We start from the raw sequence: 55,990 nt of genomic DNA on the forward strand, positions 1-55,990 counted from the left end.
GAACCCCCAACACGAGGGGTCAACCCATCCTGTCCCCACGCCCTCGTCACCCCGGCTCTCCCGCACGCAGACGGCGACCGACCACACCCTCCGCCAGATCAGTACTCGTCGGCAAATCAGTACTCGTCGACCGAGAGCGTCGCGAAGGTGATCCCCGCCTTCACCAACCGGTCGCGGAGCGCGGGCCCCATCGCGGCTGCCGTCGTGGTCTGGCCGGCTGTCTCCGGCAGCTCGTCCAGGGCAAGGCACAACGCGCTCTCGGCCAGCATCTTCGCGGTCTCCTCGTACCCGGGATCGCGTCCGGCCACCTCGGTGATCACCTGCCTGCCGCCGCCCCGCCCGACGAAGCGCACGTTGAACCACGACCGCGCGCGCCGTTCGGCGCTCGGACCGGCACCGGGTTTCAACAGCCGCAGCAGAACGTTCCGCAGGGGCCGGATCTGGGCGCTTCCCATCAGCAGGCCCACCCCGGCGACGGCGCCGACCACCGCCGGCAGGTGCTTCATCGCCGCGTAGTGGCCGTACCGAAAGTCCGGACCGTACCTGTCGAGCAGCCGCCCGGAGTACGCGACGATCTGCGGATCGATCGTCGGCAGCGGTACGAGCCAGAAACCTTGCTGCCGATGAATCTTCTTGACCAGCGGCCGCGCGCTGCGATCCTGCGGGCGCGGCTCGGCGGCGTACCGGTCGCGATGCGCCTCGAGGTTCTGCCGCGGGCGGGACAGCGCCGTGATCGCGGTGTGAAAGGTCCCGCCGGACGGGCGACCGCCGGCGCGCAGCAGCCCGTCGACCTCGATCGGGACGTTTCGCGGCAAGTGCTCGACGGTGTACTGCACGCCGAGGTCGTACGGGATCGAGTCGAAGCCGCACGCGTGGATGATCCGCGCACCGGTCTGCGTCGCACGCTCGTGGTGGCGCACGTACATCCGATGCAGGAACTCCGGCTCACCGGTCAGATCGACGTACGCCGTACCGGCGTCGGCGCAGGCCGCCACGAGCGGCTCGCCGTACTCGACGTACGGGCCGACCGTGGTGGCCACGACCTTCGTCGACTCGGCCAGCGCGCGCATCGACACCGGGTCCGTGACGTCGGCGTACACCATGTCCTGGCCGAACTGCTCCAGCTTCGACTTGTTGCGTCCGGCAACGGCCCAGCGCAGGCCGTCCGGTGCGTGCGCGCGCAGGTACTCCGCGGTGAGCGCGCCGGTGAACCCGCTCGCTCCCAGCAGGACGACGTCGTACCGGCGGCTCATCGGTCAGCCGCCCTCGCCGCGTCGGCGAGACCGCCGGCCCCGGCCGCACGGGAGGATTCGGTCGCGCCGCGGGCCTGGACATCGGCGAGCGCGGCCGTGTCGGCCTTCGGCACACTGAACCGCGAACCGGCCTCGACCACGTGCGGGATCAGCCAGCGGAACACCTTCAGTACGCCGATCCAGCCCGGGACGTGAACAGTGCGCGACCGCTTCCGGATGCCGTCGACGAACTTGTCCACGGCGAACTCCAGCGGGTACGTCTTGCTCGCCAGCGGGATCCCGGTTCGCACCTTGCCGAACACCGGGTGTGTGTCGACGCCGCGCACCATGTCGGTGTCGACGAATGTCATGTGCGCGACGCCGACCCGGACGCCGAGATGCTTCAGCTCCACCCGCAGAGTGTTCCCCATCGCCTCCACGCCGGCCTTGGAGACGTTGTACGACGCAAGGCCCGGGATGTGCACGATCGCGGCCAGCGACGAAACGAGCAGCAGGTAACCCTTGCTCTCCAGCAGATACGGCAGCGCCAGGTGAACGGTCCGCCAGACACCGAGCAGGTCGACGTCGACGACGCGTTCCCAGACCTTCGGATCCATGCTGCGGGTGAATCCGGGCGCCGCGATACCCGCGTTGGCGATCACGACGTCGATCCGGCCGTACCGCTCGGCGATCGCGTCGACCGCTGTCCGCAACGAGTCGGTGTCGGTGACGTCCGCTTCCCACCAGCCGGCGTCCGGGCCGCAGTCCCGGGCCACCTTCGCGAGCTCGTCCGGCTCCAGACCGACCAGCGCCAGTTTCGCGCCGTCCTGCGCCAGCTTCCGGGCGACGGCGGCGCCGATCCCCCGGGACGCGCCGGTGATGAGCACGACCTGACCGGCCAACGGACGCATCGGGACCTCCAGCTTGTTGAGTGGATACTCAACAGTAAGTGCTTGTTGATCGAATACTCAATAGACTGGCCGGGTGAGCCAGCTCTCCGGTGCCCGGTTGCGGCCCGACCAACGCCGCGCGCAGATCCTCCAGGCCGCGCGCCGGGTGCTGCTCGCCGACCCGCACCGCGAGCTCACGGTCGAGCTCGTCGCCGCGGAGGCCGGCGTCTCCCCCGCGCTGCTGTTCCACTACTTCGGTTCGAAGAAGAAGTTCCAGTACGCCGTGATCGAGGAAGCGGCCGCCGAGGTGATGCTGCGGACCGCGCCGGACCCGACGCTGCCACCGGACGAGCAGCTCCGCTCGGGCATCCGCGCTTTCGTCCGTGCTGTCCTGGAGGCGCCGCAGCTGTACCGGGCGACGCTGCTGATGTCGGCCGCGGGCGATCCGGAGATTCGCGCACTGCACTCCGAGCTGCGCCAGGTCTTCAGCCGGTGGGTCATCGACGCGGTCGCCCAGCGTGGTGTCGAGATCACCCCCGTCGTCGAGCTCGCCTGTCACGGCTGGCAGGGTTACGTCGAACAGACCCTGCTGGTGTGGATCGACGATCCGGTCGTCTCGCCGGAGGCCCTCGAGCGCCTCTGCGAGCAATCGCTGGACGCGATCCTCACGACGACCTCCGAGAGAGCAGAATGAACAAGTTCTTCCTGACGGTCCACATCCTCGCGGCCATCCTGTGCGTCGGCCCGGTGACCGTGGCGGCCAGCATGTTCCCGCCGATCGCGCGCCGCACGCTGCAGTCCGGCGCCCCGGACGCGGGCGGTCTTCAGGTCCTGCACCGGATCACCCGGGTGTACGCGTGGGCGAGCCTCGCCGTACCGCTGTTCGGCTTCGCGGTCGCCGGCGGCCGTGGGGTGATGGATGAGGCCTGGCTGATCAGCTCGATCGTGCTGACATTGGTCGCCGCACTGGTGCTGGCGTTCCTGGTGGTGCCCGCGCAGTCCGCCGTACTCGCGGCCGTCGGGCAGCCGGAGGAGGTCCGCACCAAGGTGTTCTCGAAGGCGAAGCTGCTGTCGATGACGAGCGGGATCTTCGGCCTGCTCTGGCTGGTCGTGCTGGTGCTGATGGTCGTCAAGCCCGGGCACACCAGAGGGTAGGGTTTCGGCCGTGCTGACGGTTGCCACGGTGAACGTGAACGGAATCAGGGCCGCCTTCCGGCGTGGGATGGCGCCGTGGCTGGAGAGCACGGACCCCGACCTGTTGCTGATGCAGGAGGTCCGTGCCTCCGACGAGGTACTGCGCGAACTCCTCGGCAGCGACTGGAACATCGCGCACGCCGAGCCCACGATCGACGGTCACAAAGGCCGGGCCGGCGTCGCGGTGGCGAGCCGGCGCCCGATCAAGGGCGAACGCGGCGAGATCGGTCCCGCGCGCTTCGCCGGCACCGGCCGCTGGGTCGAGGCCGACGTCGTACTGGACGACGGGTCGACCCTCACGGCCGTCAGCACGTACGTGTTCACCGGCGAGTTCGAGACGCCGCCGCGGCAGGAGGAGAAGTACGCGTTCCTGGACGCGATCACCGCGCGGCTGGCCGAACTGCGCGCCGACGGCCGCCACGTGCTGATCTGCGGCGACTTCAACATCGCGCACCGCGAGGTCGACCTGAAGGCCTGGAAGGCGAACCGGAAGAAGAGCGGATTCCTGCCCGAGGAGCGAGCCTGGCTCGACCGGCTGTTCGCGTCCGGCTGGGTCGATCTCGGTCGCCGCTTCGGCGGTGACGGCCCCGGCCCGTACTCCTGGTGGTCCTGGCGCGGCAAGGCCTTCGACAACGACGCCGGCTGGCGCATCGACTACCAAATCGCCTCCCCCGAGCTGGCCGCGTCGGCGACCGGGTGCTCGATCCACCGCGCCCCGTCGTACGCCGAACGCTGGAGCGACCACGCGCCGGTGGTCGCGACGTACGACCGCTAGCTCGTGCTGTCGGCTGCCGCGGGTAGTCTCGCGGCATGTCCGAGCTGAACTCTTCCCCCACTCCGCCGATCGCCGCCAAGAAGCCGGTCGAGCGCACCCATCACGGCGACACGTTCGTCGACGACTACGAGTGGTTGCGGGACAAGGCCGATGAGGAGGTGCTGGCGTACCTCCGGGCCGAGAACGCCTACACCGAGGCCCGCACCGCGCACCTGGAATCGTTGCGCGAGGCAATCTTCAAGGAGATCTCGGACCGCACCCTGCAGACCGATCTGAGCGTCCCGGCGCGGCGCGGTGGGTACTGGTACTACTCCCGCACGATCGAGGGCAAGCAGTACTCGCTGCACTGCCGCGTCGAGGTGGACGGCGACCAGCCGCCCGCGACCGACGGCGAGATCGCCGGCGAGGAGGTCATGCTCGACGGCAACGAGGTGGCCGGCGACTCCGAGGTCTTCTCGCTGGGCACCGTCGACGTCTCCCCCGACGGCCGCCTGCTGGCGTACTCGGTCGACCTCAAGGGCGACGAGCGCTTCACACTGCGGATCAAGGACCTGAAGACCGGCGAGCTGCTCCCCGACGAGCTGCCCGACGTGCACTACGGCTCGGCCTGGTCCGCCGACGGCTCGACGATCTTCTACACCAAGGTCGACGACGCCTGGCGTCCGTACCAGGTCTGGCGGCACACGCTCGGCGCGAACGAGGACGTGCTGGTGATGGAGGAGCCGGACGAGCGGTTCTGGATCGGCGTCGACCTGACCCGCAACGAGCAGGCGATCATGATCGCGCTCGGCAGCAAGCTCACCAGCGAGGTCTGGCTGCTCGACGCCGACGACCCGACCGGTGCGCCGGTCGTGGTCGCGCCCCGCCGCGAGGGCGTCGAGTACGACGTCGAGCACGCGGGCGACCAGCTGCTGATCACGCACAACGCCGACGCCGCCAACTTCTCGCTGGCCTCCGCGCCGCTCGACGCGCCCGGTGAGTGGACCACGATCATCGAGGGCGACGAGACCAGCCGGCTGCTCGGCACCGACGCATTCGCCGAGCACGTCATCCTCTACCGGCGCCGCAACGCGCTCACCGAACTGGCGATCATGCGCCGGACGGCTGACGGCTTCGGCGCGCCTGAGGTGCTGGAGTTCGACGAGCCGATCTACACGGTCTCCCCCGGCCGCAACGACGAATGGCACGACACCCGGTACCGCTTCGGCTACACCTCGCTGGTCACGCCGGGGTCGACGTACGACGTGGACATCGCGACCGGCGAGCGGCGCCTGCTCAAGCAACAGCCGGTGCTCGGCGGCGTCGACCTCGGCGCCTACACGCAGTACCGCGAATGGGCGACCGCTCCGGACGGTACGAAGGTCCCGATCTCGATGGTCGCGCGCAAGGACGTCGCCAAGGACGGGAACGCGCCGGTCGTGCTGTACGGGTACGGCTCGTACGAGACCTCGGTCGACCCGTGGTTCTCGATCCCGCGGCTGTCGCTGCTCGACCGCGGCGTGGTGTTCGCGATCGCGCATGTCCGCGGCGGCGGTGAGCTCGGCCGGCACTGGTACGACAACGGCAAGATGCTGACCAAGAAGAACACCTTCACCGACTTCGTCGCAGCCGCTGAGCATCTGGTCACGGCCGGCTGGACCAGACCGGAGCGGATCGTCGCGCAGGGCGGCAGCGCCGGTGGGCTGCTGATGGGCGCGGTCGCCAACCTGGCCCCGCAGGCGTTCGGCGGAATCGTCGCCGAGGTGCCGTTCGTGGACGCGCTGACCACGATTCTCGATCCGTCACTGCCGCTCACCGTGATCGAGTGGGAGGAATGGGGTAATCCGCTCGAAGACCCCGAGGTCTACGAGTACATGAAGTCTTACTCGCCGTACGAAAACGTCACCGAACAGCACTATCCGCGCATCCTCGCGATCACCAGCCTGAACGACACCCGGGTGTTCTTCGTGGAGCCGGCGAAGTGGGTGGCGAAACTCCGGGCCACCGCCGCCGGCGAACCCGACATCTTGCTGAAGACCGAGATGGACGCCGGTCACGGTGGCCGCAGCGGCCGCTACGACGCGTGGCGCGAGGTCGCGTTCACGCTGGCCTGGGAGCTGGACACCCTCGGCCTGAGCTGAAATTCGCGGGAATTTCCGGGCCCGGACATGTGTTGTGCAACACATCCGGGGCACCGGAACGCCTGATTTCTGTACGGATTCTCAGGTTGCATCCGGGTGCGTTACCGACAAAAGGACGGTGCCGCCCCGGGACACCGGTTTCCACGGCAGATCCGCTGCCGGGAACTCTCAGGGAACGTTCAGGGTGTTTACACCCTGGTACCGGAATCTTGAACCCTACTCGAGCGTTGCTCTCGATGTAACGACGAAGGGAGTTTCGGTGGCTCGCACGGCTCGTGTCCGGAGCACGGACGACGGAATCGACGGCAAGGACAGCGTCGGTCTCTACCTGGAAGAGATCGCGCGGACTCCTTTGCTGACGGCTGAGGAAGAGGTCGAGCTCGCTGAGACGGTCGAGGCTGGACTCCTGGCGGAGCAGCTGCTGGCCGAGGGGCGAGTTGGACGGAAGAAGGGCGGAGCGCCCAAATATGCGACGCAGGAGGAGCTGGAGTGGCTGGCCGAGGAAGGCCGGCGCGCACAGCAGCGGTTCGTGACCGCCAACCTCCGGCTCGTGGTGTCGATCGCCCGCCGGTACGGGCGGTCCCAGATGCCGCTGCTGGACCTGGTCCAGGAGGGCAACACCGGACTGATCCGCGCGGTGGAGAAGTTCGACTACCGGAAGGGTTTCAAGTTCTCGACGTACGCGACCTGGTGGGTGCGGCAGGCCATCACCCGCGGTATCGCGCAGCAGGCCCGAGTGGTCCGGCTGCCGGTGCACGTGGTGGAGCAGCTGAACCAGATCGGGTCCGCGCGGCGCACGCTGGAGCGCAAGCTCGGGCGGGAGCCGGAGATCGACGAGATCGCGGCCGAGCTGAACCTGGACGAGGAGCGGGTCACCGAACTGATCCGCATCGGCCGGGACCACATCAGCCTGAACAGCCCGGTGGACGACGAGGGTGAGACCTCGCTGGGCGACCTGATCGCGGCCGAGACCGCGCCGGGTCCGGACCAGCTGGTCGCCGACGCGTCCGACCGCTCGGGTCTGTTCAGCCTGGTCGACCAGCTCGACCCGCGGTCCGCGGACGTCATCCGGCGCCGCTACGGCCTGCACGACGGCCGCCAGGCCAAGCTGGCCGACATCGGCGCCGTGCACGGCATCTCGGCGGAGCGCGTCCGCCAGATCGAGCGCGAGGCGCTGGGCCGGCTGCGCCTGCTGGCGGACCCGACGCTGGCCGCGTAACACACCGACCGAAACCCCTCCTGACCCCCGAGCCACGATCTGGCTCGGGGGTCATCGGGTTTCTACGGGCGGATTTCCTACTTGGTCAGCTCGATCCAGGACTCGACCGGCAGGTGGTCGCTCGGGAACTGGCCGTCCTTGCTGAAGGTGTCGATGGTCGCCTTCTGCACCCGCAGCCCCGGCGTGGTCAGGATCCAGTCGATCCGGTCACCGTTCGGCGTCAGCGGCTTGTAGCCGTGGAACGTCGCGTACAGCGCGCTACGGCGCTCGGCCGTCAGCCAACTGTCGGCGTACTTCCCGCTCGTCACGAGCTTGTCGTACACCGTCACGCCGGGCTTGCCGGCCTCGTTGAAGTCGCCGGTCATGAGCACCGGCAGGGCCGGGTCGAAGGCCGCATTGCGCTGCAGGATCAGATCCGCGGACTTGGACCGCGCGGTCGCGTCGAACGCCTCGAGATGCGTGTTGACCGCGTAGAACTGCTGCGACGTCGCCTTGTCCAGGAACCGCACCCACGTGACCATCCGCGGGCAGCAACCGCCCCAGGTTTGCGAACCGACCACGTCCGGGGTGTCCGACAGCCAGTAATGGTCGTACTCGAGCGGCTGCAGCCGGCGCCGGTCGAAGAAGATCATCATGAACTCGCCCTTGCTGCCGCCTTCCCGGCCGAGGCCGATCGAGTCGTACGCCGGGCCGAGGTCCGCAGCGATGTCCTGCAGCTGGGGATACAGCCCCTCCTGGGTGCCGATCAGGTCCGGGCGAGCCTTGCGCAGCTGTTCGCGCATCACCGGGCGGCGCTCGGCCCAGCTGTTCGGCGGGGTGTCGCTCGCGTAGCGCAGGTTGTACGACATCACGTGCAGCGGCTTGGTCGCCGTACCGCTTGCGGCGACTGTGGTGGTCGCCTGGTCGGTGGCCGGGGCGGCCTGGGACACCCCGCTGGTGATGGTCAGGCCGGCTGCGGCCGCCGCGACGAGCGCGGCGAACCGACGGCGCGTGGTCAACATGTCAGAAACCTCCAGGGGCGGAATGCATGGAGGTTGGACGTTAACCAGGTCCGGTGAACGGTCGCCAGCCGAAGCGCGTCGCCCGCGCTGACGTCAGGCTGCCGCTTCGTTCCAGGTGTCGATCAGCAAGGGCAGCTCGGACAGCCGCTGCACCGTCGCGTCCGGTGTCCCCTCGGTGTGCCCGATCTGTTCCCGCGGGATCGCGCTGTGCGGCAGGTGGGCCGCACGCATACCGACGTTCTGTGCGCCCCAGACGTCGTCGAACAGCCGGTCACCGACGAACAGGCAGCGCGCCGGATCGGACACTCCGACCGCGCGCATCGCGGCCAGGAACGCCTCCGGGTGCGGCTTGGTGTGCGGGATCTCGCTCGTGTACACGGCACCGTCGAGCAACTCGAGTACGCCGTCGCGCGCGAAGACCTCCTCGTGACGGCGGCGCGGCCACAGGGTGTTGGACAGCACGCCGACCTTCAGGCCACGGGCGCGCAGCGCCTCCAGGGTCTCGATCGCGTCAGGCTCGAGCTCGGTGTGCGGGTCCCACTGGCGCTCGTACTCCGCCAAGGCCGCCGGGGTCATCACCACCCCCGCCAGCGAACACACCTCCTCAAGGGTCGCGCTGCGGTGCTCGTCGCGGGAGCGTCGCCACACGACGCCTTCCGCCGCGACCAGCCGGGCCGCCAGCTCGTCGGCGGTGCCGGCGTTTTCGGGGTCGAGCAGCGCGGTCACGGCCCGCCAGGTGTCGTACAGGGAAATCTCGTGCCAGGTGGCCAGCGTGCCGCCCCAGTCGAACAGGACGGCTTCGATCTTCGCGTTCATCACGCGGCACAGCCTGCCAGAGGCGTCCGACAGTTCTCGCCTGCTTTTCAGCTCAGGCGGGCGATCTCGCGGCGGCGGGCGAGCCAGCTGACCGCGACCGCGTAGAAGACCAGGCATGGCAGGTCGGCGAGGAACAGCGTCCACGGCGCGTCACCCTGGACGTCCCACTGGTCGCCCCGACCCATTGCCGCCGGCAACAGAAAGGCGATCAGGTTGTTCAGCACGTGCAGCGCGATCGCAGCCTCCAGTCCCCCGGTCCGGACGGTCAGCCAACCGACCGTCACCGCGAACAGGAAGATGTCGGCCATCGCCCAGCTGGTGTAGCCGTGCGCCGAGACGAAGACGGCACTGCTGACGACGATGCCCGGCCACGGCGAGCGGAACAGGATCCGCAACCACCGGGCCCGGCCGTTCGGGTCGTCCGGTCCGTACGCGCCCACGGCCTGCAGCAGCCAGCCGCGGAACACGAACTCCTCCGCCGCCGACTGGAACGGCACCAGCAACACGATCACCAGGGCCGGTACGACGAACGCGCCCCAGCCGATCCACTCGCCCTCGGTCGTCCCGATCGCATCCTGGGCCGGGAACAGCGTGTCGACCACGATCCCGGTGACGACCGACAGCCCGATGTAGCCCAGCGCCGGCAGGCAGCACCAGAGCAACCAGCGCCACCGGATCCGATTCAGCACCGAGGCGACGCTCCAGAACGGCCGGCGTTGCACCAGCCACGCGGCCAGACCCACGAACGGGGTCAGCACGGCGAGCATGACCAGGGTCAGCGCGAGATTCTCGGTGTCGTTCGGGAAGAGGTCGACACCGCTCGGCTCCGGGAACGGTCCGGCGATCAGGCGGTGCGCAATCGACCAGGCGATCACCACCGCGGCGGTCCCGCAGAACGCGAGAGCACCGAGCAGCAGCGTGCCGAGGAGCGGACGCCACCAGGTGTGCTTCGGCGTACGACCCAGCCGGTGGTACGGCGTACCCGGCGGTGCCGGAACGATGCGCGGCTCGCGGTAGTAGGGCGGGTAGGTGCCGTACTGCTGCGGGTACGGCGGCGGGTAGGGCCCTGGGTACTGCTGCCCCGGGTACGGCTGAGGCGGGTACTGCGGTGGATACGGCTGACCCTGCGGCGGCGGGTACTGCTGCGGGTAGGGCCGGCCGTGCGGGGGCGGCGGTTGGGTGGGCGGACCGTACCGGCCGGGTGAGGGCGGCGGTGACGCGGGCTGTCCCGGCTGGGAGTATGGGCCTGGCGGCGGAGTCGGCCCGGGCTGTTGCGGGTCCATGTCTGGACTGTAGAAGATCGGGCCAACCGGGACGGGAGGAAACACGGTGGGGACTGAATCGATGCCGGAGACCAGGCAGACGACGAGTGCGTTGCCACAATCCGTGCTGATGCCGTTGAGCGGTTCGGCGATCTTCCTGGTGGTGCGGGTGCGGCCCGGCGGCGAGGCGCGGACGCGGGACCTGCTGGAGCGGCTGAGTGGTCTGGTCCGCTCCGTCGGGTTCCGGGTGCCGAGCGGCAACCTGTCCTGCGTCGCCAGCATCGGGTCGGACGTGTGGGACCGGCTGTTCACCGGTCCGCGGCCGGCCGAGCTGCACCCGTTCGTCGAGGTAAAGGGTCCGACGCACCACGCGCCGTCGACCCCCGGCGACCTGCTCTTCCACATCCGCGCGGCCCACCAGGACCAGTGCTTCGAGCTGGCCGGCCAGATCATGAACATCCTGGACGGCGCCGCGACGGTCGTGGACGAGGTGCACGGCTTCAAGTACTTCGAGATGCGCGACCTGCTCGGCTTCGTGGACGGTACCGAGAACCCGTCCGGCGCCGAGGCCCGTGCGGCGGTGCTGGTCGGTGACGAGGATCCGGGCTTCCGCGGCGGCAGCTACGTCATCGTGCAGAAGTACCTGCACGACCTGAAGGCGTGGAACGCGCTGACCGTCGAGCAGCAGGAGCTCGCGGTCGGGCGGACCAAGCTGGACGACATCGAACTCGACGACGATCGCAAGCCGGGCAACGCCCACATCGTCCTCAACGTGATCGAGGACGAGGACGGCAACGAGCTGCAGATCCTCCGCGACAACATGCCGTTCGGCCGGGTCGGCACGCAGGAGTTCGGCACCTACTTCATCGGGTACGCGAAGTCCCCCGCGGTGACCGAGTTGATGCTGCGCCGGATGTTCGTCGGCGTACCCGAGGGGAACCACGACCGGCTGCTGGACTTCTCCACCGCGGTCACCGGCTGCCTGTTCTTCACGCCGCCGGCGTCGTTCCTCGACGATCTGCCGCCGGCCCCCTGACGCGGTCTGCTCGCCGAGCGGCAACCGCAATTGTGTCGGTGGCATAGGCCAGACTGGAAAGCATGTTGCTCACCGAGGTGGTCCAGACGTCGGCCGCGCTGGCCGGGACCAGGTCGCGGCTGAAGAAGGCCGAGTTCATCGCCGACGTGCTGGCCAAGGCCACCGAGCCGGACGAGATCGCGATCGTGGTGACGTACCTGTCCGGCGAGCTGCGCCAGCGGCGGACCGGGGTCGGCTGGCGGACGCTGATGGACGCCCCGGAGCCGGCCGCGACGCCGTCGCTGACGGTCGAGGAGGTCGACGCGGCCTTCGCGGAGCTCGCGGAGATGTCCGGCGCCGGTGTGCAAGCTCGCCGTCGGGCGGCGGTCGATGCGCTGTTCGGGAGGGCGACCGCCGACGAGCAGCAGTTCCTTCGCCTGCTCGTCGGCGGCGAGCTCCGGCAGGGCGCGCTCGACGGCGTGATGGCCGACGCGGTCGCCCGCGCCACGGGCATCCCGCTCGCGAAGATCCGGGCCGCGACGATGCTGCGCGGGGCAACGGCTCCGGTCGCGGTCGCCGTACTCACCGAGGGCGAGGCAGGCCTTGCGCAGTTCGGCCTCGAGGTCGGGCGTGGCGTGCAGCCGATGCTGGCGCAGTCGGCGACCGGTGTCACGGAGGCATTCGAGAAGACCGGCACGCCGGCCGCGCTCGAATGGAAGCTCGACGGCATCCGGATCCAGGCGCACCGCAACGGTGACGACGTCGTCGTCTACACGCGGACGCTGGACGACATCACCTACCGGGTCCCCGAAGTGGTGGACGCCGTGCGGGCGCTCGACGCACGGCAGGTCGTGCTCGACGGCGAGCTGATCGCGTTGCGAGCCGACGGGCGACCGGAGCCGTTCCAGGTGACCGGGTCGCGGACGGCGACGCGTGCCGCGACCGGGCCCGAGTCCGTGCCGCTGACGCCGTACTTCTTCGACATTCTGCATCAGGACGGCCAGGACCTGCTGGGCCTCGACGGGGCGACGCGGCACGAGTGGCTGGCGAAGCTGGTGCCCGAGGAGCGGCGGATCCCCCGGCTGGTGACCGAGGACGCCGCCGAGGGGCAAGCGTTCTTCACCGAGGCAGTACGGCGCGGTCATGAGGGCGTCGTGGTGAAGTCGTTGACAGCGCCGTACGAGGCGGGTCGTCGCGGCGCCGGCTGGGTCAAGGTCAAGCAGACCCACACCCTCGACCTGCTCGTGCTCGCGGCCGAGTGGGGTCACGGGCGGCGCACCGGCTGGCTGTCGAACCTGCATCTCGGCGCGCGCGACGAAGAGACCGGCGAGTTCGTGATGCTCGGCAAGACGTTCAAGGGGCTGACAGACGACCTGCTGCGCTGGCAGACGGAGCGGTTCCAGCAGCTCGCTGTACGGCAGGACGACTTCGCCGTCTACCTGCGTCCGGAGGTGGTGGTCGAGATCGCGTTCGACGGTGTGCAGACCTCGCCGCGGTATCCGGCCGGGATGGCGCTGCGGTTCGCGCGGGTGCTGCGCTACCGGGAGGACAAGGCGCCCACCGAGGTGGATACGGTGCAGACCGTCCGGGAGATCCATCTGGGCCCCGGCTCCGAGCCAACGGAAGTGAGTGCTACTGATGACTGAGGATCCCGATGTCGTGACGCGGCGGATCGCGCGCGCATCGCTCGACCGCGCCGACGCGACAGGCTGGTTCGAAGACCTGTACGCCGCGGCGGCCGAGGGCACCGCGGTGGTGCCGTGGGACCGCGGCACGGCGAATCCGCTGCTGCAGGAGTGGGTGACCGAGTCCGCCCCGGACGGCACGGACAAGACGGCCCTCATCGTCGGCGCGGGTACCGGCTGGGACGCGGAGCTCATCGCCGACCGCGGGTACGACACGACTGCCTTCGACATCTCCCCCACCGCGATCGAGACCGCCCGCCGCAACCACCCGGACACGAAGGCGCACTACCGCGTCGCCGACCTGCTCGCGCCGCCGCCCGAGTGGCACCGGGCGTTCGATTTGGTCGTGGAGATCTACACCGTCCAGGCCCTGCCCATCAACCTTCAGCCCGAGGCCGTCGACCGGATCCGGGACTTCGTGGCACCGGGAGGCACCCTGCTGGTGATCGCCGCCGCCCGGCCTGTGGACCAGCCCGATGAAGCCGTCGAGGGCCCACCGTGGCCGCTGACCCGCGCCACGATCGACTCGTTCGCGACGTCCGGCCTCCGCCAGATCCAGATCGCCCGCGTCCCCAATCCCACCGGGCCGTCCCTGCACCGCTGGCGCGCCGAGTACCTCCGCACCTGAGCGCGCCGGCCGGCATCGAATCCGATGGGAACATATGTTCGATAATCCTGTAGACTGCGGGTATGGTGGGGCGCAGTGTGGTGGGGCCGACGGCTTTGCGGATGATGCTGGGAGGTCATCTGCGGGAGCTGCGTGAGCGCGCCGGGGTCAGTCGCACGGACGCGGGATGGGCAATTCGGGCGTCGGAGTCGAAGATCAGCCGGCTCGAGCTCGGGAAGGTCCGCTTCAAGGAGCGGGACGTCGACGATCTCCTCACGCTGTACGGCGTGCGCGATCCGGGTGAGCGTGAGCGGCTGCTGACCCTCGCCCGCGAGGCCAACGACCCGGGCTGGTGGCATCGGTACGGCGACGTCACGCCGGAGTGGTTCGATGCGTACCTCGGGCTCGAGGCGACCGCCGAGCTGATCCGGACCTACGAGATCCAGTTCGTGCCCGGGCTGCTGCAGACCCCCGCGTACGCGCGGGCCGTCGCGCAGCTGACCCCGGGCAGCGCACGGACCGAGGCCGAGATCGAGCGGATCGTCGCGCTCCGCCGGCGACGGCAGACGGTGCTCGATCGCGAGCCACCGCTGAAACTCTGGGCAGTCATCGAGGAGGCGGTACTTCGGCGCCCGATCGGCGGTGTCGACGTCCTGCGCGACCAGCTCGACGCACTCCGCGAAGCCGTCACCCGGCCGAACGTGACGATCCAGATCATCCCGCTCGACAGCCCCGGCCACGCCGCCACCGGAGGCGCCTTCAGCCTGCTCCGCTTCCCGCAGCGCGACCTACCGGACATCGTCTACGTCGAACACCTCACCAGCGCCTTGTACCTCGACAAACGCGACGACGTAGAGGCCTACACCCAAGTCCTCGACATACTCGCCTCCACCAGCCCGAGCCCCCAACAAACCGACCAGCACCTGACCCACCTCCGCAACCGCCTGCCCACCTGAGCCGCTCGGTCAGCTGAGGGCTTCCAGGAGGGTTTTGTTGAAGGCCTCGAGGTCGTCGGGCTTGCGACTGGTGATGAGGTTGCCGTCCGCGACGACCGGCTCGTCCACCCACTCGGCGCCCGCGTTGCGCAGGTCGGTCTGCAAGCTCGGCCAGGACGTGAGCCGCTTCCCGCGCACCGCATCCGCCTCGATCAGCGTCCACGGCGCGTGGCAGATCGCGGCCACCGGCTTCCCCGACTCCACGAACTCCTTCACGAACGCGACCGCCTTCTCGTCCGTCCGCAACGCATCCGGGTTCGCCACGCCGCCGGGCAGGACCAACGCCGCGAAGTCGTCGACCGACGCGTCGCCGACAGCCTGATCGACCTTGGCTTTCTCGGCTGCGGTCAGGTGATTGAAGGTCTGTACCTCGCCGGTCTTGGGGCTCAGCAGTACCGGCTCATGTCCCGCCTCCTGCACCGCTTTCCAGGGCTCGGTGAGCTCCACCCGCTCGATCCCCTCAGCGGCCACCAGGAACGCGATTTTCGCCATCATGAACTCCTCTCCAGTATCGGCTCACCAACCGGTACCCGAGCCCCCGATCCGCACACACCTTGAGTAGGCAGGTGACAGGTGCTGGCTGGGGCACCCGGGTGGGCCGGCCGCTCTGTGGCCGCGCACTTCATGCGATCGCCTCGCCGATGACACCGTCGAGAGCGTCCGCGAAGGCCTTCCGGTACGGCGCCGAGATGCCGCGCCCCATGCCCGCGAGAACAACCATCCGCGACCCGGGTACCGCGTCCCGGATCGCCTCGCCGTGCGGCAGCGGAAGCAACGGATCCGCGTCGCCGTGCACCACGAGCACCGGTACCTTCAGATCGCCGAAGCCGCCGTTGCGCGAGGCGTCGAACGTCATCGCGTAATGATTCGTCAGCGAGGCCTCGTAGTTCCGTGCCCGCGCCATGTCCGCGCGCACCAACTCCCGAACGGGACCCTCGTCGAAGTGCCCCGCGGCTTCGGCCTCGATCGCGCGGACGACGTACTCCTCGACGGCCGCGGGGTCGGCGAAGTCCGGCGTTCCGAGACGCGGCATGTCGGGCGACGGCGGCGGGAGGTCGTCGTCGCCGGTGGTCGTCGACACAAACGTCACCGATGCGACCCGCGACGCATAATCGAGTCCGAGCATCAACGCCGTACCGCCGGACATCGACATCCCCACGACGTGCGCGCGTTCGACGCCGAGCACGTCGAGCAAGCCGACAGCGTCCGCGGCCAGGTCGCTCATCGCGTACGTCGGTGCGCCGACCGGGTACGACGTCGACCGGCCGGTGTCGCGCTGGTCGTAGCGGATCACGAAGCGCCCGCGGCCGGCCAACTCGGCACACAGGCCGTCCTCCCACCAGAGCATGGAGGCACCGGCCCCGTGGATCAGCAGTACGGCGGGATCGTCGGGGTCGCCGTACGTCTCGGCGAACAACTCGATCTCGTTGATGCGATAAGTAGGCATGTCCTGACCGTACGAGCGCCGACGGCCGGCTGTTCGACCGACCGGGCGGACCGAAGCCGGTGCGGATCTCGCGGCGCGCGCCATCGAGCTCGCGCAACGCGCCGTCGCCGACCTCACCTAGCTGACCGTCAGCACCTTCGAAGCGGTTTGCCAGCCCTGGTGATCGGCGTCTGCCAGCCAGACCACGCGGTACGTGAACGTGCCACGAGCCGTCGGCTTGATGCTGAACGCGTACTTGCCGTTCGTCGCCAGTTTCCCGGTCGTCACGGCCACCCACGTCGTACCGGACCGCCGCTGCAGGTACGCCGTCGTACCGGCGTGCGGCGGGTTCACGTACCCGTACAACACGCTCGAGGCGCCCAGCTTGATCGAGGCCGGCACCAGATACGCCGAGATCGCCGGATGGACCTGCACGAGCACCGATGCGCTCCGGGTGCCGAGGACGCCGGCCGCGCCGTTGTAGCCCCACATGTAGTACGTCGACACCGCCGGCTTCTGCGTCGCGCGGGCAACACCGTTGGCGTCGGCGGTGAACGTGCCGACCGTCGACCACTTGGTGGCGGTCTTCGCCTTGGAGTACAACACCATCGGCACGCCGGCCATCTTCACGCCGTCGAGCCGCGTCGCGGCCGTCGTCAGCGTCACGGCGCCGGTGTACATGATCGACGTCGCGCTCGCGGCGATCATGGACTTCGAGCCGGACAGCCGGACGTCGACGCCGGGGCTGATCTTGCCGGCACTGTTCTTCACCCACACCCGGTACGCGTAGCTGGCCGAGTTCGCCAGGCCGGTGTGCGCGTAGAGGCTCGCCGTCCCGTTGTAGATCGCCGTCCCGGTGGTCGGCAACCGCGGCGGCGTCGATCCGGACGCAGCGCGGATCATGATCTGGCCGAGGGTGACGTTGGAGGGCTTCGTCCAGCGCAGCGTGGCCGCCGTGACCCCGCCGGACACGGTGAAGCTGGTCACCGGCGGGGGCGGAGCGGTCAGGTTCAGGTAGTTGCGGTCGATCGACATCGTGACGCCGCCGTTGGTCTCGCTCACGTCACCGGCGAACTGGTGCACGCGCTGGTGGTTGTTCCAGTACGTCGACGGGATGAAGCGCGTCGTACCGACCGGCGTCGAGCCCCAGTGCGCGAACCAGATGTTGTCCGGCCGCGTGTACGCCGTACTCGTGTAAGCGCTCGCGAGATCGGCACCGCCCGACGCGGCACCGACGTACGCGCCGCCGAGATACCCACGCGCATTCAGCTCCTGCGTCCAGCCGCTCAGGTACGAAAGGACGGCGGCCTTGCATGCGGCCGTCGACGTGTAGTTCTCGATGTCGCTGTAGATCGCGCTACGCGGCGCGAACCCAAGCGCCTGCGCCGCCGCGACCGCGTTGATGGCGGCGTTCTTGCCCTGGGTCAGCGCGGTCGCCGGCACCGACGACATCCTGCTTTGGTACGTCGTGCACGGCGCCTGCAGGCCGACGTCGATGAGCAGGAACTGCCACCCCTTGCTCGCGTTCGCCGCGACCCAGTCGGCGGTCAGATTCGGCTGCGCGCAGGCGCGCAGCCCGCCGCTGATGTAGATGCCGACCCCTTGGTAGGTCGGCCGCCAGGCATCCATTGCAGCCTGGGACGGCGCGGCACAGGTGTCGAAGCCGTTGCCCGCGTAGTTGCCCGTTGCCACGATCGTCGGCGGGGCCGCGGCCAGTTGCGGCACCCGCGCGGACGACGTCTTCGTCACCACCCGGCCGGTCGCGAGCAGGTCGTTCGCCGTCCGCTCGGCACCCGGCGCGTAGTACGCCGTCACCAGCACGCCGGCGTCCGCGACCACGCGCCGCAGCAAACCGTCGGCGGGCAACTGCTTGGCGGACGACCGCGCGGCGGAGGTCAGTGGCTCGAGGATGAGGCCGGCGCTACGCCCGACGAGATGCGCCGGGCAGTTGGCCTGCGACGTACTGCGGCCGAGGTACACGGCCGGGCGATCGAGCCGAACGCACGCGGACGGATCCGCGACCAGGTCGACGATCGGCCAGGCGGCCGGGACACTCACCTGGTAGCCGCGGTACGTAACGGTCTTCGTGTCGTCCGCAGCCGCAGGGCTGGCCGCGACGAGCCCGGCGACGAGTGCGAGGGCAAGCGTGAGCCCCCCAGGTCTGAACAACCTCACCATGCTCCCCAGTTCCCGGCCGGATCAGCGGCCGTCGATGGACGTGCGCCCCCAGTGAAGGCGAGTGTCCGGGCCGCTGTCGAAGAGCGTCCGGCACTCGGCGCGATGCACGGATGCTATCGGCGCAGGTGTCGGCCGGTTCAAGGCCGGTTTTGGATCGCTCGGTACATAACATGCTAGGCTCGCGTTCATGCCGAGACCGAGAACGTTCGACGAGGACCGTGCGGTGGACGCCGCGATGCGCGTGTTCTGGACGTCCGGGTACGAGGCCACCTCGACGCAGGACCTTTGCGCCGCCACCGGGCTCGGCCGGAGCAGCATCTACAACACGTTCACCAGCAAGCGCGACCTGTTCGACCGCACGCTGCGGCGGTACACCGAGCTCTTCACCGCCGATCAGCTCGCCGTGATCCAGGACGCGACGCTACCGATCCGCGAGCGGATCCGGCGCCTGCTCTGGGTCGCGGTCGAGGCGGACCCCGACCAGCCGCCGGGCTGCCTGGTCATCAACACGATCGTCGAGCTCGGCCCCAAGGATCCGGAGATCGTCGAGTTGCTCGACCGCGATCACGAGCTCAAGCTGGTCGCCTTGACGACGGCCATCCGGGCCGCGCAGGCGACCGGCGAAATCGAGCCCGAGCGGGACGCCGCCGGCCTCGCGACCTACGTCTTCACCGTGCTCGGCGGTTTGCGCGTGGCCGCCCGCCGCGGCGCATCGTCCGAGAGCCAGCGCGCCGTCGTGGAAGCCACAGTGCGCTCGATCTGAGCCAGCTTCCGCGCCGGCCGCGCTTTCCACCGCCCACATTCTGTACTGATTGATTCAATACCCAGCCCTGCACCACTCAGCCTTCACGAGAGGACCTTCATGCCTCGCGCTGTCTATCTGCTCGGCCTGGCGATCTTCGCTCAGGGCACGTCCGAGTTGATGCTCGCCGGCCTGCTGCCCGAGGTCTCGACCGATCTCGGTGTGTCGATCCCCGCCGCGGGTCTGCTGATCTCCGCGTTCGCGGTCGGCATGCTCGTCGGTGCCCCGATTCTCGCCGCGACCACACTGCGCTGGTCGCGGCGGGCGGCGATGCTGGCGTTCCTGGTGATCTTCGCCCTCACCCACGTGGCCGGCGCGCTCACCTCGTCGTACGGCGTGCTGCTCGCGACCCGGGTCGCGAGCGCGTTCGTGTACGCCGGGTTCTGGGCGGTCGCGTCGGTGACGGCGATCGAGCTCGCCGGACCGGACCGCCGCGCGAAGGCGATGAGCATCCTGGCCGGCGGGCTGACCGTGGCCACGATCGTCGGGCTGCCCGCCGGAACGCTGCTCGGTCAGCACCTCGGCTGGCGATCGGCGTTCTGGGCGGTCGCAGCGCTGTCCGCCCTCGCGATCGCGGGCGTCCTGGCGACGATCCCGGGCGGTCGCGGTCACAACGTTCCCGCCTTGCGAGCCGAAGTACGCACCATGCGGAAGCCACGGCTCTGGCTCGCGTACGCGACGACGGCGCTGTCGACCGGCGGCGTCCTGGTCATCTTCAGCTACCTCGCTCCCCTGCTCACCGAAACCACCGGTCTGGCGCAGTGGTGGGTCCCGGTCGTGCTGGCGCTGTACGGCGTCGGCGCGCTGATCGGTATCACCGTCAGCGGGCGTACCGCGGACCGGCGCCCGTTCAGCACGCTGACCGTCAGCCTGGCCGGAGTCATCGTGGCCGCGATCGTGCTCGCGCTCGCCACCAGCACACCGTGGCTCGCCGTCATCGCCATCGTTGGCATCGGCACCTTCGGCTTCGCCACCAACCCGGCGGTGAACGCCCGCGTCTTCAGCGTGGCAGGATCGGCGCCGACGCTCGCCGCGGCGTTCAACGTGTCAGCCTTCAACGTAGGCATCACGCTCGGCCCATGGCTCGGCGGACTGGCTCTGGACGCGGGCGCCGGCTATCCGGCAGTCGGCTGGATCGGTGCCGGGCTCGCGGTTCTTGCCCTCGGTAGCCTTCCGCTCGCGATCCGCGCGCGGGCCGTTCAGCCGGCGTACGAGAGGGCCACGTCGATGACCGGCGCGTAGCCCGCGCGCAGTTCCGCGGTCCAGGTCGATGGGCCGGGCAGATCCCCGTGCACGACCTGCGATCTCAGCTCGACCGGACGCCACGCTTCGAGCAGCGGGCCGACCAGGTCCATCGCCCCCGGTCGACGGCCAGTTCTTTTCCGCAGCCTGGCCCATGGTGCGGGTCGCACCGCGGTTTCCGGTGCGCCGCGATCTAGGATTCCGCGGTGACTGATCTCGACCTGTTCGGCGACCTCGACACCGGCGCGCTCTCGGAGCGGCAGCAACGCATCCTGGTGGTGATCCGGGACTGGGTGACGCGGTACGGGTACGCGCCGAGCAGCCGGCAGATCGGCGAGGCGGTCGGCCTGCGGTCGTCCTCGTCGGTCTCCAAGCACCTGGCCGCGCTGGAGGAGCGCGGCTTCCTCCGCCGCAGCCCGTCGGTCTCGCGGCCGATCGACGTCCGGATGTTCCTCCAGGAGCCGGCCGCGCGGTCCGCGAGTGACGACAACGTGCCAGTGCCGGTCGTCGGTGACATCGCAGCCGGTACGCCGATCTCGGCCGTCGAGCACGTCGACGACGTACTGCAACTCCCCCGCGGGCTGACCGGCCGCGGCACCGTGTTCGGTCTGCGGGTCCGCGGCGAGTCGATGGTCGACGCCGCGATCTGCGACGGCGACATCGTCGTGGTCCGCCAGCAGTCCGAGGCGCACTCCGGTCAGATCGTCGCGGCGATGATCGACGAGGAAGCGACGGTGAAGGTGTACCGGCGCCGCAACGGTCACGTGTACCTCGAGCCGCGCAACCCGGCGTACGAGGTGATCGACGGCGACCACGCGACGATCCTCGGCGTCGTGGTGTCGGTGCTGCGCAGCGTCTAGCGCCCCTTCACGCCGAAGAGCTGCGACACGACCGGCACCCTCGACAGCAGCAGGGCGAGTAGTGCCGAGACGGCGAAGGTGGTCGGCAGCAGGACGGCGTACTTCGTCCCGATGCCCACGTTCCACGCGACGACGAAGTAGGCGATCGCGAGGATGACCGGCTGGTGCACGATGAAGTACGGCATCGCCGCGCGGGCCAGCGTCGGCGGCACCGGGCGCTGCAGCGCGGTCGCACGCAGCCCGAAGCCGAGGACCGCGACCAGCCAGCCCCAGACGGCCAGCGTGATCAGCGGCGAGTACCACAGGTACGGCCAGGAGTAGCCCGGATTCGGCCACCACCCGTCGAGGAAGTCGATGATGCCCGTGCCCACACCGAGCACAAAGGCACCGGCGCCGAGGATCAGTCCGTACCAGGCGTCTCGGCGTACCGCGGCACGCAGTCGCACGTCCGACATCACCAGATAGCCGATCACGAAGAAGTCGAAGAAGAACACGAACTCGCCCCACCCGTGCTCCGGACCCGGCGCGGCGAGCAGCAACAGGTGAACCGGCACCAGCGGTACGGCGAGGAGCAGGATCGAACCGCGGCGCTGGAACCGATCGGCGATCCACGAGGTCCGCCCGCGCAACAGGAGGAAGATCGGCAGCCCGAGGACGGCGAACTGGATCAGGTAGACGAGGAACCACAAGTGGTAGGTGTCGCGCAGCCACAACGGCCCGTCACCGCCGACGTCGCTGAAGAACCTCCGGGCGTCGCTGACGTACGAGCCCGACGACCGGCCCTTGTGGTGCTCCTCGATGAAGAACTGCACCGGCGACAGCAGCGCGTGCGCGACGGCGAACGGCAGCACCAACCGGATCGCCCGCTCCTTGAGGAACTCACCGCTGCTCCGCCACCGCAACGCCAGCCACACCGCGCACCCGGAGATCATGAAGAAGAACGCCAAGCCCCACAGACCGAGGAACGCGATCCCGATCGAGATGCCCTCACTGGTCTGCGCGTTCTTCACATGCCAGTCACCGTCGTCGAACGGCCGCAGCGTGTGAAACACGAACACCCCGAACAACGCCCCGATCCGCAACCAGTCCAGAAACCACAGCCGTTCCCCCGGCGCCTCCACACCCATACCGCCAGCATGCTGCCTCAGCGGTCCAGACGCTCGTGCACAATCCTCAGCTGCGCCGGAGTGTTTGAGAAGGTGGACGCATGAAGCATCCTCTGTTTGCCCGGGTGTATGCCCGGGCGCGGCCGACGTTGGATCAGCAGGGGGCCGCGGAGCATCGGCGGCGGTTGCTCGCCGGAGTTGCCGGGCGAGTGGTCGAGGTCGGAGCGGGCGACGGTGGGAACTTCGCGTTCTATCCGGCGGCGGTGAGTGCTGTGATCGCGGTCGAGCCGGAGCCCTATCTGCGCAGGCAGGCCGAGGTCGCGGCGCGGTCCGCGCAGGTCGACGTCCAGGTCGTCGACGGTACGGCGGATCGGCTGCCAGTCGCGGACGGCTCGGCAGATGTGGTCGTGTTCTCGCTGGTGCTGTGCTCAGTGCCTGACCAGGACGCCGCGCTGGCCGAGGCACGGCGGGTACTGCGTTCCGGCGGCGAGCTCAGGTTCTACGAGCATGTCGCGGCCGAGCCCGGTAGCAGGCTCGCGACTGTGCAGCGGGTCGCCGACGCGACGCTCTGGCCGCTGTTCGTCGGCGGTTGTCACACGCACCGCGACACACCGGCCGCGATCACCGCGGCCGGCTTCGAGATCGAGGAGCTCGAGCACTTCCAGTTCCCGCCCGGCCGGCCGACACCGGCCGGTCCGCACGTGCTCGGGCGGGCACGCCTCAGGGCGTGAGGTCCATCGCGGCGGTACCGGACTCGAAGTTGGTCGGGACCGAGACCTGGTCGTGGACGACCAGCCAGGCGCCGTCGATCTTCCGCCAGACGCCGGTGTAGCGCAGCCAGTAGTCGATCTTCCCGCCCGGTTTCGTCGTCGCGTTCATGTGGTTGAGGCTGTAGGCGACCGCGAGCTCGCCCTCGACGAGTACGGTCAGGTCGTGGACGTCGTACTCCAGCGGTGTCTCGACGAAGGCGAAGAGGCGCTCCCAGTTGGCCATCTTGTGCTCCGCGCCGAGGTGGCGCAGCGGCGGTTCGATGTCGAAGGACACCAGGCCGGGCGCGAAGAGCGTCCGGAGGGTGGCAAGGTCACCGGTGCGGACCGCGTTCACCAGGGCGTCGACCCGCTCCCGGACCTCGACTTCGGCAACAGCTGAAAGATTCGATGTGGTCATGCTCGGTACGACGAAACGCCAGGGCGAACTGTCAGACGTCACGGTTCGCCGCGCTACGGCGTCGTACCGGTATGGACGAAAGGACCGACATGACTGAGCCCGGGCTGAGCGCGATCATGAGCGAGCGGCGGCAGCTGATCAACCTCGCCTACCGGCTGCTCGGATCGCTGGCCGACGCCGAAGACGTGGTCCAGGAGACGTACACGCGCTGGTACGCGATGACGCCGGCCGAGCAGCAGGCGATCGACAATCCGCCGGCGTGGCTGACCAGGGTGGCGAGCCGGATCTGCCTTGACCTCCTCCGGTCGGCGCGGGCGCGGCGGGAGCGGTACGTCGGCGAGTGGATCCCCGAGCCGCTGCCGGAGAGCACCGAGTGGCGGACGGGCCCGGCGGAGTCCGTCGATCCTGCTGACCGGGTCACGCTGGACGAGTCGGTGAACATGGCCTTCCTGGTCGTCCTGGACGCGATGACGCCGGCCGAGCGAGTCGCGTTCATCCTGCACGACGTGTTCCGATACCCGTTCCCGGAGGTCGCCGAGATCGTCGGTCGGACGCCCGCGGCGTGCCGCCAGCTCGCGTCGTCGGCGCGGCGGCGGATCCGCGAGGCCGACCTCCCCGCGGCGCCGTCGGCACGGCGGGCCGAGCTGGTCCGCGAGTTCAAGCAGGCCTGGGAGTCGGCCGACATCGCCAAGCTGGTGAACCTGCTCGACCCGGCCGTCACCGCGGTCGCCGACGGCGGCGGCATCGTCCCCGCGTCCCTCGAGCCGGTCAGCGGCAACGCCGAGGTGGCGGAGTACTTCACGAACCTGCCGGTGTTCAGCCTCGGCCGGACGATTTTCGAACGCACCGTCAACGGTCAGCCCGGCCTGGTCATTCAGTACGAAGGTGTCACCGAAACCGTGATCGCCTTCGACGTCAACGCCGACCGGATCACCAACATCTGGGCGATCAGGAACCCCGAGAAGCTCCACCCCTGGAGCTGACTCCGGCAGCGTCCCGGCGGCGTGGTCGGCGCTCGGCCGTACAGTTGGCTCGTGACGGCCGGACAGGCGGACGCACAGTCCGACCAGCCTCCTGGGACCCACCGGATGTGGCCGCTGTACGCCGCCGGGTTCACGACGGCGTTTGGTGCGCACGCTGTGGCGGCGAACCTCGGTGGTTCCTCCTCCGACGCCGTCACCTCACTGCTCGGCCTCGGTGTCCTGCTCGCCCTGTACGACGGAGCGGAAGTAGTCCTGAAGCCGGTCTTCGGGACGATCGCGGACCGCATCGGTGCCCGCCGGATGTTGCTCTTCGGCCTCTGCGGATTCGCCATCGCCTCCGGGCTCTACGTGCTCGTGGACCGGACCGGCTGGCTGTGGGCCGCCCGCGTCGGACAGGGTGCGGCGGCCTCGGCCTTCTCCCCCGCGGCCTCGGCGCTCGTGGCGCGATTGAATCCGGCAGCCAGGCACGGACGCGCGTTCGGCTCGTACGGGTTCTTCAAGAGCCTCGGTTACACGGCCGGTCCGCTGCTCGGCGGAGTCCTCGTGTGGCTCGGTGGGCTCCGGCTGCTGTTCGCGACGATGACGGGTCTCGCCGCGGCCGTCGCGCTCTGGGCGCTGCTCGTCGTACCCGCTGTGCCGCCGCTGCCGCGCACGCGGCAGACCGTCCTGGGCCTCGTCCGTCGGCTCCGAGCCCCGGGATTCCTTCGTCCGACCGCGGCTTTGGCGGCCGCAACGGCTGCGCTCAGCGTCGGTGTCGGGTTCTTGCCGGTCACCGGCGCCTCGGACGGACTCGGCACCGTCGCCACCGGCGCCGCCGTGTCGTTGCTTGCCGCCACCGCTGCAGTGGTGCAGCCGCTCATCGGACGCGCCCTCGACGCCGGCACAGTGACGACGCGGACCGGGATCGCGATCGGACTGCTGCTGGCGGCGGCAGGCTTCGTGTGCACCGCGCTGTCCGGCGTGGTGGTCCTGCTGGGCGCGGCGGCGCTGATCGGGGTGGGCACGGGGATGATCACGCCGCTCGGGTTCGCTGCGCTGACCGCGAGCGCGCCGCCGGAGCGACTCGGTCAGACGATGGGCGCCGCCGAGGTCGGCCGCGAACTCGGTGACGCCGGTGGTCCCCTGCTCGTCGGCTCGGTCGCGACGGTCGCCGTTCTCGAGACCGGCTACCTCGCGCTCGCCGTACTCCTGCTGCTCGGTCTGCTCATCCTTCCCACGACGCGAAGCTGAACAGTCTCCGGCCCGTGGCCAGACAGAAATGAGGCGGGGATCTCGTACTGCAGGTGCCACGATCGCCGATCCACGGCGTTAACACTGGTCAGAACCCGGGTCCGACCCTGATCGAACGATCTGTAACCTCACGGTGACAGAGAGGCAGGAACTTCCGGGGTCGATGGATAGTTGTCCATCAGGAGCTCAGACACAACAGAGGAGAGACATGGCACGGCGCGTCGAACAGAAGGCTGCGGCTCGCGAGCGGATCGCGGCGCAGCTGGCCGCCCAGCAGCGGGCGGAGCGACGACGGCGCCTGCTCCTCGCGGTCGGCGCGGTCGTTCTTGTCGTGGTGATCGTCGGCGGCCTGGTCACGATCCGCCTCGTCGGCGGCGGCAAGAAGACCGCGACCGGCGCCTCCGGCACGGCCGACGCCGGCCTGATCACCGCACTCTCCTCGATCCCGGACTCGACCTTCGCGGCTGTCGGCACCGATGAGGTGAAAGCCGCCCCGGTCGCGATCACCGGCGCTCCGCCGCTCACCGCCGACGGCAAGCCCAAGGTGCTGTACATCGGCGCCGAGTTCTGCCCGTACTGCGCCGCCGAGCGCTGGCCGGTGACCGTGGCGCTGTCCCGGTTCGGGAAGTTCAGCAACCTCGGCACCACGCACTCCGCCTCCGAAGACGTCTTCCCGAACACTGCGACGCTGTCCTTCCACGGCGCGTCGTACACGAGTCAGTACCTCGCGTTCACCGGCGTCGAGACGACCACCAACGAGGTCGAGGGGAACGGCTACAAGCCGCTCGACACCCCGACGCCCGAGGACCAGAAGACGTTCGACACCTACAACAAGCCGCCGTACGTCGAGAGCGACGGCTCGATCCCGTTCATCGACCTGGGCGGCAAGTACGTCGGCTCCGGCGCGACGTACAGCCCGGAGCTGCTGGCCGGCAAGACGCAGGCCGAGATCGCCGACGCGCTCAAGGACCCGTCGAACCCGATCGCGAAGGCCGTCGATGCGTCGGCGAACGTCTACACCGCCGCCATCTGCAAGCTGACGAACAACCAGCCCGCGAACGTCTGCTCCACCGACACGATCACCGCCGCGGCCGCCAAGCTCGGCGCCGCGAAGGGCTGACCGGTGTCCACCACAATGCACCAGCCGGCCAGAACGTCGCTCGGCGTCATCCCGTGGGCGACGCTGGCCGTCTCGGTGGCCGGTCTCCTGGTGGCGGCGTACCTCACCTACGAGCACTTCACCGCCGGTTCGACGCTGGCCTGCCCGGACACCGGCGTGGTGAACTGCGCCAAGGTCACCAGCAGCCAGTACTCGGAGCTGTTCGGGATCCCGGTCGCGCTGCTCGGCCTGGCGTTCTTCGTCGGCATGACCGCGCTGTCGGTACCGCCGATGTGGCGTACGGCGTCACCGTGGCCGGCCCGCCTGCGGCTCGTCGGCGTCCTGACCGGCGTCGTGTTCGTGTGCTACCTGATTTGGGCCGAGCTGTTCCGGATCAACGCGATCTGCCTGTGGTGCACGGTGGTGCACGCCTTGACGTTGGTGCTGTTCGCGCTGGTGATCATCCGCGCGGCGCTGGTTCCGCCTACGTCATGAAATAAGCCCGCAGCGGGTACTTGGGCTGCATGCGATGGCTGCGACTGCGGGCTCTGCTCCTGGCGAACCTGGCTCTGTTCTTCGGTTTCCTGATCGGGCTGGCGTTCGTGGGCCACGCGCAGGAGAACTCCGAGCTGACCGACCACGGTCAGCCCGCGCAGAGCTTCGGCCAGTACGTCTCGTCCGCCTCGTTCGGCGAGGCCGTGTTCGAGAACTGGGAATCCGAGTTCCTGCAGATGTTCATGTACATCCTGCTGACCGCGTACCTGGTGCAGAAGGGCTCCGCGGAATCGCGCCCGCTCGACGACCCGGCGCCGCAGGACGAGGACCCCCGCGACCACCGCGACGACCCGAAGGCTCCGTGGCCGGTCCGGCACGGGTCCGAGCTGATCCTGAAGCTGTACGAGAACTCGCTTGCGATCGCCTTCGGCGTCGTCTTCCTGCTCTCGTTGTGGTTGCATGCGGCAACAGGTGCGGCGGCGTACAGCGAGGAGCAACAGCAGCACGGCGGCGCCCCGGCCGGCATCTGGGCCTACCTGGGCACCAGTCAGTTCTGGTACGAGTCGCTGCAGAACTGGCAGAGCGAGTTCCTCGCGGTCGCCGCGATCATCGGTGGGTCGATCTACCTGCGGCAGCGACGGTCCGCGCAGTCCAAGCCGGTGCACGCCCCGCACGACGAGACAGGTGGTGGCTGATGGTCAAGTACCCGGGAGCCGAGCAGTGGGTGCCGCGTACCGGCGGGATGAAGAGGGTCCGCGCCGTGATCGGCGAATGCCGTGGCTGTGACCTGTGGGAAGACGCCGAGCGGGCCGTGCCCGGCGAGGGGCCGGTGCGCGCCCGGATGATGCTGGTCGGCGAGACGCCCGGCGACAACGAGGACAAGGAAGGCCATGTCTTCGTCGGTCCGGCCGGGCGGCTGCTCGACAAGGCGCTCGTCGAGGCCGGAATCGACCGGTCGAAAGTCTACCTCACGAACGCGGTGAAGCACTTCCGCTTCGAGCGGCAGGGCAAGAGGCGGATCCACAAGACACCGTCCGCGAGCCAGATCACCGCCTGCCGGCCGTGGCTGCGACGCGAACTGGAAATCGTGAAGCCGGCACTGGTTGTGGTGATGGGATCGGTTGCGGCGAGAGCGCTGCTCGGATCGTCCTTCCGCGTCGGTCAGGACCGCGGCAAACCCGTGGAACTGCCGGACGGACGGCCGGCGGTCGCGACGGTGCACCCCTCGGCCGTCGTCCGGTCCGACGAGTTCCGCCGCGACTTCGGCCGCTTCGTGGACGACCTCAAGGTCGCGGTCGAGCTACTGGGCTGACCACCGCCACTCGCGGACCTCCGGCATGTCCTCGCCGTGCTTCGTCACGTACGCGCGGTGCCGGGTCCGCTGATCGACGAAGTACTGTCGCGCCGACGCCGCCCGCGACCGCAGCGACGGCACCCGGTCGATGACGTCCATCGCCAGGTGGTACCGGTCGAGGTTGTTGCGTACGACCATGTCGAACGGCGTGGTCGTCGTACCCTCCTCGATGTACCCGCGGACGTGCAGGTTGTCGTGGCCGTGCCGCCGGTACGTGAGCCGATGGATCAGCCACGGGTAGCCGTGGTACGCGAAGATGATCGGCTTGTCGACGGTGAACAACGCGTCGAAGTCGGCGTCGACCAGGCCGTGCGGATGCTCGGTGGCGTCCTGCAGCCGCATCAGGTCGACAACGTTCACGACCCGGATCCGCAGGTCCGGGACGTGCTCGCGGAGCAGATCGACCGCGGCGAGCGTCTCCATCGTCGGCACGTCACCCGCGCACGCCATCACGACATCCGGATCGCCCTCGTCGTTGCTGGCGAAATCCCAGACGCCGACACCGCGCGCACAGTGCACCGCGGCCTGGTCCCAGTCCAGCCAGTTCGGCTGCGGTTGCTTGCCGGCGACAACGACGTTGATGTAGTTCCGGGTCTGCAGGCAGTGGTCCATCGTGGACAGCAGCGTGTTGGTGTCCGGCGGCAGGTAGACGCGGACGACCTCGGCCTTCTTGTTCACCACGTGGTCGATGAAGCCCGGATCCTGGTGCGAGAACCCGTTGTGGTCCTGCCGCCAGACGTGTGACGTCAGCAGGTAGTTCAGCGACGGGATCCGCCGCCGCCATTCCAGTTCGTTGATCGTCTTCAGCCACTTCGCGTGCTGGTTCACCATCGAGTCGACGATGTGCACGAACGCCTCGTACGACGAGAACAGGCCGTGCCGCCCGGTCAGCAGGTACCCCTCGAGCCAGCCCTGGCAGGTGTGCTCGCTGAGGATCTCCAGCACCCGGCCGTCCGGCGAGAGGTGCTGGTCGGTGTCCCATCGCTCCCCGAGCCACAGCTTGTCCGTCACTTCGTAGACCGCGCCGAGCCGGTTCGACTCGGTCTCGTCCGGGCCGAACAGCCGCAGGTTGTTCGGGTTCAGCCGGAACGCGTCGCGCAGGAAGGCGCCGAACACTCGCGTCGCCTCGCCGTCCTCAGCGCCCGGGGTCTTGACCGGTACGGCGTACTCCTCGACCGGTGGCAGCTCGAGGTCCCGGCTCAGCAGGCCGCCGTTCGCGTGCGGGCTGGAGCCCATCCGGAGCCGCTCCCCCGGCGCGAGCTCGAGCAGCGACGCGACCGGGCGGCCCTGGTCGTCGAACAGCTCCTCGGGCCGGTAGCTGCGCAGCCAGTCCTCCAGCTGACGCCGATGCTCCTCGTTGGTGCGGACGCCGGACAGCGGCACCTGATGCGACCGCCAGGTGTCCTCGACCTGCTCGCCGTCCACTGTCCGCGGCCCGGTCCAGCCCTTCGGCGTGCGCAGGACGATCATCGGCCACGCGGGTCGCGACGTCCGGGCGCCGGAGCGGGCTTCGCGCTGGATCTCGTCGATCCGGTCCACACACACGTCCAGCGTCGCCGCGAGCGCCTGGTGGACCGCGGCCGGCTCGGAGCCGGCGACCAGATAGGGCTCGTAACCGTAGCCGCGCATCAGCGCGGTGAGTTCCTCGTCACCGATCCGGGCGAGCACCGTCGGGTTGGCGATCTTGTAGCCGTTCAGGTGCAGGATCGGCAGCACCGCGCCGTCCCGGGCCGGGTCGAGGAACTTGTTCGAGTGCCAGGACGCCGCGAGCGGGCCGGTCTCGGCCTCGCCGTCGCCGACCACGCACGCCACGAGCAGCTCCGGGTTGTCGGCGGCCGCGCCGTACGCGTGACTGAGCGAGTAGCCCAGCTCACCGCCCTCGTTGATCGAACCCGGCACGTCGGCCGCAACGTGACTCGGGACGCCGCCGGGGAACGAGAACTGCTTGAACAGCCGCGCCATCCCGGCCTCGTCCCGGGTGGTGTTCGGGTACGCCGCCGTCCAGCTGCCCTCCAGCCAGGTGTTGGCCACCAGTGCCGGACCGCCGTGCCCAGGGCCGGTCACGAACAGCATCTCCCGCTCACGCTGCCGGATCAGGCGGTTCAGGTGGGCGTAGACCAGGTTCAGTCCGGGCGTCGTACCCCAGTGGCCGAGCAGCCGCGGCTTCAGATGCTCGGGCCGCAGCGGCTCCCGCAGCAGCGGATTGGCGAGCAAGTAGATCTGTCCGACCGACAGGTAGTTGGCCGCGCGCCAGTAGGCGTCGATGCCCGCCAGCTCGTCGTCACTCAGTGCCTTGCTCAGGCCCTTGCTCAGGCCCTTGCTCAGGGCCTTGGCCTCGATCTGCTCCACAGTCACCCCTCGGGTTCGCCGAATTTCTTCGTGCGCCCGCACTGGTACCCGGTGCCGGTCTGCAGCATTCTGGAGAGTGCGAGTAGCATGGTATCTCGATCGCGCAGACAGGAGCGGTGCATTCTGAACCGCCTTCCTGGGGGAGCCTCTGGACGGTCCCCTGCTCGGCCTTCCGGACGACGGTGAGATGGCTCGTCGGTGGGTCGGTCCTCGCGCGGTCGGGTATGCAGCCACGGCCCGGTCGTGGCACGACACAGGAGGAAATGTTGGCCCGACGAGGTCAGCGCCAGCCCGGCGCTACCCGTTCCGCTCCCCGTCGGCGGCGCCGCGTCCGCGACGGCGAGTCCGACGGTCTGATCCAGGTCCTCGCGCAGGCCGTTCGTGAGGTCGAGTCAGCGGTCACCCGCGGGGCCGTGAAGCCGTCGACCCGGACGAAGTTCCAGGTCGTGGCGTTGCTGGTCCGCGAGGAGCGGGCCCGGGTGAACGGCGACGAGTCCGCCACCGAGGCGTACCGGACCGAGCAGCTGCGGCGGCTCGACGGTATCGCGACGATCCTGGCCAAGACGGCCGCGATGGAGCCGTCGCTGCTCGGCCTGCTGGCCGAGGACGCCGTGATCTCCGAGGCCGCCGCCGCGCTGAAGCGGCAGATGCTCGAGGACGCCGGGATGGAGGTGCCCGACGAGCCGGAGCCGGCCCCGCAGGCCGAGACCGCGGAGACCCAAAGCCGGCGGGTGGTGCCGCAGGCGGTGATCCAGCGCAAACTGGCCAACCCGTTCCTCGCCCCGGACTTCTCCCACGTCCCGGCCCGGCAGCCGCGCGCCAGCCGGCTGGCCGGCTGGGAGCTGATCGGTCCGCTGCTGCGCTCGTTCGAGAGCGCCGGCGCGACCGCCTCGATGAACCTGCCCGACCCGACCTCGCTGCGGCTCACCGGCGGGATCGAGGCACTCCGGCACCGCGGCCTCGAGCTGATGCCGCACCAGGCCCGGCTGATCGCCGCCGCCGCGGCCGGCCACCGGACCTTCCTGCTGGCCGACGAGCCCGGCCTCGGCAAGACCGCCCAGGCGCTGCTCGCCGCCCAGGCCGCCGACGCCTACCCGCTGCTGGCCGTCGTGCCGAACGTCGTCAAGACGAACTGGGCGCGCGAGGCCGGCCTCTGGACACCCCGCCGTACGCCGACCGTCATCCACGGTGACGGCGATTCGATCGACGGGTTCGCGGACATTGTCGTGGTCAACTACGAGGTGCTCGACCGGCACGTCGGCTGGCTCGGCGACCTCGGCTTCCGCGGCATGGTCGTCGACGAGGCGCACTTCATCAAGAACAAGAAGTCGCAGCGCTCGCGGAACGTGCTCGAGCTGTCCGAGCGGATCCGGACCCTGACCGCACGCCCGCTGCTGATGGCGCTCACCGGGACGCCGCTGATCAACTCGATCGAGGACTTCACCGCGATCTGGGAGTTCCTCGGCTGGATCGACGAGAAGGCGCCGCGGGCCGAACTGATGGAGAAGCTCGACGAGACCGGTCTGACGCCGGCCGACCCGGGGTTCTCGGTGGCCGCGCGGGCCAGCGTCATCGACATGGGCATCGTCCGCCGTCGCAAGGTCGACGTGGCCGCGGACATCCCGGCCCGCCGGATCGCCGACCTGCCGGTGGAGCTGGACGGTGCCGTCGGCCGCTCGATCCGCGACGCCGAGCGCGAGCTCGCCGACCGGCTGGTCGAGCGGTACCGGACCGCGCTGGAAACCCGCCGGCTCGGCATCGTCGTGGACGGCATCGACCACGACCTGGTCCGCCAGGTGGCCGGCTGGGAGCGCGCCGAGATGGCGAACAAGAAGACCGGCGACAACGTCTTCAGCCTGTTCCGCCGGATCGGCCAGGCCAAGGCCGGGCTGGCCGCCGACTACGCGGCCCAGCTCGCTCAGAACGTCGGCAAGGTGGTCTTCTTCGCCCGCCACATCGAGGTGATGGACACCGCCGAGGAGCTGTTCGCCGAGCGCGGCATCCGGTTCTCCTCGATCCGCGGCGACCAAACCCCCCGGATCCGGCAGAAGAACATCGATGCCTTCGTCAACGACCCGGACGTGTCGATCGCGGTCTGTTCGCTTCTCACCGCCGGCGTCGGCCTGAACCTGCAGGTCTCGTCGAACGTCGTGCTCGCCGAGCTGTCCTGGACGAACGCCGAGCAGACCCAGGCGATCGACCGGGTGCACCGGATCGGCCAGGACGAGCCGGTCACGGCCTGGCGGATCATCGCGGCACAGACCATCGACACCCGGGTCGCGGACCTGATCGACGCCAAGGCCGGCCTGGCCGCGACGGCGCTCGACGGCTCCGACGAAGAGGTCGGCTCGTCGGCCGACTTCCAACTCGAGGCCCTGGTGGCGTTGCTCACCCGGGCGCTCGAAGCTGCCGCCTGATCAGCTCGTCAGCTCGCCCACCGGCAACTCGGCACCCACGGTGTTGGTTGCCGGTGCGAGCGGGCACGTCCAGTCCGGGCTGTACGCGCAGGACGGGTTGTACGCGAAGTTCAGGTCGACGATCAGTCGGCCTGCCCCCAGGTCGCCGCCGAGGTCGGCACCCTTGACCGTGTCGATCAGATAGCGGCCGCCGCCGTACGTCGACTTGCCGGCGAGCGCGTCCTTCACCGGGACGAAGAGCCCGCCGCCGTACGACTCGAGCCACCAGACGTCCAGGTCGCCGATCGGCAGGTGCAGCACGCCGACGAACGAGAACGGGATCAGGCCGTCGTTCGTCGACTGGAACTCCCAGCCGGATCGTTCCACGCCGGTGTCGATCGTCGCCTCGAACCGGAACTCCGGACGGTACTCCCCCACGGGCGCCCCGCCGTACTGGGCGCGATCCGCCGCCGGGACCGGCGACGCCGGGTGGTGGGCGAGCAGGTCGTTGCGCCCCGCCTGCCAGCGGGCGTGCGCCGCCGCCGGGTCGGCTTCGGCGCGAACGGCCGCGTAGAGCGCGAAGACCTGCCGGCGCCAGTCGGCGACGGCGAGTGCGGGTGCCGCGAAAGTCACAGGTTCTCCCTGTCAGTTCTTGAGTGCGTCGGCGGATTTCGCCCAGTTGGAGTGCAGGCGGTCAAGGTACGACTGCGCCTGCGGACCGGCCTTGCGGCCGCGCGCGAAGATCCGCATGTTGCCGCCGCCGGCGTTGTAGCCCAAGGCAAGCAACTCGTCCTTGGTGTAGAGCTCGGCCCGGTTCGCGGGGAGTCGTTTCGCCAGGTCGTGCAGGTGCCACGCGGCCGCCTGGATCGCCAGCGCGGGGTCGTCGGGCAGCTCTTCCCACCGGCGCTTGGCGAACGGGCGGCCGCGCTTGGTCTGGTCGAACGCCGGCTTGTGCATGTTGGCGATTCCGAACGCCGGATCCGAGTCGACCTCGGCCCATTGCCGCTCGAACTTCGGGTCGTGCGGCTTGTAGGACTCGTTGTACAGGATTGCCATCAGCAACTGCGGATTGACACCCGCCTGCTTCGCGTACCGCCGGACGTCGGCGGCGAAGTGCGCCGGGTCGTAGTCGTCGTACCAGGGCTTCTTGGTCGTCGAACCGGGACTGGGGCTGGCCGATGTGCTGACTGTCGGCTGCGGCGTGGTTACCGAACTCGCGGGAGCCTGGCCGCTGTCGTCGTCGGTGCAGGCCGCCCAGGCGCCCGCCACGAAAACGCCGACCGCGACCCACGCCCACCGCTTCGCCACCTGCACTCCTCAAACCTATCCATCCGACGAAACCGGCCTGTCCGCCGAACGCAATTTGTGCGGAAATCGGAACGGATCAGCCCCGATTCGGGCATAAGACCCGCATGATGTGCAGCGCGGCCCGGTGTCGGGCGCACGCGCCCGATCAGGAGACAATATGCCCATGACCGACCGGATGAACGACGCCACCGCGTCGGCCTTCGCCCGCCTCGCCCTCGAACTGCACGACGCTCCTGGCGTGGAGGAAACCGTCGATGCCGTGGTCCAGTTCGCCCTGCAGGCGCTGAACTGCACGTACGCCGGCGTGGCGTTCGCGACGCGTGGCGCGCGCGCCGAGGTGGCCGCGGTGACCGATCCGGTCGTTGCCGAAATCTTCGAGGTGCAGATCGGGACTCAGGTCGGTCCGCTGGTCGAGGCGCTGAAGGACCGGGAGCCGATCCTGATCCGCGACACCTCCACCGACGATCGCTGGCCTGCGTGGGCCGAGAAGGTCGCGAGCCTCGGCGTGCGCAGCGTCCTCGACGTGCCGCTCACCACCGGTCCGGCGACCCGCCGGTCGGTCGGCGTGCTCGGGCTGTACAGCCCGGAGCCGGACGCCTTCGGGCCCGACGACGCGGCGATCGCGCACATCCTCGCCCGGCACGCCTCGGTCGCGCTCGCGTCCGCGCGGCACGAGGAGTCCCTGTCGCAGGCGATCGACGCACGCAAGCTCGTCGGTCAGGCGATGGGCATCCTGATGGAGCGGTTCGACATCGACGCGGATCGCGCGTTCGCCGTCCTGAAGCGGTACTCGCAGGACACCAACACCAAGCTGCGGGACGTCGCTCAGCAGCTCATCGACACGCGGAAGCTGCCGTAGACCTTCAGCTCGCCAGGGTCGTGCTCGGTAGTTCGCCGTACAGCTCGCGGTAGGCCGCGGTCATCCGGCCGTGGTGGTGGAAGCCCCAGCGGGCCGCGACCGCCGCGACGGTGCGCTCGGTCGGGTCGGCGGCCAACAGGTCCGCGCGTACCTGGTCCAGCCGTAGGTGGCGGAGATGGCCGAGCGGCGTCGTACCCACGTGGCGCTGGAAGGCGATCTGGAGCGCGCGCACCGTGACCCCCGCCGCGGCCGCGATGTCGGCGATCGTGATGGCCTGGTCGAGGTTGGACTCCATGAACGCGAGTGCCCGGTGGAGCGTGGCCGGACGTCCGTCGCGGCTGTCCGTGATCGCCTCACGCGGGCCGAGGTCGCTCGTGTTCGGGAACGCGGCGAGCACGCTCGAGGCGAGCAGCTGTGAGATCGACGCGAGCACCAGCGGCGAGGCCTGAACCTCGGGGTTGGTCAGGACGTCGCGCAGGTACGCGATCGTCCTGGACAGCTGCTGCGCGGCGTGCCGCGAGCGGGAGCGGTGCGAGAGCAGTCGAACCGGCGTGTTGTCCTTCCGGCCGACACCCGCGGCGCGTGTCAGCAGCGCCGGATCGAACAAGGTGATCCCGTACGACGCCTGCACGATCGTGCCGGTGTACGGACGGTCCGGCGGCGCGAGCGAGAACAGATCCCCCGGCCGGAAGTCCTCCTCCCGGCCGTCCGTGGCGTGATCCGCGATACCGCCCGAGAAGACCTCGCACAGGCAGATCTTGCCGAGCGGATCCACCGCGTAGCTCATCTCGAAACCGATCTCGATCCGATCCACGGTGATCGAGTCCGCCGCCGACCGGGTGATCCGCGTCCGCACGTCGGCCGCGCTCCCGCCGATCTGCATCTTCGTGTAGGCCCGGTTCAGAAACTCCTCGGTTCTCGCCAGATCCCGGCTCTCGAACACCAGTGCCTCCATCCCCCCATCCTGCCCATGTTCGTCAATCATTGGCGACACCACCGTTGTGGAGAACGCTCTCCAACCGACTATCGGGCGCCGCCGGCCGGCGCGCTGCGGGAAAGCGCTTGCTACGGTGGGTCGGTGATCAATGAGCTGAACCATGTCGGCGGCCGGGTGCAGGATCTCGAGGCGAGTCTGGCGTTCTACGGCGGGCTCGGGGCGGAGGTGGTCGACCGGCTGTTCATGCCCGGTGCACGCGTCAACCGGGTTCACATCCAGCTCGCGTCCAGCCTCGTCGAACTCCTGTACCACGAGGAACCCGACCCACAGGCGTCGTACGGACTGAACCACATCCGCTTCATGACCGACGACCTCGACGGCGACTACGCGCGACTGATGGCGCTCGGGTACGCCGAGATCTCGTCGCCGCGGGTGGCGGGCAGCGGCCAAGGCCGGCTCGCGTTCCTGTCCGACCCGAACGGTGTCCGCGTCGAACTCCTGCAGCGCTCCGAAGAGTTCCGCATCGCGCCGATCACTCACGGTCCGGTCCAGGAATTCACCCACATCGGCATCGCGGCCCCCGACTTCGCCGCCGCCGTCGAGTTCTACGGCACCCACCTGGGCATGACCCGGGTAGCCGAAGACACCTTCCGCCTGGGTCCCGACACCCTCAAACTCATCCCCCCACCCGCCACCCCCATCGCCCACCTGGACCTTCACCACGCCCACCCCCACGCCCTCCACCACAGACCCCGACAACCTCCCCATCCACTTCCACCCCACCGCGTAGCTGGCGGGCTTTGTCACGGCTGCCCCGCTGCAGAGCCTGTTGCAAATTGGATCTGGGTGTTTCCGTCCGCACCAAAACGCAGTGATTTTTCCAGCGATTGCGGCTGGTTTACTCCACCTGAGCCGCAGATTCGAGCCATATCGCCGCTCTATCCCCCACCAAGCTCGACCGGGCGTTGATTCTGCAACAGGCTCTGCAACCCGCCAGCTACCGAACAACCCGCCGGGCACCGCACGTGCGTGGGGCCTCGCAGCCGGCCCGCCCAAACCTCGACGGCTGAGGCCCGGCGGCGTCCGACCACACCTCCGCCGGCAGCTACCGACCCGCACCTGGTCAGTACACCCGGGGAATCCCTTGAGGCCGCTTCCCAGCCACCCCGCGTCGTCCCGCTGGCGGGTTACGTCACCGCTGCCCGTCTACAACCCGCCGGCGGGGCAACGACCCGCCACCGGCATGCCGGCTGGTGATGATGGTCTGGCCGCCGCGCGAGGAGAACGAGTGGGCCCAGGCGATCCCCGCCGCGAGGGGTGTTGTTCGACTCGGCGGCGCGGATCGCCCGGGCGATGTGACCGGCGTCACAGATGGTCGGATGTCGAGTGAGCCGACACCCGCACGACGCTCAGGCACAGGCAGCACACACCATCGACCGCAAGGAGCACCAAGATGCGTTCCCTGATCACCACCGCGTTCATCTCTCTCGACGGTGTCGTGGAGGGTCCCGGCGGCGAGCCGGGCTACCGGAACACGGGCTGGACGTTCAAGGACATCACGTTCGACGAGTCGGCGTACGCGCTCAAGGGCGAGGAGCAGGACGAGGCGACCGCGTTGATGATGGGACGGGTCAGCTACCAGGCGTTCTCGCCGGTCTGGCCGGGCATGACGGAGGAGTTCGCGGGCTACAACGCGATGCCGAAGTACGTCGTGTCGACCACGCTGCAGGACGGCGACCTGGTCGGCAACTGGGGAGAGATCACGATCCTGCGTTCGCTCGACGACGTCGCCGCGCTGAAGCAGACCGAGGGCGGCCCGATCATCGTGCACGGCAGCGCCACGCTGAACCGGAACCTGTCCGACGCGGGCCTCATCGACCAGTACAACCTGCTCGTGTTCCCGGTCCTGCTCGGCGCGGGCAAGCGCCTGTTCAGCGACGCCGACCGCGACAAGACCAGCCTCGAACTGATCGACAGCGAGTCCTACAAGAACGGCATCCAAAAGCTGGTGTACGCCGTCAAGCACTGACCGCTACCGTTCGGCCCCATGGGTGTACTGAGGAGCTACGAGGATGCCGACTACTCTCCGGAGGACGGCGTCCTCGTGGTGCGGGACGTCGTCAGGCTGCCGGAGACCGCGGTCAGGCAGCTCGAGCGGATGCAGGCGACCAGGCGGTTCACTGCGCTTGCGGAACGCACACCGGCATCGGAGGACGAGGTCCTCAGCACGCTTGGGTACGCCGAGGACGCCGGGCTGCTCGCGGTACGGCGCCTCAGTACGGGAACTGTGTCGTTGGAGCTGCGGTGATGAGTATCGAGGTACGGCCGGCGAACGTGTTCGAGGATGTGCGGCAGGTGATCGGACCGAAGTCGCCGACGGCCAACGTGTGTTTTTGCCTGAGCTACCGGATTCCGTCGAAGCTGAACAACGAGCTCCGCGGGCCGGCGCGGGCCGAGTTCGTGCAGAGGTTGTGCCGGGCGACGCCGGCGCCGGGGGTGCTCGCGTACGACGGGGACACGCCGGTGGGATGGGCAGCGATCGCGCCACGGGCGGAGACGACGTTCGCGCGGAACCGGAAGATCCCGCACGTCGACGATCTGCCGGTGTGGTCGTTGTGGTGTGTCCGCGTCCGTCCGGGGTATCGCGGGAAGGGGATCTCGCACGCCCTGATCCGTGGTGCGGTGCACTTCGCCGGGGAGAACGGCGCGCCGGTCGTCGAGGCGTACCCGCTCGACAACGGCGCCGCGAAGGTCGACCTGACGATGGCGTACGCCGGTCTGCGCAAGAACTTCGAGCGCGCCGGGTTCACGAAGGTCGCCGCCACCACGTCGACGCTGGCCGGTCATCCTCGCATCCTGATGCGCCGCGACCTCCGCTGACCCGGCCCGGGCTCGCCTCACCCGGGCACCACGCAAGGCATCAGATGACAGCGATCCGGTGCTCGGCCGCATCCAGCAGGGCCTCGACCCGGCGATAGGTCTCGGTGCTGTACGCGCCGATGCTCCGCTCGGAGGTCAAGGCGTCACGCATCGCCTCCAGATACCGGTGCTGCAGGACTTCCAGTTGTTCGCGCGTGTCCGCCTTCACCGCACGTTGCTGCTGGCTCGCGGACACCAGTCGCGGCACGATCCGCTCCTTCAGCGTCTTGATCACGGCCGCATCGAGCGGTTCGCCCTCGACGGTCTGTTCCTCGAGCGGTCCGACCGCGTCGATCGCGGCTTCGCCGATCTGCCGTAGCAGCGCCTGCACCGAGTCGCGCTTCTCCTCGGCGCTGACCGTCCGGAACCGCATCCGCGCGATCACCGCGGGCAGCGTCAGACCGAACACCACCAGCGTGATCAGCGCGACCACGAACGCGGCCAGGACGACGGTCGCACGATGCGGCGTACCGACCGGGATCGTCTGCGCGGCCGCGACGGTCACGACGCCGCGCATCCCGGCCCAGCCGAGGACGAGCAGACCGCGCCCCGTGATCGGCTCGCGCTCCTCGAACGCCGCGTCCGCGCGACCGCGGGCGAGCCGCCGCCGGGCCCAGGCGATCCGGTTCTCCTCGCGCTCGCCGGACGGCTCCAGCGAGTCCAAATGCTCCTCGAACTGGTCGAGCTGAGCGCGGCGTGCCTCGGTCGCATCACGACCGTAGCGACTTTGCAACGCGGGCCACGCCAGCCCGAGAAACCGCAGGACGATCAGCAGGGCGACCACCAGCCCGACCAGCGCGGCGATCTCGCCGATCGTCGTCTCCGCGCGGGCATCGTCGACCAGCTCGGGCAGCTCGTAGCCCATCGCGATGAAGACGGCGCTCTCGAGGATGAAGCTGATCGTCGTCCACGTGGTGGCCTGTGCCTGCCGGTCCCGCGCGCTGAACCGACGGCTGCCGAGCGCCCCGGTCAGCAGCCCTGCGACCACGACCGCGAGGAAGCCGGACGCCCCCACCTCTTCGGCCGGGAAGTAGGCCAGAAACGGTACGGCGAACGAGATCGTGGTGTTCAGCACCGGATCGTCCAGCCGCTGCCGCAGTACGACGGTGACCGCGCCGACCAGCAACCCGATCAGAACCGCCCCCACGACCGCCCAGGCGAAGTCGACAATCGTGCGAGTAGGACTGAAGTGCGTGGTGACCGCCAGCGCCGCCACCGCGGACCGCAGCAACACCAGAGCGGAGGCGTCGTTGACGAGACTCTCGCCCTCGAGCACGGTCATCAGGCGCGGCGGCAGCCCGACGCGATGCCCGATCGCGGACGCCGCAACGGCATCGGTCGGACTCACCACAGCACCCAGCGCGGTGGCCAGCGCGAACGGGATGCTCGGGAACAGCGCGTGCACCAGCGCACCGATCGCCAGCGCCGACACGATCACCATCACGACCGACAGCCAGGCGATCAGCCCGAAGTTCCGCCGTACGTCGCGCACCGGCAGCTGCACCGCCGACGAGTACAGCAGCGGCGGGAGGACGCCCGCGAGGATGATCTCCGGCTCGATCGGGATCTCGGGCGTGTTCGGCAGGTAGCTGGCGCCGATGCCCAGCGCGACCAGCAGCAACGGCGCCGCCACTCCGGTCCGGCGCGCGAACACGGAGGCCGCGATCATGATCGCGAGCCCCGCACCGGCAATCAGAACGATCTCGTGTTCCACACAACAGCACTTTAGAGCGCGGACCCGGGTCCCCCAGGGAACAACCAGTGACTCTCACTGGTGTCAGGCGGCGCCGGCAGCGGCAGATTGGTGCTCGCCGAACCCATCGATTTCTGGAGGACGTCATGAGCAGCACCGATCTGAAGTTCGAAGCCGTCGTCATCCCGGTCGCCGACGCCGACCGCGCCAAGTCCTTCTACACGGACCTCGGCTGGCGGCTGGACGCGGACTTCGCGTTCGACAACGGCTTCCGGGTCGTCCAGTTCACGCCGCCGGGCTCGCCCGCTTCGGTGCAGTTCGGGACGAACATCACCACCGCGGCCCCCGGTACGGCGCAGGGCCTCTACCTGATCGTCACGGACGTGCAGCAGGCTCGGTCCGAGTTGCTCGCCCGTGGTGCGAAGGTCAGCGAGGTGTTTCACCCGGCTGCGCCCGGTGCCCAGTTCGAGGCCGGTGACAGCGGCGCGCGGGCCGCCGGTCCGGCGGAAGACCGGGCGAGCTACAGCTCGTTCGCCACGTTCGACGACCCGGACGGCAACATCTGGCTGCTGCAGGAGATCACCGAACGGCTCCCCGGCCGCGTCGAGGACGCGACGTACACCGGAGTCGACGATCTCGAAGCCGCCCTCCGCCGGGCCGCCGCCGCGCACGGCGAGCACGAGGCGCGGACCGGGGAGGCCGACGAGAACTGGCCCGCCTGGTACGCCGCCTACATGCACGCCGAACGCACCGGGACCGAGCTTCCCCAGTAGCCGGTCAGACAGCCAGGCGGCCGCCGTCGATCGGAAGCGTGGCGCCGTGCACCAGCGACGCCTCGTCGGAGGCGAGGAACACGATGCCCGCGGCCACCTCGTCCGGCATGCCGACGCGCTGCAGCGGAGTGGTGGCAGCGAGGTTCGGCAGGCCGTCCCCCATCACTGCGGTGCCCTCGGTCCGGGTCGGGCCGGGGCTGACCGCGTTCACCCGAACGCCGGCCGGTCCGAACTCGGCGGCCCACGAGCGGGTCAGCAGCTCGACGGCGGCCTTGCTCGCACCGTAGGCCGCCATCCCTGCCATGCCGAAGTACGCGACCATCGTGGTCACATTGACGATCGAACCCGCGCCGCGCGCCGCCATCAGCGGAGCGAGCTCGGCGACCAGGTAGAACGGCGCCCGCACGTTCACCGCGAACACCGCCTCGAAGTCACTCTCCACCGTCTCGGCGGTCGGGCCGAACGGGAAGATGCCGGCGTTGTTCACGAGCACGTCGACGTGCCCGCCACCGAGCTCGAGTGCCTGCTTGGCCAGTGACCGTACGTCGGCCAGGTCCGTGAGATCGGCCGCCACGAAGTCCGCCGTACCGCCCTCGGCCCGGAGTTCCTCGACCGCCTTGGCCCCGCGCGCGGCGTCCCGCCCGCTGATCACCACGTGCGCGCCGCGGCGCGCGAGCTGCCCGGCCACGGCGCGGCCGATCCCACTGTTGCCGCCGGTCACGAGTGCGGTCCGGCCGGCGAAATCCTGCGTCATATCGGGTCCATCCTTCGAAGTGGTTCGGGTTGGTGGCCCCGATAGTTCGCCGATCAAATTGGAGTATCAACTCCAAAGTTTGTACGGTGGACGCCATGACCACCACTGCGCGCCGGCTCACCAAGAAGGGCCAGGCGACCCGGGACCGGATCGTCGGCGCCGCGGCCCAGCTGATGCTCGAGCAGGGTGTCGCCAGGACGACGATCGAGGACATCCAGGCCGCGGCCGGCGTCAGCCCGTCGCAGCTGTACCACTACTTCCCCGGCAAGGACGCCCTGGTCAGCGCAGTGGTCGACCACCAGGCGAGCCAGGTGCTGCACATCCACCAGGCATGCCTGCAGAGCGTCGACAGCATCGATTCGCTGCGCCAGTGGCGGGACGTGATGGTCAACATCATCACCGAGATGCACTGCGTCGGCGGGTGTCCGCTCGGCTCCCTGGCCAGCGACCTCTCTGACGCCGATCCGCTCGCCCGGACCCAACTGGCCGCCGCCTTCTCCCGCTGGCAGGAGCTGATCCGGCAGGGACTGGCCGACATGCAGCAGCGTGGCGAACTCGCCGCGGACGCGAACCCGGGTGAGCTCGCGGTCGCGATGCTCGCGGCGGTCCAGGGCGGGCTGCTGCTCAGCCAGGTCAATCGGGACCCGGCGCCGCTGCGAATCGCGGTCGACACGATGATCGACCACCTGCACAACCTCACCCGGACCGCGATTCCGTAGGGTTCACCCCATGGGTAGCAGTGTCTACGTCGCTTCGGTGGAAGGTACGACCGGCAAATCCACGGTCGCGCTCGGTGTCCTCCACCAGCTGTCCCGCCGGGTCGGACGGGTGGCCGTTTTCCGCCCGATCGTGCGCGCGGACACCGCGACACACGGCGGTCGTGACTACGTCCTCGACCTGCTGATCTCGCAGGACGCGGTCGAGCAGTCGTACGAGGACGGGGTCGGCGTCACGTACGACGACGTCCACGAGAACCCTGATGCGGCACTGGACACGATCGTGCAGCGGTACCGCGCGATCGCCGAGCGGGCGGATGCGGTACTGGTCGTCGGCAGCGACTACACCGACGTCGGCACGCCGACCGAGTTCTCGTTCAACGCCAAGATCGCGGCCAACCTCGGTGCGCCGGTCCTGCTCGTGGTGAACGGGCTGAACCGCTCCGCCCACGATGTCCGCACGATCGCGGAGATCTCGGTCGCCGAGCTGACCGCGAACCACGGCACGCTCTTCGCCGTGATCGTGAACCGCGCCGACGCGATGAGCACCGAGGACGGCAAGTCGCTGGTCGCCGCGCTCGACGGGATCGGCGCCCCGACGTTCGCGATTCCCGAGGAGCCGCTGCTCAACCAGCCGCTGGTCGCGGATCTGCTCGCGCCGGTCGAGGGCCGGCTGCTCAGCGGGGACCCGCAACTGCTGGACCGCGAGGTCAGCGGCCTGGTGGTCGCCGGGATGACGATGCCGAACGTACTGGATCGCCTGTTCGACGGCGCCGCGGTCGTCACCGCCGGGGACCGCCCGGAGGTTGTCCTCGGTGTCCTGATGGCGCATGCCTCGAGAAACTTCCCGCAAATCTCCGCGATCGTGCTGAACGGCGGCTTCGAGCTGCCCCGCCAGGTCCAGCGCCTGATCGAGGGCCTCGGCGTCACACTGCCGATCATCGAGACCGACCTCGGGACGCAGGCCACCTCCGCGAACCTCTCCGCGGTCCGAGGCCGACTCACCAAGGACGCGCCGCGCAAGGTACAGACCGCGCTGGCGCTGTTCGACCGGTACGTCGACGGCACGACGCTGCTCGACCAGCTCGCGCTCGCCCGGAGCAGTGCGGTGACGCCGCTGATGTTCGAGCACCAGCTCGTCGATCGGGCGGTGTCGGAGCGCCGGCACATTGTGCTGCCCGAGGGCGAGGAGGAGCGGATCCTGCGCGCGGCCGACGTCCTGCTGCGCCGCGGCGTGGCCGACTTGACCCTGCTCGGCGATCCGACCGTGATCAGCGCGAAGGCCGCGAGCCTCGGCGTCGATGTGAGCGCGGCGCAGCTCGTCCACCCGGAGCACAGCGACCTGTCCGAGCGGTTCGCCGCCGAGTACCACCGGCTGCGGCAGCATCGCGGCGTCGACCTCGACCGGGCCCGCGAGCTCGTCCGGGACGTGTCGTACTTCGGCACCATGATGGTGCAGCTCGGCCTCGCCGATGGGATGGTGTCGGGCGCGATCCACACCACCGCCCACACGATCCGCCCGGCCCTCGAGGTGGTGAAGACCGTCCCGGACGTCTCGGTCGTCTCCTCGGTGTTCTTCATGTGCCTGGAGAACCAGGTCCTGGTGTACGGCGACTGCGCGGTGAACCCGGACCCGACCGCGGAGCAGCTCGCCGACATCGCGATCTCGTCCGCCGCGACCGCGACCGCGTTCGGCGTGGAGCCGCGCGTCGCGATGCTGTCGTACTCGACCGGCTCATCGGGTACCGGCACCGACGTTGAGAAGGTGTCCAAGGCAACGAGCCTGGTGCGCGAACGGGCACCGCAGCTCCCGGTCGAGGGCCCGATTCAGTACGACGCCGCGATCGACAGCGCGGTGGCACGGACGAAGCTGCCGGACTCCCCGGTCGCCGGACGCGCGACGGTGTTCGTGTTTCCGGATCTGAACACCGGCAACAACACCTACAAGGCGGTGCAGCGCTCGGCGAACGCGGTCGCGGTCGGCCCGGTTTTGCAGGGTCTGCGCAAGCCGGTCAACGACCTGTCCCGCGGCGCGACCGTTCGCGACATCATCAACACCGTCGCCATCACGGCGATCCAGGCCCAGCTCTAGACCATCCGGACATCACCGGCGCGGCCCGCCGCGCCAGGAGGACCCATGACTCAGCACGTGCTCGTCGTCAACGCCGGATCCTCGTCGCTCAAGTACAGCCTGATCGACGCCAAGTCCGGCGCCGCGGCCGCGACCGGCCTGGTCGAACGGATCGGCGAGGACGAGAGCCACCACGTGCACCACGGACCGGACGGTGACGCGGAGAACGACGAGCCGGTCGCCGACCACGAGGCGGCGCTGGAGGCCGCCGTCCAGGCCTTCGAGGACCACGGCCCCGCGCTCGGCGCCGTCGAGATCGTCGCCGTCGGCCACCGCGTCGTGCACGGCGGCGACCGGTTCGCGGCGCCGGCGCTGGTCGACGACGAACTGATCGACGCGGTCACCGAGCTGGTCCCGCTCGCCCCACTGCACAACCCGGCGAACCTCGAAGGCATCAAGGTCGCGCGGCGGCTGCTGCCCGACCTGCCGCACGTCGCGGTCTTCGACACCGCGTTCCACCAGACGTTGCCGCCGTACGCCTATACCTATGCGGTGCCGAGCTCGTGGCAGGACGAGTTCGGGATCCGCCGATACGGGTTCCACGGGACGTCGCACTCGTTCGTGGCGGGCGAGGCCGCGAAACTGCTCGGTCGGGACCTGAAGGACGTCAACCTGATCGTGCTGCATCTCGGCAACGGCTGCTCGGCCGCTGCGGTGCGCGGCGGTACGTCGGTGGACACCTCGATGGGGCTGACCCCACTCGAAGGCCTCGTGATGGGCACCCGCTCGGGCGACCTCGATCCGGCGATCCACGGGCACCTGGCGCGGGTCGCGGGCCGGACTGCCGAGGAGACCGACCGCGCCCTCAACTCCGAGTCCGGGCTGAAGGGTCTCGCCGGGGTCAACGACTTCCGCGAGATCATGAAGCGCCGCGCAGCCGGTGACGAGCGCGCGCAGCTCGCGTTCGACGTGTACTGCTACCGGCTCAAGAAGTACGTCGGCGCGTACTACGCCGTGCTCGGCACGGTCGACGCGATCGTCTTCACGGCCGGCGTCGGCCAGCACTCCGCCGAGGCGCGCGCCGCCGCGCTGCAGGGCCTGGAGCACCTCGGCATCCACATCGACCCGGTCCGCAACGCCGGCCCCGACGAACGCTTCGCCTCCACCGGCGACAGCCCGGTCGCCGTCCTGGTCATCCCCACCAACGAGGAGTGGGAGATCGCCCGGCAGGCCGTCGAGGTCATCGCCGACCGGTAGGCCCTCGGGACCTTCGGCCCTACTCCCCCGCCCGCCGCGCAGGCAGGCTCGTGACCACGAACCGTTCGAAAGTCGGCGGCAGTGGGTACTGAGGTCGGCAGGCAACGCCGGGTGGGTCCATCAGCCGTCGGCTCCTCGCCCGGCGAGGGAGCTGATCATGACGCATGCCCGAGGCAACACCACCAGCGCCTCTCCATGGCTGATGCTCGCCGTCGCCACGGTCGGGTTCGCGGTCAACTTCTGGGCCTGGGCGCTGCTCAGCCCGCTCGGCCCACTCTTCCGGACCCAGGGCACACTCGGCGCGCTGACCGAGTCCGACGTGGCGCTGCTGGTCGCCGTCCCGGTGATCGTCGGCTCGCTCGGGCGGATCCCGATCGGCGCGCTGACCGACCGGTACGGCGGCCGCGTGATGTTCCCGCTGGTCTCCGCGGCGACGATCGTGCCGATTCTGTTCATCGGCTTCTTCGCGCTCGACTCGTACGTCGCGCTGCTGATCGGCGGCTTCTTCCTCGGCATCGGCGGCACCGCGTTCGCGGTCGGCGTGCCGTTCGTGAACGCCTGGTTTCCGCCGGAGCGCCGCGGTCTCGCGGTCGGCATCTTCGGCGCCGGCATGGGCGGTACGGCGATCAGCGCACTCACCACCGTCACGCTGTACGGCGAGGCCGGGCACCGCGTGCCGTTCATGCTCACCGCGGTCTGCCTGGCCGCGTACGCCGTACTCGCCTGGCTCGTGCTCCGCGACGCGCCCGGCCGCACCCCGGCGCAGGGCGGTTTCGGCCGCCGGCTGGTGGCGAACGCAAAACTCCCGATCAGCTGGCAGGCCTGCATCCTGTACGCGGTCGCGTTCGGCGGGTACGTCGCGTTCTCCGTGTACCTGCCGTCGTACCTGAAGACCGCCTATGACCTGGACGCCGCGGACGCGGCCAACCGGATGGCCGGCTTCGTGCTCGTCGCCGTCGTGATGCGCCCGGTCGGCGGGTGGCTGTCGGACAAGCTCGGGCCGATTCCGGTGCTGGCCGGTTGTTTCGCGATCGTCACGGTCGGGGCCGCGGTCGCCTCGACGACACCGCTGCTCGAGCACGTCGGAACCGTTGCCTTCCTCGGGATGGCGGCCGCGCTCGGCGGCGGCAGCGGCGCCACGTTCGCGCTGGTAGCCAAGGTCACCGATCCCGGTCGCGTCGGCGGCGTCACCGGTCTGGTCGGTGCAGCAGGCGGTCTCGGCGGATTCGTACCGCCGCTGATCATGGGGTACGTCTACGGCCGCACGCAGTCGTACGGCATCGGGCTGGTGCTGCTGTCGGTCACCGCGGCCTTGACGCTGGTGCTGACGTTGACGATCGTGAGAAGGACCGCCCAGCCAGACCGGCAGAATGCGCGCACCGCGACCAGCGAAGGAACCGCATGAGCACTGGGGCTCGTCCGGAGGACACCACGGCTGCGGGTCTCGACGGACCGCTGAGCGAGGCGCTGGTCCGGACCCGGCGCTATTTCACTCGCGGCAAGGTCTCCGACGACCTGCGCACACTGACCAAACAAGGCGGTCGTGGCGCCGACGACTTCTACCGCGACCGGTGGAGCCACGACAAGGTCGTCCGGTCGACCCACGGTGTGAACTGCACGGGCTCCTGCTCGTGGAAGGTGTACGTCAAGGACGGCATCATCACCTGGGAGACGCAGCAGACCGACTACCCGTCGGTCGGTCCGGACAAGCCGGAGTACGAGCCACGCGGCTGCCCTCGCGGCGCCGCGTTCTCGTGGTACACCTACTCCCCCACGCGCATCCGCTACCCGTACGTGCGCGGCGTACTGCTCGACCTCTATCGCCAGGCGAAGGCGCAGTACGGCGACCCGGTGGCGGCGTGGGCGCACATCGTCGACGATCCGGAGCTGGCGCACCGCTACAAGGCGGCCCGCGGGAAAGGCGGCCTGGTCCGTTCGACCTGGGACGAGGCGACCGAGCTGGTCGCGGCGGCGTACGTGCACACGCTGCAGAAGTGGGGCCCTGACCGGATTGCGGGCTTCTCCCCGATCCCGGCGATGTCGATGGTGTCGCACGCCTCGGGTGCGCGGTTCACCTCGCTGATCGGCGGCACGATGCTGTCGTTCTACGACTGGTACGCCGATCTGCCCGTCGCGTCGCCGCAGGTGTTCGGCGACCAGACCGACGTCCCGGAGTCCGGCGACTGGTGGGACGCCGGTTACCTGATCATGTGGGGTTCGAACCTGCCGGTCACGCGGACGCCCGACGCGCATTGGATGGCCGAGGCGCGCTACCGCGGGCAGAAGGTGGTCGCGGTGGCGCCGGACTACGCCGACAACGTGAAGTTCGCGGACGAATGGTTGCCGGCGGCACCTGGTACCGACGGCGCGCTGGCGATGGCGATGGGACACGTGATCCTCAAGGAGTTCTTCGTCGACCGGACCACGCCGTACTTCGTCCGCTACGCGAAGTCGTACACCGATCTGCCGTACCTGATTCGCCTGGACGCGACCGAGGAGGGCTACCGCCCGGGCAAGTTCCTGACCGCGGCGGACCTCGGCAGCACCGAGGAGAACGCCGCGTTCAAGACCGTTGTCCTCGATGCGGCCACCGATGCGCCGGTCGTGCCGAACGGGTCGTTGGGGCATCGGTTCGGCGAGGCGGGCAAGGGTCTGTGGAACCTCGACCTGGGCTCGACCGATCCGCTCCTCACCGTGCTGGGCGGCGAGAGCGTCACCGTCGAGCTGCCCCGCTTCGACCGGACCGGTCCGTTGCGCCGCGGCGTACCCGTACGGCGGATCGGAGATCACCTCGTCACCACCGTCTACGACCTTGTGCTCGCCCAGTACGGCGTACCGCGGCCCGGGCTGCCCGGCGAGTGGGCCGAGTCGTACGACGACCTCGTGCCGTACACACCTGCCTGGCAGGAGCCGATCACCGGCGTACCGGCCGCGGCCGCGGCGCGGATCGCGCGCGAGTTCGCCCAGAACGCCGAGGACTCCAACGGCCGGTCGATGATCGTGATGGGGGCCGGGACCAACCATTGGTTCCACTCGGACACGATCTATCGCGCGTTCCTCGCGCTGACCACGCTCACCGGATGCCAGGGCGTGAACGGCGGCGGCTGGGCGCACTACGTCGGGCAGGAGAAGTGCCGGCCGGTCACCGGGTGGGCGCAGCTCGCCTTCGGGCTGGACTGGGTGCGGCCGCCGCGGCAGATGATCCAGACGGCGTACTGGTACCTGCACACGGATCAGTTTCGCTACGACTCGTTCGGCGCGGACACCTTCGTCGGGGGGTCCGGCAGTGCGACCAGCAGCATCAGCGGCAAGACCACCGCGGACCTGATCGCGATGAGCGCGCGGCTCGGGTGGATGCCGTCGTACCCGACCTTCGACCGCAATCCGCACGACCTCGCCGACGAGGCCGCGGCAGCGGGACGGCCGGTCGCCGAGCACATCGTGGACCAATTGAAGTCCGGTGACCTCCGGTTCGCCTGCGAGGACCCGGACGCACCCGAGAACTTCCCGCGCATCCTGTCGGTCTGGCGCGCGAATCTGCTCGGATCGTCTGCCAAGGGCAACGAGTACTTCCTCGAGCACCTGCTCGGTGCCGGATCCTCCCTGCGCGCGTCCGAAGGCGTGCATCCCCAGGAGGTCGAGTGGCACGACGAAGCGCCGCGCGGAAAGCTCGATCTGCTGCTGACGCTCGACTTCCGGCAGACCAGTACGACGATCTTCTCGGACGTCGTGCTGCCCGCGGCGACCTGGTACGAGAAGCACGACCTGAACACCACCGACATGCATCCGTTCGTGCACTCGTTCAACCCCGCGATCGCGCCGCCGTGGCAGACCCGGACAGACTGGGACGCGTGGCAGACCATCGCGGAGAAGTTCAGCGAGCTCGCGGCCACTCACCTCGGGACGCGTCGCGACGTCGTCGCCGTACCGCTGCTGCACGACACCCCGGACGAGCTCGCCACCCCGCACGGCATCGTCCGTGACTGGAAGGCCGGCGAGTGCGAGCCGGTCCCGGGGGTCACGATGCCCAAGCTCGTCCAGGTCGAACGCGACTACACCGCAGTCGCCGCGAAGATGGCCGCGCTCGGTCCGCTGATGGACACGCTCGGCGCGACCACGAAGGGCGTGACGTACGACGAGGCGGCCTCGGTGGAGTACCTGCGCGCCAAGAACGGCACCATCCGCGGCGGACCCGCCGACGGCCGCCCGTCACTGCGCCGCGACCTGCACGCGTGCGAAGCGATCCTGGCGCTGTCCGGGACGACGAACGGCCGGCTCGCGACCGAGGGATTCAAGACGCTCGAAGCCCGCGTCGGCAAGCCGCTGCACGACCTCGCGGCGGAACACGAGGGCAAGCAGATCACCTTCGCCGACACGCAGGCCGCGCCGGTGCCGGTGATCACCTCACCCGAATGGTCCGGCTCCGAGTCGGGCGGGCGCCGATACTCGCCGTTCACGATCAACGTCGAGCGGTTCAAGCCATGGCACACGCTGACCGGGCGTCAGCACTTCTACCTCGACCACGACTGGATGGCCGAGCTCGGCGAGAACCTGCCCGTGTACCGCGGGCCGCTCGACCTGGGCGCAATGTTCGCCGAGCCCGCGATCGGCACCGTCAGCGAACTCGGCGTCGCGGTTCGGTACCTCACGCCGCACAACAAGTGGTCGATCCATTCGGAGTACCAGGACAACCTGTTCATGCTGTCGCTCAGCCGCGGCGGGCAGACGATCTGGATCAGCGACACCGACGCCGCCAAGGCCGGGATCGCGGACAACGACTGGATCGAGGCTGTCAACCGCAACGGCGTCGTGGTGGCCCGTGCGATCGTCTCGCACCGGATGCCCGCCGGCACGGTCTACATGCATCACGCCCAGGACCGGCTGATCGACGTACCGCTCGCCGAGACGTCCGGGAAACGCGGCGGCATCCACAACTCGCTCACCCGGCTGCTGATCAAGCCGTCGCACCTGATCGGCGGGTACGCCCAGCTCTCCTTCGCCTTCAACTACCTCGGGCCGACCGGGAACCAGCGCGATGAGGTCACCGTGATCCGTAAGCGCTCGCAGGAGGTGACGTACTGATGCGGGTGATGGCGCAGTTGGCGATGGTGATGAACCTGGACAAGTGCATCGGGTGCCACACCTGCTCGGTCACCTGCAAGCAGGCGTGGACGAACCGGACCGGCACCGAGTACGTCTGGTTCAACAACGTCGAGACGCGACCCGGACAGGGCTACCCGCGCACGTACGAGGACCAGGAGACCTGGAAGGGCGGCTGGACGCTCAACCGGCGCGGACGGCTCGCGCTCAAGGGCGGCGGCCGGCTGAAGAAGCTGCTGACGATCTTCGCGAACCCGAAGCTGCCGTCGATCAACGACTACTACGAGCCCTGGACCTACGACTACGCCAACCTGACCGACGCGCCGGCCCAGCAGCACACGCCGGTCGCCCGGCCGAAGTCGCTGATCTCCGGCGAGAACCTGAACATCTCCTGGTCGGCGAACTGGGACGACGACCTCGGCGGCTCCGCGGCGACCGCCGACCGCGACCCGGTCCTGCAACAGGTCCGCAAGCAGGTCGGCGACAAGGTCAAGTTCTCGTTCGAGCAGACGTTCATGTTCTACCTGCCACGGATCTGCGAACACTGCCTGAACCCGTCCTGTGCGGCGTCCTGCCCGAGCGGCGCGATCTACAAGCGCACCGAGGACGGCATCGTGCTGGTCGACCAGGACCGCTGCCGCGGCTGGCGGATGTGTGTGTCGGGCTGCCCGTACAAGAAGGTCTACTTCAACCACCGCACCGGCAAGGCGGAGAAGTGCACGTTCTGCTTCCCGCGCGTCGAGGTCGGCCTCCCGACGGTGTGCTCCGAAACGTGCGTCGGCCGGCTGCGCTACATCGGCGTCGTGCTGTACGACGCGGACCGGGTCCTCGAGGCGGCCTCCGTACCGGACGAGCACGACCTGTACGACGCACAGCGATCCGTGCTGCTCGACCCTGAGGACTCCGCGGTGATCCGGGCGGCCGAGCGGGCGGGCATCCCGCGCGACTGGATCGAGGCGGCGCGGCGCTCGCCGGTGTACGCGTTGATCAACCGGTACCAGGTGGCGCTGCCGCTGCATCCGGAGTACCGCACGCTCCCGATGGTCTGGTACATCCCGCCGCTGTCGCCAGTCGTCGACGTGGTCCGTGAGACGGGCCAGGACGCCGAGGGCCGGGACAACCTGTTCGCGGCGATCGAGGCGCTGCGGATCCCGATCGAGTACCTGGCCGAGCTGTTCACGGCCGGCGATGTCGCGCCGGTCGACCGGGTGCTGCGCAAGCTGGCCGCGATGCGCTCGTACCTGCGCGACATCAACCTCGGCCGCGACCCCGACGCGTCGATCCCCGCGGCCGTCGGCATGGCCGAGGAGGAACTGTACGACATGTACCGGCTACTCGCCCTGGCCAAGTACGACGAGCGCTACGTGATCCCGACCGCGCACCCGGAAGCAGAGCAGCAGGCGCACGCCCTCGAGGAACTGGCAACCGAGTGCGCCCTCGACTACGAAGGCGGACCCGGGATGGGCGGCTCGGGGCCGTTCGGCGAAGGCTCCGGCGGACCGACGCCGATCGCGGTCGAGAACTTCCGGATGCTCAAGGACCGCCAGACCTCGGAAAGCATCGCCTCCCCGGACGACAAGCAGGCCCGGGTCAACCTGCTCAACTGGGACGGCAAGGGCAAGCCCGACGGCCTGTTCCCACCGCGGTCCGGCGACGGGGAGGGCCAGCCATGAAGTATCCCGCCCCGGCCTTGCCCGCCGAACAGCTGACCATCGCCTGGCAGTCGGCGTCCCTGCTGCTCGACTATCCCGACGAGTCGCTGCTCGACCGGCTGTCGTTCATCGACCGGGCCGCGAGCACGCTGCCGGCCGTCGTGGCCGAGCCGCTCGCCGGCACTGTCGCGCAGCTTGCCGCCGGCAACCTCCAGGAGCTCCAGGCGCGGTACGTCGAGACGTTCGACAACCGCCGCCGGCACAACCTGTACCTGACGTACTTCGCGCACGGCGACACCCGCCGCCGCGGGGTCGCGCTGCTGCGCTTCAAGCAGAGCTATCTCCGGTCCGGGTTCGTCCTCGACGACTCCGAGTTGCCCGATCACCTGTGCGTCGTCCTCGAGTACGCCGCCACGGTCGACCAGAAGCTCGGCTACCGGCTCCTGCTCGACCACCGCGCGGGGCTCGAACTGCTCCGGGTCGCCTTGGCCGAGGCCGATTCGCCCTGGTCCGGCGCCGTACGCGCCGTCACCGCGACCTTCCCGCCGCTGCGCGGCGACGAACGCGACGCGATCGCCCGGCTCGCGGCCGAAGGTCCACCCCAGGAAGAGGTCGGACTCCAGCCCTATCCCGGAGCCCGCTGATGGACCAGTTCCTCTGGGTGGTCGTGCCCTACATCTGCCTGACGGTGTTCGTCGTCGGACACGTCTGGCGGTACCGGTACGACAAGTTCGGCTGGACCACCCGCTCGTCGCAGCTGTACGAGAGCCGCCTGCTGCGCTGGGGCAGCCCGCTGTTCCACTTCGGCATCCTGGCGGTGTTCCTCGGCCATGTGATGGGCCTAGGGATCCCGAAGTCCTGGACCGAGGCGATCGGCGTCTCCGAAGGCCTCTACCACTTCCTCGCCGTCTCGGTCGGCGCGGTCGCCGGCTTCTGCACTCTGGCCGGCCTGACGATCCTGATCTACCGCCGGCGGACGGTCGGGCCGGTCTTCTCCGCCACCACGCGGATGGACAAGCTGATGTACGCCGTCCTCGCAGCCGTCATCCTGCTGGGCCTGGCCAACACCGTGCTCGCCAACATCTTCGGGCACTACGACTATCGCGAAGGTGTGTCGGTCTGGTTCCGCGGCATCTTCCGCTTCGACCTGCACCCGGAGCTGATGGCCGAGGCGCCGCTGACCTTCCAGTTGCACGGACTCGTCGCAATCGGCCTGTTCGCCCTGTGGCCGTTCACGCGGCTGGTGCACGTGTTCAGCGCACCTCTCGGCTACCTGACGCGGCCCTACATCGTCTACCGAAGCCGCGACGCCCGCCCGGCCAGCCACTCCCCTCGCCGGGGCTGGGACGCCCGCTAGCTCGGCAATGCTCCCCTGACTCCGTGCGTTCGTTACGGCTGGCGCGCCCGGTAGAAGCTGACCCCCGGCCGATCGCGCGTGCCGTGGAGAGGGTCGAGGGTGACGCGGCCGCGCACTCCGTGCAGGTTGTGCAACGGATCCTCAGCCTGCGCCACCTTGAGCGACTCGGGTACAGCTGGCTGGCCACACCGGCGTACCTGCCTTGACTGTGCACGCCGTACCGCGACGGTGCCGGCTGAACCGCCTGTCGAATCTGAACCGCTACATCGACGCCGTCCGCCGCTACAACCCGCCCTCTCACTGCGCGTTGCTGCACGCCGACGTCAAGAAGGCTCGGCAACATCCCCGACGGTGGCGTGCCGCCGCCTCGTCGACCGCCAACAAGAAGCGCGGCCGCCACACCCGATCGCCCACCACAACCCCAAGCTCGGGACCGCGTCCGTACACATGGCAGCAGTCGTCCGGATGACCTACGACGCGTCACCTGGGAGTACGTCGACGCCGAGCCGAAGGCCGCACCACCAAAGGGATCCGACGCTGCCGCAGCGCTGACCTAGCCAGACAGATCTACTGACACCTCAACGCCACCGGCATCCCTACACCCAAGAGAAACACGGCGCGCTGATGCGCTCGGACGACTGGGCGCCACCGAACTCGCTCCCTCTCCGAACCGCAACTGCGCCTCACCCAGGCGGACGACGCCTTGTTCTCCACCCTGGCCGGCCAGCCCTCCACCGCGCCCCGCACCGGATGCCACCCTCACCCCACAGCCGCGGCACCCGCAAGCGTGAAACCCCTTCTATACAAGGCAAATCAACCCCGAAACCGATTTGCGCGTGACCATCCCGTGACCTACACTAGAACACATGTTCGAATCGGATTTGGATGAGCTCGACACCGCGGACCTGCTGTCCGCGGCGGCCGAGTACGTCCAGATCCGTGAACAGGCCGAGGTCGGCATCCTGCGCGCGGCGCTCGCCTTTGCCGACCGGAACGCGGTCCTCGATTGGCAGGAGGCCGGTGAGTTGCCGCTGCCGGGTCGCGAGCGGCTGCGGGTGTACGGGGGTGAGGGCTGTCCCGGCGTGGCCGAGTTCGC

General features: G+C 69.4%; 51 protein-coding genes and 2 pseudogenes. 36 read left to right on the plus strand and 17 right to left on the minus strand.

Going from position 1 to position 55,990, the window contains the following annotated elements; all coding sequences use genetic code 11:
* Nucleotides 1–116: 116 nt before the first annotated feature.
* Nucleotides 117–1,253 carry a saccharopine dehydrogenase NADP-binding domain-containing protein gene (locus AB0B82_RS21755; RefSeq protein ID WP_360171257.1) on the minus strand — a complete coding sequence of 379 codons (1,137 nt, stop codon included), beginning with the start codon at nt 1,251–1,253 and terminating at the stop codon, nt 117–119.
* Entirely contained in the window at nt 1,250–2,143 is an 894-nt protein-coding gene (locus AB0B82_RS21760) for an SDR family oxidoreductase (protein WP_360171260.1), read from the minus strand. Before AB0B82_RS21760 ends, AB0B82_RS21755 begins: the two co-directional genes overlap by 4 nt.
* 73 nt (nt 2,144–2,216) lie before the next feature.
* Here AB0B82_RS21760 and AB0B82_RS21765 point away from each other — a divergent pair, with 73 nt between their 5' ends.
* From AB0B82_RS21765 to AB0B82_RS21785, 5 genes are all read left to right on the plus strand, one after another.
* Nucleotides 2,217–2,816: a TetR/AcrR family transcriptional regulator gene (locus AB0B82_RS21765; protein WP_360171263.1), complete on the plus strand. Its 600-nt coding sequence runs from the start codon at nt 2,217–2,219 to the stop codon at nt 2,814–2,816.
* Entirely contained in the window at nt 2,813–3,277 is a 465-nt protein-coding gene (locus AB0B82_RS21770) for a DUF2269 family protein (protein ID WP_360171266.1), read from the plus strand. Before AB0B82_RS21765 ends, AB0B82_RS21770 begins: the two co-directional genes overlap by 4 nt.
* A 10-nt stretch (nt 3,278–3,287) precedes the next feature.
* A complete protein-coding gene (gene xth / locus AB0B82_RS21775; RefSeq protein ID WP_360171269.1) occupies nt 3,288–4,091 on the plus strand; it encodes an exodeoxyribonuclease III in 804 nt (267 codons plus the stop codon).
* 35 nt (nt 4,092–4,126) lie between these two features.
* On the plus strand, nt 4,127–6,211 hold the full coding sequence (locus AB0B82_RS21780; RefSeq protein WP_360171272.1) for a S9 family peptidase: 2,085 nt from the start codon (nt 4,127–4,129) through the stop codon (nt 6,209–6,211).
* A 259-nt stretch (nt 6,212–6,470) separates the two neighbouring features.
* Complete coding sequence (locus AB0B82_RS21785; RefSeq protein WP_360171275.1) at nt 6,471–7,430, plus strand: sigma-70 family RNA polymerase sigma factor; 960 nt, start codon at nt 6,471–6,473, stop codon at nt 7,428–7,430.
* Between the two features lie 77 nt (nt 7,431–7,507).
* Here the strand turns inward: AB0B82_RS21785 and AB0B82_RS21790 are convergent, their stop codons facing one another.
* From AB0B82_RS21790 to AB0B82_RS21800, 3 genes are all read right to left on the minus strand, one after another.
* On the minus strand, nt 7,508–8,431 hold the full coding sequence (locus tag AB0B82_RS21790; RefSeq protein WP_360171278.1) for an endonuclease/exonuclease/phosphatase family protein: 924 nt from the start codon (nt 8,429–8,431) through the stop codon (nt 7,508–7,510).
* Between the two features lie 93 nt (nt 8,432–8,524).
* A complete protein-coding gene (locus AB0B82_RS21795) occupies nt 8,525–9,247 on the minus strand; it encodes an HAD family hydrolase (RefSeq protein WP_360171281.1) in 723 nt (240 codons plus the stop codon).
* Nucleotides 9,248–9,294: 47 nt separating this feature from the next.
* The gene (locus AB0B82_RS21800) at nt 9,295–10,530 is read right to left on the minus strand and encodes a CPBP family intramembrane glutamic endopeptidase (protein WP_360171284.1); all 1,236 of its coding nucleotides are present in this window, start codon (nt 10,528–10,530) and stop codon (nt 9,295–9,297) included.
* 46 nt (nt 10,531–10,576) lie between these two features.
* Between AB0B82_RS21800 and AB0B82_RS21805 the strand changes: the two genes are divergently transcribed.
* The 4 genes from AB0B82_RS21805 to AB0B82_RS21820 all read left to right on the plus strand — a co-directional run bounded on the left by AB0B82_RS21805 (nt 10,577) and on the right by AB0B82_RS21820 (nt 14,772).
* Nucleotides 10,577–11,545 (plus strand): Dyp-type peroxidase, encoded by a 969-nt coding sequence (locus tag AB0B82_RS21805; RefSeq protein WP_360171287.1) that lies wholly within the window; start codon nt 10,577–10,579, stop codon nt 11,543–11,545.
* Between the two features lie 62 nt (nt 11,546–11,607).
* Nucleotides 11,608–13,170 carry an ATP-dependent DNA ligase gene (locus AB0B82_RS21810; RefSeq protein ID WP_360171290.1) on the plus strand — a complete coding sequence of 521 codons (1,563 nt, stop codon included), beginning with the start codon at nt 11,608–11,610 and terminating at the stop codon, nt 13,168–13,170.
* Nucleotides 13,163–13,837 (plus strand): class I SAM-dependent methyltransferase, encoded by a 675-nt coding sequence (locus AB0B82_RS21815; RefSeq protein WP_360171293.1) that lies wholly within the window; start codon nt 13,163–13,165, stop codon nt 13,835–13,837. The genes AB0B82_RS21810 and AB0B82_RS21815 overlap by 8 nt, the downstream gene beginning before the upstream one ends.
* Before the next feature lie 62 nt (nt 13,838–13,899).
* Nucleotides 13,900–14,772 (plus strand): helix-turn-helix transcriptional regulator, encoded by an 873-nt coding sequence (locus AB0B82_RS21820; RefSeq protein ID WP_360171296.1) that lies wholly within the window; start codon nt 13,900–13,902, stop codon nt 14,770–14,772.
* 9 nt (nt 14,773–14,781) lie between these two features.
* On the opposite strand, the gene AB0B82_RS21825 is transcribed toward AB0B82_RS21820, so the two are convergent.
* The 3 genes from AB0B82_RS21825 to AB0B82_RS21835 all read right to left on the minus strand — a co-directional run bounded on the left by AB0B82_RS21825 (nt 14,782) and on the right by AB0B82_RS21835 (nt 18,415).
* A complete protein-coding gene (locus AB0B82_RS21825; RefSeq protein ID WP_360171299.1) occupies nt 14,782–15,303 on the minus strand; it encodes a type 1 glutamine amidotransferase domain-containing protein in 522 nt (173 codons plus the stop codon).
* Between the two features lie 130 nt (nt 15,304–15,433).
* A complete protein-coding gene (locus AB0B82_RS21830; RefSeq protein WP_360171302.1) occupies nt 15,434–16,258 on the minus strand; it encodes an alpha/beta hydrolase in 825 nt (274 codons plus the stop codon).
* 117 nt (nt 16,259–16,375) lie between these two features.
* Nucleotides 16,376–18,415, minus strand: a complete 2,040-nt coding sequence (locus AB0B82_RS21835) for a DUF1906 domain-containing protein (RefSeq protein ID WP_360171305.1) — start codon at nt 18,413–18,415, stop codon at nt 16,376–16,378.
* A gap of 187 nt (nt 18,416–18,602) precedes the next feature.
* Here AB0B82_RS21835 and AB0B82_RS21840 point away from each other — a divergent pair, with 187 nt between their 5' ends.
* Nucleotides 18,603–19,178, plus strand: a complete 576-nt coding sequence (locus AB0B82_RS21840; RefSeq protein WP_360171308.1) for a TetR/AcrR family transcriptional regulator — start codon at nt 18,603–18,605, stop codon at nt 19,176–19,178.
* Nucleotides 19,179–19,277: 99 nt separating this feature from the next.
* Nucleotides 19,278–20,459, plus strand: coding sequence for a Cmx/CmrA family chloramphenicol efflux MFS transporter (locus tag AB0B82_RS21845; RefSeq protein WP_360171311.1), 1,182 nt, complete (start codon nt 19,278–19,280; stop codon nt 20,457–20,459).
* Here AB0B82_RS21845 and AB0B82_RS21850 read toward each other — a convergent pair.
* Nucleotides 20,417–20,572, minus strand: a complete 156-nt coding sequence (locus AB0B82_RS21850) for a hypothetical protein (protein WP_360171314.1) — start codon at nt 20,570–20,572, stop codon at nt 20,417–20,419. The two genes, AB0B82_RS21845 and AB0B82_RS21850, sit on opposite strands and share 43 nt — an antisense overlap.
* 93 nt (nt 20,573–20,665) lie before the next feature.
* Here AB0B82_RS21850 and lexA point away from each other — a divergent pair, with 93 nt between their 5' ends.
* The gene (gene lexA / locus AB0B82_RS21855; protein ID WP_360171317.1) at nt 20,666–21,319 is read left to right on the plus strand and encodes a transcriptional repressor LexA; all 654 of its coding nucleotides are present in this window, start codon (nt 20,666–20,668) and stop codon (nt 21,317–21,319) included.
* Here lexA and AB0B82_RS21860 read toward each other — a convergent pair.
* Nucleotides 21,316–22,446: an acyltransferase gene (locus tag AB0B82_RS21860; RefSeq protein ID WP_360171320.1), complete on the minus strand. Its 1,131-nt coding sequence runs from the start codon at nt 22,444–22,446 to the stop codon at nt 21,316–21,318. The two genes, lexA and AB0B82_RS21860, sit on opposite strands and share 4 nt — an antisense overlap.
* Nucleotides 22,447–22,526: 80 nt before the next feature.
* Here AB0B82_RS21860 and AB0B82_RS21865 point away from each other — a divergent pair, with 80 nt between their 5' ends.
* The gene (locus AB0B82_RS21865) at nt 22,527–23,156 is read left to right on the plus strand and encodes a methyltransferase domain-containing protein (protein ID WP_360171323.1); all 630 of its coding nucleotides are present in this window, start codon (nt 22,527–22,529) and stop codon (nt 23,154–23,156) included.
* Here the strand turns inward: AB0B82_RS21865 and AB0B82_RS21870 are convergent.
* Entirely contained in the window at nt 23,146–23,592 is a 447-nt protein-coding gene (locus AB0B82_RS21870; protein ID WP_360171326.1) for a nuclear transport factor 2 family protein, read from the minus strand. The two genes, AB0B82_RS21865 and AB0B82_RS21870, sit on opposite strands and share 11 nt — an antisense overlap.
* Before the next feature lie 89 nt (nt 23,593–23,681).
* Between AB0B82_RS21870 and sigJ the strand changes: the two genes are divergently transcribed.
* The 6 genes from sigJ (at nt 23,682) to AB0B82_RS21900 (ending at nt 28,711) form a co-directional block, all read left to right on the plus strand.
* The gene (gene sigJ / locus AB0B82_RS21875) at nt 23,682–24,575 is read left to right on the plus strand and encodes an RNA polymerase sigma factor SigJ (RefSeq protein WP_360171329.1); all 894 of its coding nucleotides are present in this window, start codon (nt 23,682–23,684) and stop codon (nt 24,573–24,575) included.
* Between the two features lie 51 nt (nt 24,576–24,626).
* Nucleotides 24,627–25,805 (plus strand): MFS transporter, encoded by a 1,179-nt coding sequence (locus AB0B82_RS21880; RefSeq protein WP_360171332.1) that lies wholly within the window; start codon nt 24,627–24,629, stop codon nt 25,803–25,805.
* Between the two features lie 208 nt (nt 25,806–26,013).
* The gene (locus AB0B82_RS21885) at nt 26,014–26,925 is read left to right on the plus strand and encodes a DUF929 family protein (protein WP_360171335.1); all 912 of its coding nucleotides are present in this window, start codon (nt 26,014–26,016) and stop codon (nt 26,923–26,925) included.
* Nucleotides 26,926–26,928: 3 nt separating this feature from the next.
* On the plus strand, nt 26,929–27,399 hold the full coding sequence (locus AB0B82_RS21890) for a vitamin K epoxide reductase family protein (RefSeq protein ID WP_360171338.1): 471 nt from the start codon (nt 26,929–26,931) through the stop codon (nt 27,397–27,399).
* A 29-nt stretch (nt 27,400–27,428) separates the two neighbouring features.
* Nucleotides 27,429–28,094, plus strand: coding sequence for a DUF6766 family protein (locus AB0B82_RS21895; protein WP_360171341.1), 666 nt, complete (start codon nt 27,429–27,431; stop codon nt 28,092–28,094).
* Entirely contained in the window at nt 28,094–28,711 is a 618-nt protein-coding gene (locus AB0B82_RS21900) for a UdgX family uracil-DNA binding protein (RefSeq protein WP_360171344.1), read from the plus strand. The genes AB0B82_RS21895 and AB0B82_RS21900 overlap by 1 nt, the downstream gene beginning before the upstream one ends.
* Here AB0B82_RS21900 and AB0B82_RS21905 read toward each other — a convergent pair.
* Complete coding sequence (locus AB0B82_RS21905; RefSeq protein ID WP_360171347.1) at nt 28,700–31,102, minus strand: phosphoketolase family protein; 2,403 nt, start codon at nt 31,100–31,102, stop codon at nt 28,700–28,702. The two genes, AB0B82_RS21900 and AB0B82_RS21905, sit on opposite strands and share 12 nt — an antisense overlap.
* A 263-nt stretch (nt 31,103–31,365) precedes the next feature.
* Between AB0B82_RS21905 and AB0B82_RS21910 the strand changes: the two genes are divergently transcribed.
* Nucleotides 31,366–33,519, plus strand: a complete 2,154-nt coding sequence (locus AB0B82_RS21910; protein WP_360171350.1) for a DEAD/DEAH box helicase — start codon at nt 31,366–31,368, stop codon at nt 33,517–33,519.
* Here the strand turns inward: AB0B82_RS21910 and AB0B82_RS21915 are convergent, their stop codons facing one another.
* Nucleotides 33,520–34,131 (minus strand): DUF1684 domain-containing protein, encoded by a 612-nt coding sequence (locus AB0B82_RS21915; RefSeq protein ID WP_360171353.1) that lies wholly within the window; start codon nt 34,129–34,131, stop codon nt 33,520–33,522.
* A gap of 12 nt (nt 34,132–34,143) precedes the next feature.
* On the minus strand, nt 34,144–34,806 hold the full coding sequence (locus AB0B82_RS21920; protein WP_360171356.1) for a transglycosylase SLT domain-containing protein: 663 nt from the start codon (nt 34,804–34,806) through the stop codon (nt 34,144–34,146).
* 163 nt (nt 34,807–34,969) lie between these two features.
* Between AB0B82_RS21920 and AB0B82_RS21925 the strand changes: the two genes are divergently transcribed.
* Nucleotides 34,970–35,665, plus strand: a complete 696-nt coding sequence (locus AB0B82_RS21925) for a GAF and ANTAR domain-containing protein (RefSeq protein ID WP_360171359.1) — start codon at nt 34,970–34,972, stop codon at nt 35,663–35,665.
* 4 nt (nt 35,666–35,669) lie between these two features.
* On the opposite strand, the gene AB0B82_RS21930 is transcribed toward AB0B82_RS21925, so the two are convergent.
* Nucleotides 35,670–36,620, minus strand: coding sequence for a helix-turn-helix domain-containing protein (locus AB0B82_RS21930; RefSeq protein ID WP_360171362.1), 951 nt, complete (start codon nt 36,618–36,620; stop codon nt 35,670–35,672).
* A gap of 123 nt (nt 36,621–36,743) precedes the next feature.
* Between AB0B82_RS21930 and AB0B82_RS21935 the strand changes: the two genes are divergently transcribed.
* The 4 genes from AB0B82_RS21935 (at nt 36,744) to AB0B82_RS21950 (ending at nt 39,482) form a co-directional block, all read left to right on the plus strand.
* Nucleotides 36,744–37,571, plus strand: coding sequence for a VOC family protein (locus tag AB0B82_RS21935; RefSeq protein WP_360171365.1), 828 nt, complete (start codon nt 36,744–36,746; stop codon nt 37,569–37,571).
* Between the two features lie 484 nt (nt 37,572–38,055).
* Nucleotides 38,056–38,631: a dihydrofolate reductase family protein gene (locus AB0B82_RS21940; RefSeq protein WP_360171368.1), complete on the plus strand. Its 576-nt coding sequence runs from the start codon at nt 38,056–38,058 to the stop codon at nt 38,629–38,631.
* Between the two features lie 18 nt (nt 38,632–38,649).
* A complete protein-coding gene (locus AB0B82_RS21945) occupies nt 38,650–38,910 on the plus strand; it encodes a hypothetical protein (RefSeq protein ID WP_360171371.1) in 261 nt (86 codons plus the stop codon).
* Nucleotides 38,910–39,482, plus strand: coding sequence for a GNAT family N-acetyltransferase (locus AB0B82_RS21950; RefSeq protein ID WP_360171374.1), 573 nt, complete (start codon nt 38,910–38,912; stop codon nt 39,480–39,482). Before AB0B82_RS21945 ends, AB0B82_RS21950 begins: the two co-directional genes overlap by 1 nt.
* Before the next feature lie 40 nt (nt 39,483–39,522).
* Here AB0B82_RS21950 and AB0B82_RS21955 read toward each other — a convergent pair whose 3' ends face one another.
* Entirely contained in the window at nt 39,523–41,235 is a 1,713-nt protein-coding gene (locus tag AB0B82_RS21955) for a sodium:proton antiporter (protein ID WP_360171377.1), read from the minus strand.
* A gap of 125 nt (nt 41,236–41,360) precedes the next feature.
* On the opposite strand from AB0B82_RS21955, the gene AB0B82_RS21960 reads away from it, so the two are divergent.
* The gene (locus AB0B82_RS21960; RefSeq protein WP_360171380.1) at nt 41,361–41,987 is read left to right on the plus strand and encodes a VOC family protein; all 627 of its coding nucleotides are present in this window, start codon (nt 41,361–41,363) and stop codon (nt 41,985–41,987) included.
* Between the two features lie 4 nt (nt 41,988–41,991).
* Here the strand turns inward: AB0B82_RS21960 and AB0B82_RS21965 are convergent, their stop codons facing one another.
* Nucleotides 41,992–42,741, minus strand: coding sequence for an SDR family oxidoreductase (locus AB0B82_RS21965; protein ID WP_360171381.1), 750 nt, complete (start codon nt 42,739–42,741; stop codon nt 41,992–41,994).
* A 95-nt stretch (nt 42,742–42,836) separates the two neighbouring features.
* Between AB0B82_RS21965 and AB0B82_RS21970 the strand changes: the two genes are divergently transcribed.
* From AB0B82_RS21970 to AB0B82_RS22015, 10 genes and pseudogenes are all read left to right on the plus strand, one after another.
* A complete protein-coding gene (locus AB0B82_RS21970) occupies nt 42,837–43,460 on the plus strand; it encodes a TetR/AcrR family transcriptional regulator (RefSeq protein ID WP_360171383.1) in 624 nt (207 codons plus the stop codon).
* Between the two features lie 10 nt (nt 43,461–43,470).
* Nucleotides 43,471–45,549, plus strand: a complete 2,079-nt coding sequence (gene pta, locus AB0B82_RS21975) for a phosphate acetyltransferase (protein ID WP_360171385.1) — start codon at nt 43,471–43,473, stop codon at nt 45,547–45,549.
* Nucleotides 45,550–45,594: 45 nt separating this feature from the next.
* Entirely contained in the window at nt 45,595–46,785 is a 1,191-nt protein-coding gene (locus AB0B82_RS21980; protein WP_360171388.1) for an acetate kinase, read from the plus strand.
* 157 nt (nt 46,786–46,942) lie between these two features.
* On the plus strand, nt 46,943–48,190 hold the full coding sequence (locus AB0B82_RS21985) for an MFS transporter (protein ID WP_360171391.1): 1,248 nt from the start codon (nt 46,943–46,945) through the stop codon (nt 48,188–48,190).
* Nucleotides 48,187–51,867: a nitrate reductase subunit alpha gene (locus AB0B82_RS21990; RefSeq protein ID WP_360171393.1), complete on the plus strand. Its 3,681-nt coding sequence runs from the start codon at nt 48,187–48,189 to the stop codon at nt 51,865–51,867. Before AB0B82_RS21985 ends, AB0B82_RS21990 begins: the two co-directional genes overlap by 4 nt.
* A complete protein-coding gene (gene narH / locus AB0B82_RS21995) occupies nt 51,867–53,558 on the plus strand; it encodes a nitrate reductase subunit beta (protein ID WP_360171396.1) in 1,692 nt (563 codons plus the stop codon). The genes AB0B82_RS21990 and narH overlap by 1 nt, the downstream gene beginning before the upstream one ends.
* The gene (gene narJ, locus AB0B82_RS22000) at nt 53,555–54,181 is read left to right on the plus strand and encodes a nitrate reductase molybdenum cofactor assembly chaperone (protein ID WP_360171399.1); all 627 of its coding nucleotides are present in this window, start codon (nt 53,555–53,557) and stop codon (nt 54,179–54,181) included. The genes narH and narJ overlap by 4 nt, the downstream gene beginning before the upstream one ends.
* Nucleotides 54,181–54,894, plus strand: coding sequence for a respiratory nitrate reductase subunit gamma (gene narI, locus AB0B82_RS22005; protein WP_360171402.1), 714 nt, complete (start codon nt 54,181–54,183; stop codon nt 54,892–54,894). The genes narJ and narI overlap by 1 nt, the downstream gene beginning before the upstream one ends.
* Before the next feature lie 232 nt (nt 54,895–55,126).
* A pseudogene (locus tag AB0B82_RS22010) lies at nt 55,127–55,250 on the plus strand (IS481 family transposase); the annotation flags it as partial.
* Between the two features lie 510 nt (nt 55,251–55,760).
* Nucleotides 55,761–55,990, plus strand: a pseudogene (locus tag AB0B82_RS22015) (hypothetical protein); the annotation flags it as partial.

It is taken from the genome of Kribbella sp. NPDC048915 (assembly GCF_040649595.1).
Taxonomy (GTDB): domain Bacteria; phylum Actinomycetota; class Actinomycetes; order Propionibacteriales; family Kribbellaceae; genus Kribbella.

Excerpts from the sequence above, each read along its gene's own strand:
- AB0B82_RS21755 (WP_360171257.1), bottom strand. The coding sequence starts at position 1,253 with ATGAGCCGCCGGTACGACGTCGTCCTGCTGGGAGCGAGCGGGTTCACC.
- AB0B82_RS21760 (WP_360171260.1), bottom strand. The coding sequence starts at position 2,143 with ATGCGTCCGTTGGCCGGTCAGGTCGTGCTCATCACCGGCGCGTCCCGG.
- AB0B82_RS21770 (WP_360171266.1), top strand. The coding sequence starts at position 2,813 with ATGAACAAGTTCTTCCTGACGGTCCACATCCTCGCGGCCATCCTGTGC.
- AB0B82_RS21780 (WP_360171272.1), top strand. The coding sequence starts at position 4,127 with ATGTCCGAGCTGAACTCTTCCCCCACTCCGCCGATCGCCGCCAAGAAG.
- AB0B82_RS21790 (WP_360171278.1), bottom strand. The coding sequence starts at position 8,431 with ATGTTGACCACGCGCCGTCGGTTCGCCGCGCTCGTCGCGGCGGCCGCA.
- AB0B82_RS21795 (WP_360171281.1), bottom strand. The coding sequence starts at position 9,247 with ATGAACGCGAAGATCGAAGCCGTCCTGTTCGACTGGGGCGGCACGCTG.
- AB0B82_RS21800 (WP_360171284.1), bottom strand. The coding sequence starts at position 10,530 with ATGGACCCGCAACAGCCCGGGCCGACTCCGCCGCCAGGCCCATACTCC.
- AB0B82_RS21810 (WP_360171290.1), top strand. The coding sequence starts at position 11,608 with ATGTTGCTCACCGAGGTGGTCCAGACGTCGGCCGCGCTGGCCGGGACC.
- AB0B82_RS21815 (WP_360171293.1), top strand. The coding sequence starts at position 13,163 with ATGACTGAGGATCCCGATGTCGTGACGCGGCGGATCGCGCGCGCATCG.
- AB0B82_RS21820 (WP_360171296.1), top strand. The coding sequence starts at position 13,900 with ATGGTGGGGCGCAGTGTGGTGGGGCCGACGGCTTTGCGGATGATGCTG.
- AB0B82_RS21825 (WP_360171299.1), bottom strand. The coding sequence starts at position 15,303 with ATGGCGAAAATCGCGTTCCTGGTGGCCGCTGAGGGGATCGAGCGGGTG.
- AB0B82_RS21830 (WP_360171302.1), bottom strand. The coding sequence starts at position 16,258 with ATGCCTACTTATCGCATCAACGAGATCGAGTTGTTCGCCGAGACGTAC.
- AB0B82_RS21835 (WP_360171305.1), bottom strand. The coding sequence starts at position 18,415 with ATGGTGAGGTTGTTCAGACCTGGGGGGCTCACGCTTGCCCTCGCACTC.
- AB0B82_RS21840 (WP_360171308.1), top strand. The coding sequence starts at position 18,603 with ATGCCGAGACCGAGAACGTTCGACGAGGACCGTGCGGTGGACGCCGCG.
- AB0B82_RS21845 (WP_360171311.1), top strand. The coding sequence starts at position 19,278 with ATGCCTCGCGCTGTCTATCTGCTCGGCCTGGCGATCTTCGCTCAGGGC.
- AB0B82_RS21850 (WP_360171314.1), bottom strand. The coding sequence starts at position 20,572 with ATGGACCTGGTCGGCCCGCTGCTCGAAGCGTGGCGTCCGGTCGAGCTG.
- AB0B82_RS21860 (WP_360171320.1), bottom strand. The coding sequence starts at position 22,446 with ATGGGTGTGGAGGCGCCGGGGGAACGGCTGTGGTTTCTGGACTGGTTG.
- AB0B82_RS21865 (WP_360171323.1), top strand. The coding sequence starts at position 22,527 with ATGAAGCATCCTCTGTTTGCCCGGGTGTATGCCCGGGCGCGGCCGACG.
- AB0B82_RS21870 (WP_360171326.1), bottom strand. The coding sequence starts at position 23,592 with ATGACCACATCGAATCTTTCAGCTGTTGCCGAAGTCGAGGTCCGGGAG.
- sigJ (WP_360171329.1), top strand. The coding sequence starts at position 23,682 with ATGACTGAGCCCGGGCTGAGCGCGATCATGAGCGAGCGGCGGCAGCTG.
- AB0B82_RS21885 (WP_360171335.1), top strand. The coding sequence starts at position 26,014 with ATGGCACGGCGCGTCGAACAGAAGGCTGCGGCTCGCGAGCGGATCGCG.
- AB0B82_RS21895 (WP_360171341.1), top strand. The coding sequence starts at position 27,429 with ATGCGATGGCTGCGACTGCGGGCTCTGCTCCTGGCGAACCTGGCTCTG.
- AB0B82_RS21900 (WP_360171344.1), top strand. The coding sequence starts at position 28,094 with ATGGTCAAGTACCCGGGAGCCGAGCAGTGGGTGCCGCGTACCGGCGGG.
- AB0B82_RS21910 (WP_360171350.1), top strand. The coding sequence starts at position 31,366 with ATGTTGGCCCGACGAGGTCAGCGCCAGCCCGGCGCTACCCGTTCCGCT.
- AB0B82_RS21925 (WP_360171359.1), top strand. The coding sequence starts at position 34,970 with ATGACCGACCGGATGAACGACGCCACCGCGTCGGCCTTCGCCCGCCTC.
- AB0B82_RS21930 (WP_360171362.1), bottom strand. The coding sequence starts at position 36,620 with ATGGAGGCACTGGTGTTCGAGAGCCGGGATCTGGCGAGAACCGAGGAG.
- AB0B82_RS21940 (WP_360171368.1), top strand. The coding sequence starts at position 38,056 with ATGCGTTCCCTGATCACCACCGCGTTCATCTCTCTCGACGGTGTCGTG.
- AB0B82_RS21945 (WP_360171371.1), top strand. The coding sequence starts at position 38,650 with ATGGGTGTACTGAGGAGCTACGAGGATGCCGACTACTCTCCGGAGGAC.
- AB0B82_RS21950 (WP_360171374.1), top strand. The coding sequence starts at position 38,910 with ATGAGTATCGAGGTACGGCCGGCGAACGTGTTCGAGGATGTGCGGCAG.
- AB0B82_RS21960 (WP_360171380.1), top strand. The coding sequence starts at position 41,361 with ATGAGCAGCACCGATCTGAAGTTCGAAGCCGTCGTCATCCCGGTCGCC.
- AB0B82_RS21965 (WP_360171381.1), bottom strand. The coding sequence starts at position 42,741 with ATGACGCAGGATTTCGCCGGCCGGACCGCACTCGTGACCGGCGGCAAC.
- AB0B82_RS21970 (WP_360171383.1), top strand. The coding sequence starts at position 42,837 with ATGACCACCACTGCGCGCCGGCTCACCAAGAAGGGCCAGGCGACCCGG.
- pta (WP_360171385.1), top strand. The coding sequence starts at position 43,471 with ATGGGTAGCAGTGTCTACGTCGCTTCGGTGGAAGGTACGACCGGCAAA.
- AB0B82_RS21980 (WP_360171388.1), top strand. The coding sequence starts at position 45,595 with ATGACTCAGCACGTGCTCGTCGTCAACGCCGGATCCTCGTCGCTCAAG.
- AB0B82_RS21985 (WP_360171391.1), top strand. The coding sequence starts at position 46,943 with ATGACGCATGCCCGAGGCAACACCACCAGCGCCTCTCCATGGCTGATG.
- AB0B82_RS21990 (WP_360171393.1), top strand. The coding sequence starts at position 48,187 with ATGAGCACTGGGGCTCGTCCGGAGGACACCACGGCTGCGGGTCTCGAC.
- narH (WP_360171396.1), top strand. The coding sequence starts at position 51,867 with ATGCGGGTGATGGCGCAGTTGGCGATGGTGATGAACCTGGACAAGTGC.
- narJ (WP_360171399.1), top strand. The coding sequence starts at position 53,555 with ATGAAGTATCCCGCCCCGGCCTTGCCCGCCGAACAGCTGACCATCGCC.
- narI (WP_360171402.1), top strand. The coding sequence starts at position 54,181 with ATGGACCAGTTCCTCTGGGTGGTCGTGCCCTACATCTGCCTGACGGTG.